The 57,671-nt window shown below is 56.6% G+C and carries 49 protein-coding genes and 1 riboswitch (2 of these 50 running past the window's edge); of the genes, 22 read left to right on the top strand and 27 right to left on the bottom strand.

Features of this window, described 5'->3' with window-relative positions:
* A protein-coding gene (locus tag ATO67_RS08550) for a DUF6074 family protein (protein WP_342585710.1) crosses the window boundary here: on the top strand, positions 1–177 show its 3' portion. It extends 99 nt beyond the left edge of the window; only the last 177 of its 276 coding nucleotides appear in the window; its start codon lies off the left edge, out of view; it ends in the stop codon at positions 175–177.
* A gap of 9 nt (positions 178–186) precedes the next feature.
* On the opposite strand, the gene ATO67_RS08545 is transcribed toward ATO67_RS08550, so the two are convergent.
* A complete protein-coding gene (locus ATO67_RS08545; RefSeq protein WP_067646874.1) occupies positions 187–1,218 on the bottom strand; it encodes a LacI family DNA-binding transcriptional regulator in 1,032 nt (343 codons plus the stop codon).
* 160 nt (positions 1,219–1,378) lie between these two features.
* On the opposite strand from ATO67_RS08545, the gene ATO67_RS08540 reads away from it, so the two are divergent.
* From ATO67_RS08540 to ATO67_RS08530, 3 genes are all read left to right on the top strand, one after another.
* Positions 1,379–2,905 carry a sugar ABC transporter ATP-binding protein gene (locus ATO67_RS08540; RefSeq protein WP_067646862.1) on the top strand — a complete coding sequence of 509 codons (1,527 nt, stop codon included), beginning with the start codon at positions 1,379–1,381 and terminating at the stop codon, positions 2,903–2,905.
* A 47-nt stretch (positions 2,906–2,952) separates the two neighbouring features.
* Positions 2,953–3,960: an ABC transporter permease gene (locus ATO67_RS08535; RefSeq protein ID WP_067646859.1), complete on the top strand. Its 1,008-nt coding sequence runs from the start codon at positions 2,953–2,955 to the stop codon at positions 3,958–3,960.
* Between the two features lie 67 nt (positions 3,961–4,027).
* Positions 4,028–4,975 (top strand): substrate-binding domain-containing protein, encoded by a 948-nt coding sequence (locus ATO67_RS08530; RefSeq protein WP_067646857.1) that lies wholly within the window; start codon positions 4,028–4,030, stop codon positions 4,973–4,975.
* A gap of 58 nt (positions 4,976–5,033) precedes the next feature.
* On the opposite strand, the gene ATO67_RS08525 is transcribed toward ATO67_RS08530, so the two are convergent.
* From ATO67_RS08525 to ATO67_RS08515, 3 genes are all read right to left on the bottom strand, one after another.
* Positions 5,034–6,287 (bottom strand): NAD(P)/FAD-dependent oxidoreductase, encoded by a 1,254-nt coding sequence (locus ATO67_RS08525; RefSeq protein ID WP_067646855.1) that lies wholly within the window; start codon positions 6,285–6,287, stop codon positions 5,034–5,036.
* 76 nt (positions 6,288–6,363) lie between these two features.
* A complete protein-coding gene (locus ATO67_RS08520; protein ID WP_082760201.1) occupies positions 6,364–7,929 on the bottom strand; it encodes a glycosyltransferase family 39 protein in 1,566 nt (521 codons plus the stop codon).
* A gap of 172 nt (positions 7,930–8,101) precedes the next feature.
* Positions 8,102–10,390, bottom strand: a complete 2,289-nt coding sequence (locus ATO67_RS08515) for an NADP-dependent malic enzyme (RefSeq protein WP_067646852.1) — start codon at positions 10,388–10,390, stop codon at positions 8,102–8,104.
* A gap of 308 nt (positions 10,391–10,698) precedes the next feature.
* Here ATO67_RS08515 and ATO67_RS08510 point away from each other — a divergent pair, with 308 nt between their 5' ends.
* The 3 genes from ATO67_RS08510 to ATO67_RS08500 all read left to right on the top strand — a co-directional run bounded on the left by ATO67_RS08510 (position 10,699) and on the right by ATO67_RS08500 (position 13,399).
* Positions 10,699–12,129, top strand: coding sequence for a mannose-1-phosphate guanylyltransferase/mannose-6-phosphate isomerase (locus ATO67_RS08510; RefSeq protein WP_103088431.1), 1,431 nt, complete (start codon positions 10,699–10,701; stop codon positions 12,127–12,129).
* 259 nt (positions 12,130–12,388) lie between these two features.
* Positions 12,389–12,919 (top strand): DUF992 domain-containing protein, encoded by a 531-nt coding sequence (locus ATO67_RS08505; protein WP_067646848.1) that lies wholly within the window; start codon positions 12,389–12,391, stop codon positions 12,917–12,919.
* A gap of 99 nt (positions 12,920–13,018) precedes the next feature.
* Positions 13,019–13,399, top strand: coding sequence for a c-type cytochrome (locus ATO67_RS08500; protein ID WP_067647317.1), 381 nt, complete (start codon positions 13,019–13,021; stop codon positions 13,397–13,399).
* Between the two features lies 1 nt (position 13,400).
* Here ATO67_RS08500 and recX read toward each other — a convergent pair whose 3' ends face one another.
* From recX to ATO67_RS08480, 4 genes are all read right to left on the bottom strand, one after another.
* Positions 13,401–13,952 carry a recombination regulator RecX gene (gene recX / locus ATO67_RS08495; protein WP_067646846.1) on the bottom strand — a complete coding sequence of 184 codons (552 nt, stop codon included), beginning with the start codon at positions 13,950–13,952 and terminating at the stop codon, positions 13,401–13,403.
* Between the two features lie 82 nt (positions 13,953–14,034).
* Positions 14,035–15,255 (bottom strand): adenylate/guanylate cyclase domain-containing protein, encoded by a 1,221-nt coding sequence (locus tag ATO67_RS08490; protein ID WP_067646844.1) that lies wholly within the window; start codon positions 15,253–15,255, stop codon positions 14,035–14,037.
* Between the two features lie 161 nt (positions 15,256–15,416).
* Positions 15,417–15,647: a helix-turn-helix domain-containing protein gene (locus tag ATO67_RS08485; protein WP_067646842.1), complete on the bottom strand. Its 231-nt coding sequence runs from the start codon at positions 15,645–15,647 to the stop codon at positions 15,417–15,419.
* A gap of 222 nt (positions 15,648–15,869) precedes the next feature.
* Complete coding sequence (locus ATO67_RS08480; RefSeq protein WP_067646839.1) at positions 15,870–16,763, bottom strand: helix-turn-helix domain-containing protein; 894 nt, start codon at positions 16,761–16,763, stop codon at positions 15,870–15,872.
* An 84-nt stretch (positions 16,764–16,847) separates the two neighbouring features.
* On the opposite strand from ATO67_RS08480, the gene ATO67_RS08475 reads away from it, so the two are divergent.
* The 5 genes from ATO67_RS08475 to ATO67_RS08455 all read left to right on the top strand — a co-directional run bounded on the left by ATO67_RS08475 (position 16,848) and on the right by ATO67_RS08455 (position 23,035).
* Positions 16,848–18,122: an ABC transporter substrate-binding protein gene (locus tag ATO67_RS08475; protein ID WP_067646836.1), complete on the top strand. Its 1,275-nt coding sequence runs from the start codon at positions 16,848–16,850 to the stop codon at positions 18,120–18,122.
* Between the two features lie 80 nt (positions 18,123–18,202).
* Positions 18,203–19,063, top strand: a complete 861-nt coding sequence (locus tag ATO67_RS08470; RefSeq protein WP_067646834.1) for a carbohydrate ABC transporter permease — start codon at positions 18,203–18,205, stop codon at positions 19,061–19,063.
* Positions 19,060–19,896: a carbohydrate ABC transporter permease gene (locus ATO67_RS08465; RefSeq protein WP_067646831.1), complete on the top strand. Its 837-nt coding sequence runs from the start codon at positions 19,060–19,062 to the stop codon at positions 19,894–19,896. The genes ATO67_RS08470 and ATO67_RS08465 overlap by 4 nt, the downstream gene beginning before the upstream one ends.
* A gap of 15 nt (positions 19,897–19,911) precedes the next feature.
* A complete protein-coding gene (locus ATO67_RS08460) occupies positions 19,912–20,997 on the top strand; it encodes an ABC transporter ATP-binding protein (protein WP_067646828.1) in 1,086 nt (361 codons plus the stop codon).
* 34 nt (positions 20,998–21,031) lie between these two features.
* Complete coding sequence (locus ATO67_RS08455; RefSeq protein WP_067646825.1) at positions 21,032–23,035, top strand: aldo/keto reductase; 2,004 nt, start codon at positions 21,032–21,034, stop codon at positions 23,033–23,035.
* 53 nt (positions 23,036–23,088) lie between these two features.
* Here the strand turns inward: ATO67_RS08455 and ATO67_RS08450 are convergent, their stop codons facing one another.
* Positions 23,089–24,273 (bottom strand): AGE family epimerase/isomerase, encoded by a 1,185-nt coding sequence (locus ATO67_RS08450; RefSeq protein ID WP_067646822.1) that lies wholly within the window; start codon positions 24,271–24,273, stop codon positions 23,089–23,091.
* 360 nt (positions 24,274–24,633) lie between these two features.
* On the opposite strand from ATO67_RS08450, the gene bcsN reads away from it, so the two are divergent.
* The 6 genes from bcsN (at position 24,634) to ATO67_RS08420 (ending at position 34,078) form a co-directional block, all read left to right on the top strand.
* Positions 24,634–25,518, top strand: a complete 885-nt coding sequence (gene bcsN / locus ATO67_RS08445; protein ID WP_067647314.1) for a cellulose biosynthesis protein BcsN — start codon at positions 24,634–24,636, stop codon at positions 25,516–25,518.
* Positions 25,519–25,633: 115 nt separating this feature from the next.
* Entirely contained in the window at positions 25,634–27,829 is a 2,196-nt protein-coding gene (gene bcsA, locus ATO67_RS08440; RefSeq protein ID WP_067646819.1) for a UDP-forming cellulose synthase catalytic subunit, read from the top strand.
* Positions 27,826–30,222 carry a cellulose biosynthesis cyclic di-GMP-binding regulatory protein BcsB gene (locus tag ATO67_RS08435; protein ID WP_067646815.1) on the top strand — a complete coding sequence of 799 codons (2,397 nt, stop codon included), beginning with the start codon at positions 27,826–27,828 and terminating at the stop codon, positions 30,220–30,222. The genes bcsA and ATO67_RS08435 overlap by 4 nt, the downstream gene beginning before the upstream one ends.
* A complete protein-coding gene (locus ATO67_RS08430) occupies positions 30,219–31,268 on the top strand; it encodes a family 8 glycosyl hydrolase (protein ID WP_067646812.1) in 1,050 nt (349 codons plus the stop codon). The genes ATO67_RS08435 and ATO67_RS08430 overlap by 4 nt, the downstream gene beginning before the upstream one ends.
* Complete coding sequence (locus ATO67_RS08425) at positions 31,265–33,535, top strand: tetratricopeptide repeat protein (RefSeq protein ID WP_067646810.1); 2,271 nt, start codon at positions 31,265–31,267, stop codon at positions 33,533–33,535. The genes ATO67_RS08430 and ATO67_RS08425 overlap by 4 nt, the downstream gene beginning before the upstream one ends.
* 99 nt (positions 33,536–33,634) lie before the next feature.
* A complete protein-coding gene (locus tag ATO67_RS08420; protein ID WP_067646808.1) occupies positions 33,635–34,078 on the top strand; it encodes an RrF2 family transcriptional regulator in 444 nt (147 codons plus the stop codon).
* A gap of 12 nt (positions 34,079–34,090) precedes the next feature.
* Here ATO67_RS08420 and ATO67_RS08415 read toward each other — a convergent pair whose 3' ends face one another.
* The 3 genes from ATO67_RS08415 to ATO67_RS08405 all read right to left on the bottom strand — a co-directional run bounded on the left by ATO67_RS08415 (position 34,091) and on the right by ATO67_RS08405 (position 37,495).
* Positions 34,091–34,621, bottom strand: coding sequence for a flavin reductase family protein (locus ATO67_RS08415; RefSeq protein WP_067646804.1), 531 nt, complete (start codon positions 34,619–34,621; stop codon positions 34,091–34,093).
* A 141-nt stretch (positions 34,622–34,762) separates the two neighbouring features.
* Entirely contained in the window at positions 34,763–35,911 is a 1,149-nt protein-coding gene (locus ATO67_RS08410; RefSeq protein WP_067646801.1) for an amidohydrolase, read from the bottom strand.
* A gap of 243 nt (positions 35,912–36,154) precedes the next feature.
* Positions 36,155–37,495, bottom strand: a complete 1,341-nt coding sequence (locus ATO67_RS08405; protein WP_067646798.1) for a dicarboxylate/amino acid:cation symporter — start codon at positions 37,493–37,495, stop codon at positions 36,155–36,157.
* Positions 37,496–37,741: 246 nt separating this feature from the next.
* Here ATO67_RS08405 and ATO67_RS08400 point away from each other — a divergent pair, with 246 nt between their 5' ends.
* The gene (locus ATO67_RS08400) at positions 37,742–39,559 is read left to right on the top strand and encodes a sensor histidine kinase (protein WP_067646795.1); all 1,818 of its coding nucleotides are present in this window, start codon (positions 37,742–37,744) and stop codon (positions 39,557–39,559) included.
* 1 nt (position 39,560) lies between these two features.
* Complete coding sequence (locus tag ATO67_RS08395; protein ID WP_067646790.1) at positions 39,561–40,919, top strand: sigma-54-dependent transcriptional regulator; 1,359 nt, start codon at positions 39,561–39,563, stop codon at positions 40,917–40,919.
* 55 nt (positions 40,920–40,974) lie between these two features.
* Here ATO67_RS08395 and ATO67_RS08390 read toward each other — a convergent pair whose 3' ends face one another.
* The 6 genes from ATO67_RS08390 to ATO67_RS08365 all read right to left on the bottom strand — a co-directional run bounded on the left by ATO67_RS08390 (position 40,975) and on the right by ATO67_RS08365 (position 46,545).
* Positions 40,975–41,457 (bottom strand): BA14K family protein, encoded by a 483-nt coding sequence (locus ATO67_RS08390; RefSeq protein WP_067646787.1) that lies wholly within the window; start codon positions 41,455–41,457, stop codon positions 40,975–40,977.
* A gap of 120 nt (positions 41,458–41,577) precedes the next feature.
* Positions 41,578–42,324 (bottom strand): aspartate/glutamate racemase family protein, encoded by a 747-nt coding sequence (locus ATO67_RS08385; protein WP_067646784.1) that lies wholly within the window; start codon positions 42,322–42,324, stop codon positions 41,578–41,580.
* 10 nt (positions 42,325–42,334) lie between these two features.
* Positions 42,335–43,153: an ABC transporter permease gene (locus ATO67_RS08380; RefSeq protein WP_067646781.1), complete on the bottom strand. Its 819-nt coding sequence runs from the start codon at positions 43,151–43,153 to the stop codon at positions 42,335–42,337.
* A 1-nt stretch (position 43,154) separates the two neighbouring features.
* Positions 43,155–44,066 carry an ABC transporter permease gene (locus tag ATO67_RS08375; RefSeq protein WP_067646776.1) on the bottom strand — a complete coding sequence of 304 codons (912 nt, stop codon included), beginning with the start codon at positions 44,064–44,066 and terminating at the stop codon, positions 43,155–43,157.
* Positions 44,067–44,140: 74 nt separating this feature from the next.
* The gene (locus ATO67_RS08370; protein ID WP_067646773.1) at positions 44,141–45,430 is read right to left on the bottom strand and encodes an ABC transporter substrate-binding protein; all 1,290 of its coding nucleotides are present in this window, start codon (positions 45,428–45,430) and stop codon (positions 44,141–44,143) included.
* Between the two features lie 29 nt (positions 45,431–45,459).
* A complete protein-coding gene (locus ATO67_RS08365; RefSeq protein ID WP_067646770.1) occupies positions 45,460–46,545 on the bottom strand; it encodes an ABC transporter ATP-binding protein in 1,086 nt (361 codons plus the stop codon).
* A gap of 262 nt (positions 46,546–46,807) precedes the next feature.
* On the opposite strand from ATO67_RS08365, the gene ATO67_RS08360 reads away from it, so the two are divergent.
* On the top strand, positions 46,808–47,518 hold the full coding sequence (locus tag ATO67_RS08360; RefSeq protein ID WP_067646767.1) for a GntR family transcriptional regulator: 711 nt from the start codon (positions 46,808–46,810) through the stop codon (positions 47,516–47,518).
* A 6-nt stretch (positions 47,519–47,524) separates the two neighbouring features.
* Here the strand turns inward: ATO67_RS08360 and ATO67_RS08355 are convergent, their stop codons facing one another.
* Positions 47,525–48,781, bottom strand: a complete 1,257-nt coding sequence (locus ATO67_RS08355; protein WP_067647311.1) for a D-amino acid dehydrogenase — start codon at positions 48,779–48,781, stop codon at positions 47,525–47,527.
* Between the two features lie 7 nt (positions 48,782–48,788).
* The gene (gene alr / locus ATO67_RS08350) at positions 48,789–49,943 is read right to left on the bottom strand and encodes an alanine racemase (protein WP_067647308.1); all 1,155 of its coding nucleotides are present in this window, start codon (positions 49,941–49,943) and stop codon (positions 48,789–48,791) included.
* A gap of 127 nt (positions 49,944–50,070) precedes the next feature.
* On the opposite strand from alr, the gene ATO67_RS08345 reads away from it, so the two are divergent.
* Positions 50,071–50,532 carry an Lrp/AsnC family transcriptional regulator gene (locus ATO67_RS08345; protein ID WP_067646764.1) on the top strand — a complete coding sequence of 154 codons (462 nt, stop codon included), beginning with the start codon at positions 50,071–50,073 and terminating at the stop codon, positions 50,530–50,532.
* 3 nt (positions 50,533–50,535) lie between these two features.
* Here the strand turns inward: ATO67_RS08345 and thiD are convergent, their stop codons facing one another.
* The 7 genes from thiD to ATO67_RS08310 all read right to left on the bottom strand — a co-directional run.
* Positions 50,536–51,336: a bifunctional hydroxymethylpyrimidine kinase/phosphomethylpyrimidine kinase gene (thiD, locus tag ATO67_RS08340; protein ID WP_067646759.1), complete on the bottom strand. Its 801-nt coding sequence runs from the start codon at positions 51,334–51,336 to the stop codon at positions 50,536–50,538.
* Positions 51,333–51,989 carry a thiamine phosphate synthase gene (gene thiE / locus ATO67_RS08335; protein WP_067646756.1) on the bottom strand — a complete coding sequence of 219 codons (657 nt, stop codon included), beginning with the start codon at positions 51,987–51,989 and terminating at the stop codon, positions 51,333–51,335. Before thiE ends, thiD begins: the two co-directional genes overlap by 4 nt.
* Positions 51,979–52,716, bottom strand: a complete 738-nt coding sequence (locus ATO67_RS08330; protein ID WP_067646752.1) for a hydroxyethylthiazole kinase — start codon at positions 52,714–52,716, stop codon at positions 51,979–51,981. Before ATO67_RS08330 ends, thiE begins: the two co-directional genes overlap by 11 nt.
* Before the next feature lie 63 nt (positions 52,717–52,779).
* Positions 52,780–52,883, bottom strand: a riboswitch (TPP riboswitch).
* Between the two features lie 81 nt (positions 52,884–52,964).
* Positions 52,965–53,957, bottom strand: coding sequence for an inositol 2-dehydrogenase (gene iolG / locus ATO67_RS08325; RefSeq protein ID WP_067647305.1), 993 nt, complete (start codon positions 53,955–53,957; stop codon positions 52,965–52,967).
* A gap of 212 nt (positions 53,958–54,169) precedes the next feature.
* Positions 54,170–55,510 carry a telomere resolvase TelA gene (gene telA / locus ATO67_RS08320; protein ID WP_067646749.1) on the bottom strand — a complete coding sequence of 447 codons (1,341 nt, stop codon included), beginning with the start codon at positions 55,508–55,510 and terminating at the stop codon, positions 54,170–54,172.
* Between the two features lie 78 nt (positions 55,511–55,588).
* Positions 55,589–56,731, bottom strand: coding sequence for a M24 family metallopeptidase (locus tag ATO67_RS08315; protein WP_067646746.1), 1,143 nt, complete (start codon positions 56,729–56,731; stop codon positions 55,589–55,591).
* Between the two features lie 86 nt (positions 56,732–56,817).
* Positions 56,818–57,671, bottom strand: the 3' portion of a protein-coding gene (locus ATO67_RS08310; protein WP_067646743.1) for a virulence factor family protein. 514 nt of this gene lie beyond the right edge of the window; 854 of the gene's 1,368 nt are visible here — the last part of the coding sequence; its start codon lies beyond the right edge, outside the window; the stop codon is at positions 56,818–56,820.

Below are 57,671 nucleotides of genomic sequence, written 5' to 3'. Positions count from 1 at the left end.
GAAGAAGCGAACCGCTTCTGGCGGGACGAGTGCAGGGGGCTTGCCGCCCATCTCCTCAATCTCGGTTATGACGACGTTGCCATGCGGCAGGAAGTGATGGAGTTTCAGGATGCGGTGCAGACCGAGCTATGGGCTGCATGCACCCAGGCCGAGCCTGCACGTCGCGACGCATACTGATAGGTCTGGTTATTTGCTTGAAAGCCGTCTGGCGGGTGCGCCGACGGAATTGCGAACGATAAGATCCGGTGTCAGCAATATTTCGGGATGGTCCGGCTGCTGGCCTCCCAGAAGATCGAGAAGCAGTGCCATGGCATGTTTGCCGATGGATGTTCTGGGCTGACGGATGGTGGTGAGCGCCGGTGACATGAAGGCCGCTTGCGGAATGTCGTCAAATCCGGTTACCGAGAAATCTCCGGGGATGTCATAGCCGCGTGCGCTGAGCCCGATCATCACGCCGATGGCCGTCTGGTCGTTCACGCACATGAATGCCGTTGGCAACGTATCGCGCATGAAAAGCTGCTCGATTGCAAGACGGCCGCTTTCCAATGTTCCGTCGCCCTCGATGATCATGGCAGGTGCAGGCGTCAGGCCAGCCGCAAGCATGCCTTCGTCGTAACCCTTTCGACGCCTGTTGTAGGCGAGGCGTACGCGCGAATCTCCAATAAAGGCGATGCGCCTGTGACCTTCGGCAATCAGCATGTCGACGATCTTGCGCGCACCTGCGGTGTCGTCCACCCCCACATAGGGAATGCCACCATTATAAATGGGCTCGAACACGCCGACACAGGGCGGTAGCCGCGCCGTCATGGCCTGATGTCCAAACGGCAGGATGCCGGTGAACAGGATCAGCCCCGCCGCCTGGTTGGAGTTAAGAAATTTGAGATATTCCAGCCCGCGCTGCGCGTCGTTTTGCGTATGGCCGATCAAGATGCCGTAGCCGTGCGAGCGGGCTTCATTTTCCAGGCCGACAAGAATGTTGGAAAAATTCGGATCACCGATATCGGGTGCCACAACGAGAATCATGTTGGAACGGCCAAGCCGAAGGCTGCGTGCCATGGCATTGGTCGTGTAACCGGTAACGGCAATGGCCTGATTGACCTTGAGTCGTGTGGAATTTGCCACTTTTTCGGGATTGTGGATAGCCCGCGACACCGTCGCGATGGAAACCTCCGCGATACGGGCAACATCTTCTATTGTGGCTGCTGATAGAATTGACAAGGAAGGCCTCGGATATGTGCGCGTCCGGACACTACACAGACCTGCCGACGCGTCAAATACGATCACGCAAATCTAAAGATTACACATAATGTAAACCTTTACATAAAGCGTGTAAAGGTTTACATCCATCACAGGCGTAGGGAGACGCCTGGAGGAAATCATGGATACGGACATTGCTGACGACGGCGCAATCGTGCTGTCCGCGCGTCGTGTTTCGAAATCGTTCAACGGCGTGCAAGTGCTGTTCAGCATCAATTTCGACCTGAAAGCTGGAGAAATCCATGCGTTGATGGGCGAGAATGGTGCCGGGAAATCGACGCTCGTCAAGGTACTGTCCGGGTTCGAACAGCCAAGCTCCGGTGAAATCCTCCTTGATGGCAAGCCGGTCACGCTTCCACCGAACGGGACCGCCGAAGCGCTCGGTATTGTCATCATCCATCAGGAATTCAATCTCGCTGAACATCTGACAGTTACCGAAAGCCTGTATCTTGGCCGGGAAATTACCCGTTTCGGTATTCTCGATCGCAAGGCGATGCGGGCAGAGACGCGACGTGTTCTCGATCTGCTCGGCTGCCGTGTGGATGAGAGCGCCCTGATCGGAACCTTGTCTGTCGCGGAAAAGCAGATGGTCGAGATCGCAAAGGCGATCAGTCGCGATGCGCGCATCGTTTTTATGGACGAACCGACAGCGGTTCTGTCCCGTGAGGAAACCAACTACCTTTTCCAGCAAGTGCGCAAATTGCGCGATAAAGGCACAAGCTTCGTGTTCGTGTCGCACAAGCTGGACGAAGTCATGGAGTTGACGGACCGCGTCACTGTTTTGCGCGATGGTCATTGGGTCAAGACCGCGCCAACCTCTCTTCTTGATGGTGAGGCCATTGCCCAGCTTATGGTTGGGCGAGAGCTTTCCAGCCTTTACCCCGCCAAGCGCGAACCTGACGTGGACGAGGCAATTGTTCTGAAGGTCAGCAATGTCTCGACGCGCTACGTGCAGGATGCCAGTTTTGAGCTTCGCAGAGGTGAAATCATTGGCTTTTCCGGCTTGATCGGGTCAGGTCGCACCGAGCTTGCCGAGGTCATCGTCGGTCTGCGCAGCCGATCCTCGGGGGAGGTCGAGGTGAATGGGAAAGTGTTGCCACCCCATGATCTGCATGCATCTATAGATGCCGGTCTTGCCTATATGACCAAGGATCGCAAATCCAAAGGCCTGCTTTTGAGTGCGGGAATGGGGCTGAACCTCACGCTTCAGTCGCTGGAGCGGCATGGCAAGTTTGGCTATCTCAGCGCATCAAGCGAGGCCCGGTCGCTGGAGCGCGCGCGCCGCCGGTTCGACATTCGTGTGCGTGACGGCAGTGTGGTCGTCGGGCGCATGTCGGGCGGCAATCAGCAAAAGCTGCTGCTCGCCAAGGTCATGGAGACCGAACCGAAAATCATCATCATCGATGAGCCCACACGCGGCATCGACGTAGGCACGAAGCAGCAGATTTATCATTTCATTTCGGCGTTGGCACGGGATGGCCACTCGGTCATCGTTGTCTCATCCGAAATGCAAGAAGTCATCGGGCTTTGCACACGCGTGGCGGTCATGCGCGAAGGGCGCCTCGTCGGCATGCTGGAAGGCGATGAAATCAACGAGCGGGAAATCATGCGTTATGCGGCCGGGCTGAAAACGCGGGCGGCGGCGTAGCGTCGGTCAATTGGCCGGTTTGACAGGGCGGGAGGTTTGTTTTGGGTATGAGTGTGAGTGAAGACAGCAAAGAAAAGAAGGCCGGGCGGTCGCTGCGCGATATCGATTTGCGCGCCGTCGCACCCTTCGTGGCCCTTTTCCTGCTGCTGATTGTCGGGGCGATGGTCAATCCCAACTTCATCAGTATCAACAATCTGGCAAATGTTGCCACGCGAAGCGCGTTTATCGCGATTATCGCTGTCGGCGCGACCTTCGTTATTTCGGCAGGCGATCTCGATCTGTCGGTCGGTTCCATGGTTGCGTTCGTGGCAAGTCTGATGATCCTGCTTATGAACTCCGGCATGGTCGCCGATCCTGCGCTTATGCTGGTTCTTGCCGTGGTGTTTACGCTCGTCGCCGGGTCGTTATGCGGATTGGCAAACGGCTTGATCACGACGGTTGGCAAGATAGAACCGTTCATAGCCACGCTTGGTACCATGGGCGTTTACCGGGGGCTGACCACCTGGCTTTCCCAGGGTGGCGCGATCACGGTTCGGGATCCACAATTGCAGACCCTGTATCGTCCAGTTTATTTCGGCTCGTTTCTCGGTGTGCCGATTCCCATTATCGTTATTCTGTTGGTAACCTGCGTAGCGGCCTTCGTGCTGTACCGCATGCGTTACGGACGTCACGTCACCGCTGTCGGTTCCAACCGCGACGTTGCGAAATATTCGGGCGTTGCCGTCAACCGCGTACGCACCATCGCCTTCGTCATTCAGGGTCTGTGCGTTGCCATAGCCGTGTTGCTCTACGTGCCGCGTCTCGGCTCTACCTCTGCGACGACAGGCATGATGTGGGAATTGCAGGCGATCACAGCCGTCGTGGTGGGCGGTACGGCGCTTAAAGGTGGGGCAGGGCGCGTATGGGGAACCATCTGCGGCGCTTTCATTCTGGAACTCGTCGGCAATATCATGCTGCTGTCGAACTTCATCAGCGAATATCTGATCGGCGCGATCCAGGGCGCGATTATCATCATTGCCATGCTGGTTCAGCGGTCGCTGATGCGCCGTTCATAAAGTTACCGGGTTAACGGGTCGCCCGGGTGAGGAAATCGAGACCTTTATTTGTGTGGGAGGAAAACACATGCGGAAAAGACTATTGGGAGTTACTGTTGCGCTGTTGGCGCTAGCGGGTGGAGCGCAGGCACAAGACAAGAAGGTAACGATTGGCGTGTCCATTCCGGCTGCCGACCACGGCTGGACGGCTGGCGTCGTCTATCACGCTGAGCGCGTTGCAAAGCTGTTGATGGAAGAACATCCCGGCCTCAACGTCATCGTCAAGACATCGCCGGATGCGGCAACGCAGGCGAATGCGGTGCAGGATCTGGAAACGCAGGGCATCGATGCGCTCGTCATTCTGCCGTCCGATCCGGACCCGCTGGTCAATGCCATCAAGGAAGTGAAGGGCAACGGTAAGTTCGTCGCTCTTGTTGACCGCGCACCAAGCGTCAATGACGACACCGTTCGCAATATCTATGTTGCCGGTAACAATCCGGCGCTGGGTGAAGTCGCTGGAAAATATATTGCCGACACGACACCGGAAGCTCAGGTCGTTGTTATTCGCGGCTTGCCGATCCCTATCGATCAGCAACGTCAGGATGGTTTCGACAAGGGAATTGCAGGCTCGAAGGTGAAGATTCTGGACCGTCAATTCGGCAACTGGAACCGCGATGATGCCTTCAAGGTCATGCAGGACTATCTGACCAAATATCCGAAGATCGATGTGGTCTGGTGCCAGGACGACGATATGGCCGTTGGCGTTCTTCAGGCCATCGAGCAGGCGAAGCGCACGGACATTAAATATGTGGTCGGCGGCGCCGGTTCAAAAGACATGATCAAGAAGGTCATGGATGGTGACAAGATGATCCCGGTCGATGTGCTTTATCCGCCAGCCATGGTCGCAACCGCCATGCAACTGACGGCGGCGAATTTCTACGACCAAGTCCCCGTGAGCGGCACCTACATTCTGGATGCAACGCTTGTTACGAAGGACAATGCGGAAAGCTTCTACTTCCCCGACTCACCGTTCTGATACGGAAAATCGTGATGAAGGCCCGCTTGAGAGAGCGGGCCGTTTTCGTTTTGAGCAATCAGGAAAAACGGCTGGCCCTGAAGGGATCGACCGAGATTGCCGTTTCCGCGCCGCTCACCAATTGTGTGACGAGCCTTGCAGTTGCTGCCGATTGCGTCAGCCCCAGATGTCCGTGGCCGAAAGCGTAAATCACCGATTGGCTCGCTCTCGACGGGCCGATCACCGGAAGGCAATCGGGCATGGACGGGCGAAAGCCCATCCACTGCGTACCACCGTCCGTTTTTAGACCCGGCAGGAATTGAGCCGCCTTTTTCAACATGACTTCAGAGCGACGGAAGTTCGGTGGCAGATCAAGACCACCCAGTTCCACAGCGCCACCGACGCGAATGCCGGACGACAGCGGCGTGACGACGAAGGCGTGATCGTTGAAATAGAGCTGTCGCGTCAGGTCGAAGGCGCCAACCGGCAACGTCGTGTTGTAACCGCGTTCGGTTTCCAGAGGCGCTGTATTACCCAGCGATACCGCCAGCGTCTTGGACCAAGCGCCACAGGCAATCACCACCTTATCAGCCGTGATTTTCTCGCCAGTTTTCAAGGAAACGATCGTGCTTTCGCCCATCGTCTCGACGCGCACGGCCTCGCCTTTGCGCAAGGTTGCACCGCGGGCTATGACGAGATCGGCGATGGCCTTTGTAAACTCGTAGGGATCGCTCACCTGCAGGCCGCCGGGTGTGAACATTGCATGCTGAAACCGCGGCGCAAGCCCCGGCTGCAAGCGCTCGATTTCATCGCGACCGACACGGGAGAAGGTGAAGCCGGCACGCTCCTTTTCGTCCCAGTCACGACGGGCAGCGTCGAAGCTCTCCCGAGTGTCGTAAAGATCAAGCGTTCCGGTGTTGGTGATGTACTGTGCCAGCTCAGGCATCGCAGCGACATGCTGCATTTCATTGGCGGCAAGCCGCATCATGTTTTTCTGGACTTCGAGACCATGCTGGAACTTGCGCGGCGAACTCGCCTGCCAGAAACGCCAGAGCCAGGGAGCGATCTTCAATGCGTAAGCAGGCGGCACACTCAGCGGACCGAGTGGATCGATCAACCACTTCGGCGCTTTCTTCATGATGCCGGGAGCTGGAATGGGAATGATCTCCGGGAATGCAAGGATACCGGCATTGCCAGCACTTGCGCCGCGGGCAACGTCGCCGCGCTCCAGAAATGTGACGGTCTTTCCAGCGTTTTGAAGATAAAGCGCCGACATGACGCCGATAATACCTGTACCGATCACCAGCACGTCGCATTTTTCTGAAGGGTTCATCATGGGTATCCCGAGGTTTGATGCACACCGATAGCACGCTTAAATGCAAACTGTCGACAAGGACTCTGTGCCAGTCTTAGTGCTCGATGTCGGCCGGCCTGATGATGGCGTAGCTGATGCGGAGGGTTTTTCCTTTCACCGGATAATACATCGGAATATCAAGCGTGGATTGCTGCACCGCCTTCAGCTTTACTTTCATCTGTCCCTCAATCCATTCCGTCAATAAGGGGACGTCATTGTCATCGCCCGTCCAGACCATAAGGGCAGGATGCTCGTCAGAGAGGGTGAAGGATGGATCGTAATCGTCGTAGATGTTGGTGGCGACGGGTACGTCCTGAAACAGAAACCGAAGATTGCCGCCGGTCGGCCAGTTCGGCGTAATAATGACGGATGGCGAGAGTTTTTCGGTTTCGACGATATAGCGATGAAAACTCTGCCAGTCGTAATTCGAATTCGATGTTCGTCCCAGAGATGCCATCAGGGGGTGCGATGCCAGCAGTGCCACTGGTACCAGCACCATCATGATAAGGGGGATGGGCAAAAACCGGCTGACGAAACGCGCCGTGTCGGCAAGGTGCCGTTCGAGGTAAAGTGCCGCAAGGATGGGAGCCGGAAGCAGTAGCGGCAGTAGCCATCTGTCCCGCAGTTCCGTCATCGTCGCCATCATGATGACGAGTGCCATCAGCGCGGTGATTGCGATGAAATAGTGGAGTAAAAACCGGAACCAGACGCTTTGTGACGTTTGCGGACGTTTCGCTTCTCGGCGGGCCGCCAGCCAGATCAGCAGGGCGGGTACTGCCGAGATGATAAGGGAGCCGCTGACGAAACGAGCCAATCCACGCGCCACCTGCAGAAAGCGGCTGTCAGGCGCGTCTTCGGCCATTCGTTGCAATGTAACTTCGGATGCAAAACGGAGATTGTCGATCAGCCAGAACAGGTGGGGCAGGAACACGATGACGCTAACGAGGATTGTCAGCAGAAAGCGTCGATCCAGAATCCGTTCACGACCCTGTGGGTGCAGCCACACAGCAAGGAGCAATGCTGGCAAAGCAAGGGCGAAATTGTACTTCGATAACATTCCCAGTCCTGCGACGACCCCAATCAGAAGGTAACCATTCAAGGTGGGACGCTGGATCAGCCTGATGCTGGAATAGAGCAGTGCAGTGAAGGTTAGCATCAGCATCGCGGTATGGGTGAGATCGCGTTGCGCCTGCCAGAATACCTGCGGAATGACGAAAAGAGCCATTGCGGCAACGACGACGAAGCGTTTGTTTTCCAGCACCAGTTCGGCCGTCTTTACGAAGACCGCAAATATAAGAAACAATATGAAGTTCTTGGCGAACGCGATGGCAAACATCGACGTGCCTAAAACGGCAAAGATCGCCTGTTGGTACCAGTTGTAGAGTGGTGGTTGGGCATCATAGCCGAGCGCCAGCCACTGCGCGAACAGCACCTGCTGCGCCTCGTCGATGCGCAAAGCGGGAGGCGCCAATTCGCGCAGGACGATCTGCAAAAGAAAGTAGGCGCCGAACAGCACGATTGCCGCGTTCGGATTGTCCGCCAGGCGTAACGACAACCTTCTGAGCGTCCCCATGGTCTTTAAGTGCAGCGATGTCCCTGCCTGTTGTCCCGATATATCCATGCCTCATCCGTTTCGTTGCCAAGCGGCAGAATCGATTGTCGCCCATCTTATCGCGGTGACAAAATGGAACTATGTGGCCGAACCATGGAGTAAGGGCAGGCGTACACAACTATTTGCCTGGTCTGCGTATCGGGTGCCGCAGGATGACGCCCCAATCAGGGGCGTCATCTCGTTACTGTCCTGAATTATACGCGGCGATTGCGGCCATGTTCACGATGTCGCTATCTTTCGCCCCCATGGAGGTGATCTGCACGGACTTGTCGAGGCCGACGAGAAGCGGGCCGATGACCGTGGCACCGCCGAGTTCCTGCAACATCTTGGTGGAAATGGATGCCGAATGAATGGCAGGCATGACCAGAACGTTGGCCGCACCCGAGAGACGGGTAAATGGATACTGGCTCTGCATCTTCTGGTGATTGAGAGCGACATCTGCCGCCATTTCACCATCCACCTCGAAGTTCACATTGCGCTTGTCGAGAATGCGAACGGCTTCGCGCACCTTTTCGGAACGCTCACCCAGCGGGTGACCGAAAGTGGAATAGGCGAGCATCGCAACGCGCGGTTCATAGCCGAAGCGACGCGCCAGACCGGCCGCTTCCACGGCAATATCTGCCAGGTCTTCCGCCGATGGCATATCGTGAACGGCGGTGTCGGCCACGAAAACGGTGCGGTTGCGCGACACGACGAGAGACACGCCGATAACGCGATGGCCTGGCTTGGTGTTGATACAACGGCGCACGTCTTCCAGCGCCGTGGAATAGTTTCGGGTCGTGCCCGTGACCATCGCATCGGCATCGCCCATCGCCACCATACAGGCGGCGAAATGGTTGCGGTCGTTGTGAACAAGGCGCTGCACGTCACGCAGCAGGAATCCCTGGCGTTGCAGGCGCGCATAGAGATAATCGATGTAGATCTCGACACGCTCCGACAGGCGGGCATTGGTGATCTTGATGTTGGGGCGGTCGAGATCGATGCCGGCGCGTTCCGCATTTGCCCGGATGATGTCATCACGACCAAGCAGGATGGCAGTACCCAGACCCTGCGCCGTATAGGAAATAGCGGCGCGCATGACTTGCTCTTCTTCGGCTTCCGCGAACACAACGCGCTTGGGTGACCGGCGAACGCGTTCGTAAAGGCGCTGTGTGGTTGATGCCATCGGGTCGCGACGGGCGGAAAGTTCGTGGGCATAGGCCTCAAGGTCGGGCAACTCGCGGCGGGCGACACCTGTTTCCATGGCGGCCTTTGCCACAGCGACCGGGATGGCTGCAATCAGGCGCGGGTCGAAGGGAACGGGAATGATGTATTGCGGTCCAAAGCGAGGACGCACACCCTGATAGGCCGCGGCAACATCGTCAGGCACATCTTCGCGTGCGAGATCGGCCAGAGCCTTGGCGGCAGCGATTTTCATCGCATCGTTGATCTGACTGGCGCGCACATCCAGCGCACCGCGGAAGATGTAGGGGAAGCCGAGAACGTTGTTGACCTGATTGGGGTAATCGGAGCGGCCCGTCGCCATGATGGCATCGTCGCGAATGCAAGCCACCTCTTCCGGCGTGATTTCCGGATCAGGGTTTGCCATGGCGAAGATGATCGGCTTTGGAGCCATGGAACGGATCATCTCTTCGCTGAAGGCACCTTTCTGGGACAGGCCGAACACTACGTCGGCACCCTTCATCGCCTCGACCAGCGTGCGGTTATCGGTCTTCACCGCGTGCGCCGATTTCCACTGGTTCATGCCCTCGGTGCGGCCCTGATAAATGACGCCCTTGGTGTCACACAGCGTGATGTTGGCAGGGTTGAAGCCCATGGCCTTGATGAGGTCCATGCAGGCAATGGCGGCAGCGCCTGCGCCATTGCAGACCAGCTTTGTTGTTTTGAAATCACGACCCGTCAGCGCGATTGCGTTGATGAGACCGGCTGCTGCAATGATGGCGGTACCATGTTGGTCATCATGGAAAACTGGAATGTCCATGAGTTCGCGCAGGCGGCTTTCGATGATGAAACATTCCGGTGCCTTGATGTCTTCCAGATTGATGCCACCAAAGGACGGGCCGAGATAACGAACACAGTTGATGAATTCGTCTGCGTCTTCGGTATCGACTTCCAGATCGATGGAATCCACGTCGGCAAAGCGCTTGAACAGAACCGACTTGCCCTCCATGACAGGCTTTGACGCGAGAGCGCCGAGGTTGCCGAGACCGAGAATGGCGGTGCCGTTGGAGATGACCGCGACCATGTTGCCACGGGTGGTGTAGTCATAGGCCGTATCCGGGTTTTCGGCGATTGCCTTGACGGGAACGGCGACGCCCGGAGAATAGGCCAGCGACAGGTCACGCTGTGTCGCCATCGGCTTGGTTGGCGTTATTTCCAGTTTGCCGGGCCGTCCCTGAGAATGGAAGTCCAATGCCTCTTGATCTGTTACCGACGTCTTGCCGGTTGCGGATTTCACTTTTTCTGACATGGCTCCACCCCTTATCGTTTGTTATAAATTCGTGGTGGTAGTTATTGTATTTTCTGGAAGGCTGCCAAGCGCTGAGTGCCATTCATGACAATAAATCCAACAAAACATGGTGGTTCCGAACGCTTCAATCGATTAGCTGGCCTGAAATTTCGGAACCACGAGCGTTCATTGCCGTTGGTCAAGGGGCCGGTGGACACGTGATCGTTGAATTCGATACAGCAAATGGTTGTGGCGATCTGTAATTCGTGATCACACATGTTTGCTGAAGGGCCATAGAGCATGATGAGTGGAATATGAAAGGTGAAGACGTGAACGCACAGACAAGAAAGATTATCCCTGTTCTTCTGGCAGGCGGGGCGGGATCGAGATTGTGGCCTGTGTCACGCGATCAGTTGCCGAAGCAGTTTCAGCCTTTGGTGGGGAACTTGTCCACCTATCAGCAAACATTGCAGCGCGTGAATGATGAAGCCCTCTACGGCGAACCACTCGTCATAACCAACGAGGATTTTCGTTTCTTTGCGCGCAGACAGGCAGAGGAAATCGACCTTACCGCAACCGTCGTACTGGAACCCGCACGCCGTGACAGTGCCGCCGCCATGGCCGCTGCCGCGGTGCTGGCAGAGCGCCGTGAGCCGGGTTCGCTGGTTCTGGCGTTGGCGGCCGACCATGTGGTGCTCGATAACGACAAGTTCTCAGAGGCGGTCAAACTGGGCGCTAGCGCGGCGGAGCAGGGCAATATCGTTGTCTTTGGTCTGACACCGACGGAGCCCCGCACGTCTTACGGATATATCAACCCCGGCCCATCGATAGACGGCAATGAAGACCTCTGTGTCGTGGAAGCCTTCGTGGAAAAGCCCGACGAAGAGACCGCCATATCCTATGTCGAGAAGGGTTATCTCTGGAACTCCGGCAACTTTCTGTTTCGCTCCGATGTCATGATTGCCGAACTCAAGGCTTACGTGCCGGAAATACTCGAAGCGGTTACCCGTTCGGTCGATGAGCACGAGACCGACCTAGGATTTGTGCGTCTTCACAAAGAGAGTTTCGAGGCATCGCCGAAAAACTCCATCGACTACGCCGTCATTGAAAACACAAAGCGCATGGCTGTGGTGCGCGGTCATTTCCGCTGGTCCGATATCGGCAGCTGGGACGCGATCTGGGAGATTGCAGACAAGCAGGAGAACGGCAACGCTGTCGAAGGACAGGGCATCTTCATCGATTCCGAAGGTTGCCTGATCCACTCCAGTAGCATCCTGACCACGGTGGTAGGCGCGAAGGATCTGGTTGTGGTGGCCACGAAAGATGCGGTTCTGGTCACGCCGAAGGACAGGGTCCAGAGCGTCAAAGGCCTAGTCGAGGCTTTGAAGTCGAGCGACCATTCGCGCAAGACGGAAATTCACAAACGTGCTTATCGCCCCTGGGGCCATATAGAACAGACCGACTCCGGGCCACGGTACCGTGTCAGTCACCTGAAGGTGGAGCCGGGTCACAGAATTTCGCTGCAGCAGCATTATCACCGTTCCGAACACTGGATCGTCGTGCGCGGGACCGCAACTGTGACGATTGACGAAGAAACGCGGCTGCTGACCGAAAACGAGTCTGTTTACATCCCCATTGGCAAGCCTCACCGTCTTGCCAATGAAGGTCAGATCCCGCTCGAGCTCATCGAAATCCAGACGGGCTCGTATTTCGGAGAGGACGACATCATTCGTTTGCAGGATGACTACAAACGCGAGTGAGGAGCTGTTGCAGCCCGGGCGTAACCCGCCCGGGCTTCTAATTGCGTAGGCCACCGCTCTTGAAGCGGATGAAGCGCCCTAACTGTGCCTCAATACGCTTCTAGCTGCACAGACAGTTCTTGACACGAACGCCCAGTTTTCGCTGACTTGACCATCGCTATGGATCGATTTTCCAGAAAGAGCGTTAAAGCAGCGTCATTCATAATCCGAAAAGGGCAAAGGGCTGCCGCGGGTCAAGAATCTAACAGGAGAAAAATCAATGAAAAAAGCTTTTGCCGTAACTTTCGCAGCGATGATTCTCGGCCTCTGCGGCACTGCCAGCGCCATTGCCGCAGATCTCGCCCGCTCTTCCGCTGTGTATCAGGACGAGGACGACCGCAATGGCGTCAAGATCGGCTACCTGACATGTGACGTCGGTGGCGGTGTGGGTTACGTTATCGGCTCCTCCAAAGAGCTTGAGTGCACATTCCAGTCGACCGTTGGTGCACGCCGTACGGACCACTATTCTGGCGCTATCCGCAAGATGGGCGTAGACCTTGGCTTTACCACGCAGGGTCGTCTTGTCTGGGCTGTATTCGCTCCAACAGCCGGATATCACCGTGGTTCGCTGGGCGGCCTCTATCAGGGCGCAACAGCTGAAGCCACAGTTGGTCTGGGCGTCGGTGCGAACATTCTGGTTGGCGGAACCGCCGGTTCCATCCAGCTTCAGACAGTGAGCGTTGCTGGTCAGGTTGGCCTCAACCTTGCAGCAACTGGCACGTCCGTGACGCTGAACCCAGTCAACGGCTGATTGGCATCAGGTCAATCTGACGCATTCAATGAAACGCCCTTTTCGTATTATGACGAGAAGGGCGTTTTGTTTTCCGGACCTTTCAGGTGGAGTGCGGTGATGTTGAGATTTTTGACTGCATTATGCCTCTTGCTGCCCGTGTCGCAATCTTGGGCGGAAGGGGATGCCGAACGCGGAGAGCGTGCTTTCAGCAAGTGTTCCGCATGCCACAGCATAGACCATCCTCGCACACGCCTCGGCCCGCATCTAATGGGCGTCGTCGGAAGGCCTGCCGGAACCGTTTCCGACTATAAATATTCCCCAGCGATGACGGAGGCCGGAGGCGGCGGACTTGTATGGACGGAAGAGAAATTGCACGCATTTCTCTACAGCCCGAAGAAAACCGTTCCCGGCACTTCGATGCGCTTTTTTGGACTTTGGAGCGACAGCGAGATCGATGACCTGATAGCCTATCTGAAAACCGTCCCGGCCCCGCAGTAATCTAAAGCGGGTTTTGATCCAGAACCTCTTCTGCGTCCTCAAGGCTCATTTTATAGACCCTGTTGGCGATTTCGAAACTGTAGCCATTGCGCGCGAAGGAGGAGATTTCCTTTTGCATGCGCTTTTCATCAGGCTCGTCACGGCGAAATGGCCCAAAGCGACGTTTCCGCGCCATGATGACGGCGGAATAGAGATCGTCCTTATCGACCAGAGCCTGTTCGGTGATGTCCTTGCTGACGCCTTTGATGCTGAGCTTCTGGGCTATCGCCCGTCGTGACTTGCCGCTGCGAATGGCCGAACGGGTTGCACTTTCGGCATAAGCGACGTCATCCAACGCCTTGATGTCATAGGCGAATTTTACTGCGGCATGGGCGAGGGCTTCAATCTGCTCCGGGGTGATGTCCTCGAATTTCTGCTTTGCCTTGCGCGTGATGGCGTCGAACAATTGGCGCTCGGTCATCATTCGGCGCTCCAGCCGGTAGATCGTTGAATTGCGAACCCATGTCAGCATTCTTTTCGTGGGAGCAGTCTGTGCTTCCGCCTGGTCAGTCAACGAAATCAGTCCCCGTCTAGCATTTCGATTTTACGCTGATCGTCTCTCTAAGGCGTAAAGAGGCGAGTGTAAAAGTCAAAGCCTAGGTCCGCAAGGCATAGACATTGATCGGGGTTTCGAGACCTCTCAGTGTCTGTGCTCCAATGCTTTCGAAATTTGCAGGCCCGCCTGCCATGCTGACGAATTGCTCAGACATCAAAACCGGTCGCTTGATCAGTTTGGTCAAGCTTTCCAGACGCGACGCTATGTTGACGGCAGGGCCGATGACGGTGAAGTCCAGCCGGCTTTTCGAGCCGATATTGCCATACATGACATCACCGACATGCACACCGATGCCATACCCCAGGGGATCGTGACCACGGGCAATATTGTCTTCGTTCAAGGTCTTGAGGTGGGTTTGTGCTTCTCCGATTGCCGAAAGCAGGTTGGTGCAGGCATCGGGATCGCTCAGCGGAAAAATTGCCAGCAAACCGTCACCCATGAACTTCAGGATTTCGCCACCGAATTTCTCGATAGGCTCTGACATGGCATCGAAGTAGCCGTTCAGAAGTTCGATGACATCGTCTCGCGGCCAAAGGTCCGATATGTGCGTAAAATCGCGCAGGTCGCAGATCAGGATTGCTGCGCCGACCGTTGTGCCGCTGCCCCGGCGCGTGGCGCCATCCAGAATGGCCTGACTGGCGTGCGGGCCGACATAGGTTTCCAGCAAGGTGCGGGCTATGCGGTTTTTGAGGCGAATTTCCGAAACCAGAGAAATCGCCGGAATGAGGCTTCTCAGCATCTCAATTTCCGCGTCGGTGAAGCCACCCGGCTGATTGCTGGAAAAGGTAACGACATGGCGTTTGCCGAAGGTGTGCTTCAACGGCCAGGCGCAATATTCCGTCAGCCCTTCCGCGCGAAGATCGGCATAGATGGAAGGTTCGGATTCTGTTGGCGGAGTATCCAGCCGGTAGCGCAGTTCATCTGCACCCGAATGGATTTCATGGATCGGGCTGTTGCGATACTCTGCCGTGTCTTCTGTGCCGTAGGCATATGTAGAAAACTCGACGTCTGTTCGACCTTTCAGCCACAAAATCCTGGCACCGCGCCATTGGGGATGCTCGACCATGAAATTCAAAGATGCTCTGGCAACGGAGACGCCTGCTTCATTCAGCCGTTGGCACAGTTCGACGAAAATATTGTCGATGAAGCGCTGATCGTGGGTCTCGAGAACCAGCCAGTTCAATATCTCGTAAGGCTGGGATGGCCAGGGCGGGGTCGGTACGCGATTGAGGGACAGGCTAGCGTGAGTTGCTTCTGTCATGATTTTCCCACAGGTCAGAGCTGATGCGCTTCGCATGTGGTAAATTGTGAGGATGTTTTGAAGGGGTAGATTGAAACGTTTATTGTTTCGCCCGTCTTCTCAAGGCACTGGTCCTTACGAATGACGGGCGAAAAAATCCCTCGACTATCGAGGGCATATGGTCAAACGACGTCGGAGACCGGAATTTGCAAAGCCGCCGCCACGCGCTGAATGTGCGACGGATTGCTGTCCGTGCCGTTTTCGAGCGCATCGATTTCCTGCGTCGTCAGTCCGCAGGTAATTGCCAGTTGCTCGACCGTGTAGCCCGAGCTTTTTCTGGCAACTGCGATTTTCTCTGCAAATGGTGCATGCGTCTGGTCACTGTAATCTGGATGAGAAATAGATATAGTCATAATAATCTCCCTGGAATGGACATTGAATGGAGCCGGGGTCCATCAGGTTCACCGGCATTTCATGCGACAGCGTCGCGTAAGGAGAGTTCATGCTGCAACGCAGCAGGAAAATAGCCATCTTTATGGCACTAGCAATAGTTAAATTTTGTTAAGGATTAACGACGGCCTGTGTGGCGGATGAATCGCTTAAAAAAAGCATTATAATTCATATGCTTGAGTATATCATACGATGCTGATTCTCGTGTCGCGACGGAAGTCCGAGGGCGACATTCCCGCGACTTGACGGAAGGCTTTGTTGAAAGCGCTGACGGAACCGAAGCCGCTTTCCATGGCGACATGCAGTATGTTGTCGTTGTCCTTGATCAGCATGGCCTGGGCGCGCGAAAGCCGCAGCAAGGTCAGATATTTGATCAGCGTCATGCCGGTCGATTTGCGAAACAGGTTCATCGCGTATTTTGGATGCAGGCTGGCGGAGCGGGCAATATCGGTGGCGTCTATATCTTCCAGAAAATTGGCAGCAATGAAGTCACACATCCGTACTACACTCAATGAATGATAGCCGTCCGTGTTGCTGGGCTGTTCCTCTCGCGACGGACTGGTGACCACTGAATACGGCTCCAGAAACATTCGCTCCACCCGCAAAAGCAGCTCCTCCACGGCGTTTTCAGACTTTTGCGGATCACCAGAACTGACATAGCGGTGCCAACGGGCGAAATTTTCCTCGTCTGATTTATCGGTGACCGATGTCAGCATGGTCGCGCCACCCATCAGCATACTGGATACCGACACCGGCAGACGCATACGAAAGAAATGCACGAGCGGCAGATGGGCGCCGGCATAGAAAGAGTCATCGGAAGACTGGTCCATCTGGTGGGCCTGCCCACCCCAGAAGATGCACATCTGCCCGGCTTCCAGTCGCAACGCATGGTCGCCCATCCGGTAATGAACATGGCCTGAAATGACGTAGTTCACCTCGACCTGCGCGTGCCAGTGCGGCATGAGCATGATGGCGGGATGCGCTTGAAAGAACTGCAGCTTGGTCGGTGACCCCTCGATGGTACTGGCACCTGGTTGGTACGTTGCTGCTTCAAGTATCTTACTTTCCGCCAAATCCATGTTCCCTTTTTACGAGACAGATTTCTTTGCGCCGCTAATCTGCCCGTGTCGTTGGAGGACGGCAATTGAAAAGGGAGGTTTTCAATGAATTTTAAATTTATCGGCGCGTCGGTTTCGCTCGCGCTTCTAGCCGCAACACCTGCTGCCGCGCAATCTACGACAATTACGATCTGGAGCTGGAACGTTGCAGCATCCGCTCTGAAATCCACGCTTGAGGGTTTCAACAAGAAATATCCCGATATCAAAGTCGATGTTCAGGATCTGGGAAACAGCCAAGTATACGACAAGTCGCTTGCGGCCTGTGCTGCTGGTGGCGAAGGCCTGCCTGACATCGTGACCGTTGAAAATTTTGAGGCGGAGGTTTTCTGGAACCGCTTCCCCGATTGCTTCACTGATGCGACGAAGCTTGGCTACACGCCCGAGAAACAGGCTCTATTTCCGGACTTCAAGCGGACAGAGCTTGAGGTGGATGGCGTCGCCTATTCCGTGCCATGGGACTCTGGTCCTGTCGCGATGTTCTACCGTCGTGATTTCTACGAGAAGGCAGGCGTCGACCCCGCGACGATCAAAACCTGGGATGACTTTATTGCCGCTGGCAAGAAGGTCATGCAAGCCAATCCCGGTACTGTCATGACGCAGGCAGATTTCAACGGCGATAGCGAATGGTTCCGCATGATCGCCAACGAACAGGGATGCGGTTACTTTTCGACCGATGGTCAGAGCATTACCATCAACCAGCCTGCTTGCGTTGCGACGCTTGAAAAGCTCAAGCAGATGAAGGACGCGGGCATTATCACGGCTGCTATCTGGGATGAAAAAATCCAGTCCAACACGTCTGGAAAAGTCGCAACGCAGATGTATGGCGGATGGTTTGAGGGCACGGTTCGCTCAGGCTCGCCGGATCTAGCTGGGAAATGGGGCGTCTATACCATGCCCAGCCTGACAGCCGATGGCCCACATGCGGCCAATCTCGGCGGTTCGTCACTGGCGATAAGCTCCGCGTCGCAACACAAGGAAGCAGCCTGGAAGTTCATCGACTATGCGCTTCTGACCAATGAGGGTCAGGTTACGATGCTGAAATCTTTCGGCCTCGTTCCATCGCTGCTGACTGCTGACAAAGACCCGTTCGTCAAGGAGCCGCAACCCTATTGGGGTGGGCAGGCCGTCTGGTCTGATATTCTCGCCACGCTTCCGAAAATCGTACCTAGCCGTGGCACGGCTTTCCAGTCGGATGCGGAAGGTATCTACCGCGTAACCCAGACCAAATACCTTGCAGGCGGATTTCCCGATGCAAAGGCTGCACTTGACGATGCCGCCAAGCAGATTGAAACCGCGACAGGTGTTCCGATCGCTGAATAGTCTCCCAGGCCGACCGTTGCCGGGCGCTCTTGTCAAGGGCGTCCGGCTCCCATCATCCCCTCTGGCTTTGTGAGGTCGATATGCCTTTGCGCAATAGGGTCGCCTATGCGTTCCTTGCCCCGTATTTGCTCATCTTCGCGACGTTCTGGCTATGGCCGATCATCAATTCGTTTCTGCTGTCGTTCCAGAATACGCGCGTCAACCCCTGGCGCTATGCGCCGTCGATGAACTGGGGGCGGCTGGTCGGCGATCCGGCTTTCTATAACGCCCTGCAGAACACGCTCGTTATTCTGGTCGTTCAGGTTCCGGTGATGATTGCGCTCGCCACGGTTATGGCAGTGCTGCTGAATTCGCCGCTCTTGAAAGCGCGCCCGCTTTTCCGCTTCGCATTTTTCGCGCCCGTCGTTGTCGGGGAAGTTGCCTATGCCGCTGTCTTCCGGCTGATGTTCAGCACCGATTTCGGCATCATCAATAAGCTGATCACATCCGTCGGGCTGCCGCCCGTCGCATGGTTTGACAATTCCACGGCTGCCATGGCGCTCATCATCATTGCGGTGACGTGGCGGTGGGCGGGCTATAACGCCATCATCCTTCTGGCTGGGCTCCAGTCTATTCCGGGCGATGTGTACGAGGCGGCAAGGCTGGACAATGTCAGCAGACGCCAGCAGTTTTTTCACATCACTTTGCCACTGTTGAAACCCATCATCATGTTTTGCGTGGTGCTATCCGTTATCGGAACCATGCAGCTGTTCACTGAACCTTTCCTCATCACCAACCGTGGTGGGCCCGGCGGTGCGACCGAAACACTGGGTATTTTCCTGTACCGCCAAGGCTTCACCTCCCTGAACTTCGGCTACGCATCGGCTATTGCCTATACAGTCGCGGCGCTTGCCGTCGCCATCTCGCTGTTCAACCTATGGATCGGGAGGGAAGCGAAATGAGATCCAAGTCCAAATCCGCCCTGTGGCAGAAAATTGCGCTCCATGCCGCTTTGACACCACTCGCCATCATCTGGCTGTTTCCCATCTGGATGATGTTCGTCTTCTCCACCATGCCCGATTACGGCATTTTCAGCCCTGACATCGAGTTGCTGCCATCGACACATTTTCTGGAAAACTTCCGTAACCTTCAGGCCGATACGGATTTTCTACGCGCCCTGTTCATCTCCATCGGCGTGGCGATCATCTACACGGTGCTGTCGGTGATGCTGACATCCATGGCGGGCTGGGCGCTGGCGCGTTACCGCTTTGCCGGACGTTCGGTCGTCGTTGCCATCATTCTGGGTACCATCACCTTGCCCTATGCGGTCGTCGTCATTCCGCAGTTCATCATGGTGGCGCGGGAGTTCAAACTCGCCAATACTTGGGTCGCGCTGATCGTACCGCCACTGTTCAACTCACTCGGCGTTCTCTTTATGCGTCAGTCATTTTCGATGATGCCAAGCGAACTGTTCGATGCTGCGCGTGTCGAAGGCGTCAAGGAATGGCAGATTTTCCTGCGCATCGCCCTGCCGCTGGCACGGCCAACCATGGCAGCATTGTCGATCATCCTCTTCCTTGCATCATGGAACAATTATCTATGGCCGCTGCTGGTCAATTCGAAACCGGGTATGATGACGGCGCCGGTGGCGTTGGGAACTCTCATCGGCCTGACTAAAGTCTCCTGGGGCGGCATCATGTCGGGCGCAATGCTTTTGACCGCCCCTATTCTCGTCATCTTCGTGCTGTTGCAGCGCCATTTCATCGCCGGCATTTCTGCCGGTGCCGTCAAGTAATCCGGGAGGAACCTCATGGCGGAATTATCGCTTAAAAATGTCGTCAAACGTTACGGAGCCCTGAAGGTCATCCACGGTGCCGATCTGGAGATTGCCGATGGCGAATTCGTCGTCTTTGTCGGCCCTTCGGGCTGCGGCAAGTCCACCCTTCTTCGCATGATTGCGGGGCTGGAGGATATCTCCGGGGGTGAGATCAGTATCGGTGGCAAGGTTGTCAATGATGCCGAGCCGACGGATCGTGGCATTGCCATGGTGTTTCAGTCCTACGCGCTTTATCCGCATATGACGGTCGAAGAAAACCTTTCCTTCGGCCTGCGGATGAACGGCAATCCGAAAGCCGATACGGAGCAGCGTGTGCGCCGTGCCGCCGACATATTGCAGATCAACGAGTTGATTCACCGAACGCCCAAGCAGCTCTCGGGCGGCCAGAGGCAACGTGTTGCCATTGGTCGCGCCATCGTGCGCCAACCTCGTGTCTTCCTGTTCGATGAGCCGCTATCGAACCTCGATGCAGAACTGCGTGTGCAGATGCGGGTGGAGATTTCACGACTTCACAAGCAACTTGGCACGACGATGATCTACGTCACCCATGACCAGACGGAGGCGATGACGCTTGCCGACAAGATCGTGGTGCTGAGAGCAGGGCATATCGAGCAGGTCGGTGCGCCGCTCGATCTTTACGATGACCCCGCCAACCGTTTCGTCGCCGGTTTCGTCGGCTCGCCCAAGATGAATTTCCTGCCCGGCAACGTCGTCGGTCAAACAGCTGACGGAGTTACCGTGCGTTTGGCTGGCGGTGCCGGTGTGCAACTCGTGCTTCCACTGAAATCGCAGATCGCGGACGGAAGCGAGGTTGTTCTGGGCATCAGGCCAGAGCATTTCGGTGAGGCTGGCCAAGGCGATGCCGATCTGACGGTCGAGATCGACGTAGCAGAGCATCTGGGCAACACGAGCTACGTCTATGCGCGTATGGCCGGTGATACGCCAATGATTATCGAGCGGCCGGAATCCCGACATTCCAACGATCAGCAACACCTGACCGTCGGACTTTTCGCCAACAAGACTTTCCTTTTTGACAGCGCGGGCGCTCGTCTGCGCTGAAGACTATTCCAAGACCATCCAATGAGGATCTATCATGACTGACGTTCAACCCATCCGTTGGGGTATTATCGGCCCCGGAACAATCGCCCGCACGTTTGCCGATGGCGTTGCTCATTCAAAAACCGGAAAGCTCGTGGCAATCGCCAGCCGCAATCCTGATAAGCCAGGTCTTGGGGACGGGTTTGTCGGCGCTCGCATCGTTCATGGTTACGATGCCTTGCTTAGCGATCCTGAAGTCGATGCCGTCTATATTGCAACCCCTCACACCGGCCATGCCGAATGGGCGATCAAGGCGGTGCGCGCTGGCAAACATGTGTTGGTGGAAAAGCCGATTGCGCTTTCGGCCTATGACGCTGACGCTGTCTTCCATGAGGCGAAGAAAGCCGGGGTTTTTGCTGGTGAGGCCTATATGTACCGGCTGCACCCACAGACGGCGAAAATTGTCGAGCTCGTCAAAAGCGGGGTGATCGGGGAGGTCCGTATCATTCGCAGCAGTTTCGGCTTCAACATGGGCGGCTTCAAACCAGAACACCGTTTGTTTGCCAATGATGCCGCCGGTGGTGGCATTCTCGATGTCGGCGGCTATCCCGTCTCGATGGCCCGCCTCATTGCCGGGGCCGTTGCAGACAAGCCGGTTCTGGAGCCGGAAAAAGTATCCGGTGTCGCGCATCTCGGTCAGTCCGGGGTGGATGAATGGGCATCCGCCGTGCTGAAATTTCCCAACGGCATCGTCGCGGAAGTCTCATGCTCCATCATGGCGCAGCAGGACAATGTGCTACGCATCATCGGCTCGCAAGGCCGCATTCAGGTGGAAGATTTCTGGTTCGCCTCCGGTCATCAGGGCGGCGTTGGCAAGATCGACATCATCAAGGGCAATGACCGGCAGACCGTAGACGTGCGTGAAGATGGCTGGCTTTACTCCTTCGAGGTCGATGCCGCAGGTGAGGCCATTCGTGCTGGAAAAGCGGAATTTGCTTATCCCGGCATGAGCTGGGCCGATAGCCTCGGCAACCTGCGCGTCATGGATCAATGGCGTCACTCTGTTGGTCTTGAGTATGGTGTCGAAACCTCTGCCAAGCGCGTTTCGAATATTGTCGGTGGCACCGTTGTTGCGGGCAGCACTGTACCTAAGCGCACGATTCCAGGCGTTTCCAAGCCAGCTTCGGTGGTGGCGCTTGGGTTTGAGTTCTTCCCGAATTTCGCTTCCGCATCGCTGACGCTCGACACGTTCTATGAGGCTGGGGGCAATCTGTTCGACACGGCTTATGTCTATGGCGGCGGCAAGACGGAAAGCATTTTCGGAGACTGGCACACCAGCCGAAACGTGCCGCGCGAAGAGATCGTCGTCATCGGCAAGGGTGCCCACTCGCCGCTCTGCTACCCGGATATGATTGCAAAGCAGCTCGATCAATCGCTGGAGCGGCTGAAAACCGATTATGTCGACATCTACTTCATGCACCGCGACAACACCGTTGTGCCGGTGGGCGAGTTTGTGGATGCGATGGACTCCGAAGTAAAACGTGGCCGTATTCGGGGAATCTTCGGCGGCTCCAACTGGACGCGCGAGCGGATGGACGAGGCAGCGGCTTATGCGCAGAAGAACGGCAAGGCAGCACCAGCAGCACTTTCCAACAATTTTTCACTTGCGGAAATGCTGGACCCGATCTGGGCCGGTTGCGTTGCTGCATCCGATGACGGTTGGAAAGAGTGGCAGAAAGAGCGACAGATTCCGAATTTCGCATGGTCGAGCCAAGGCCGAGGCTTTTTCACGGAAAGAGCGGGGCGCGACAAACGCGATGACGAGGAAATCGTGCGCGTCTGGTATTCTGATCGTAACTTCGAACGGCGCGACAGGGCCATCCAACTGGGCAAGGACCTAGGCCGAAGCCCGATCCATATCGCCTTGGCCTATGTGATCGCGCAACCTTTCCCGGTTATCCCGCTGATCGGGCCACGCACGATTGCGGAGCTTGAGGACAGCCTCTCGGCGCTGGATATCAAGCTGACACCAGAACAGGTGCTCTGGCTGGAGGCTTGACGTTCGTCAATGGTGCGTCACCCTCGGACAATCCCGAGGGTGACGCGCGTTAACTACTGCAAGCTCTTCAGCACGTCCTGCGTTTCATAGATCGCGCAGACAATGTGATAAAACGTGCTTGCAGGTGCTGGTTCATCGAGCATTGGTGCGTTTTCCGGCCATTTGTCGAACCATAGGCCAGCGATGGGCGTGTCGAGAAACGGCTGTAGAGCACCGATGGCACGCGTGGCGGACGCGAGGTAGCGATGACGCTCTTCGCCATGTGTCACCGACGCCAATCGCACCGCCGCTTTCAGCCATTCCGTCTGCGGCCACAGACGCGCCAGTGGATCGTGAACTGTGAAATCATCGTAAAGACTCATGATCGCCACCTTGCGGCGCGGGCAGATGCCGTATTTTTCACCGATCTCGAAAAGGCGTTTTGCTTTCGTGACGGCCGTGGTGTCGTTCCGCAAATGACCCCAGCGTACGAGCAGCCATGCCCATTCGAACTGGTGGCCGGGTTCCATGATGCGGCCCTTGTCACCCGGCATCGGGTTCCAGTCGCGGTCAAAGAACTCTCTCAGCCCGCCCGAAGTGGGATCGATAAACTTGTCCATTGCAAGTTGGGCTACATCGTCTGCCAACTGATGCCATGGGCCTTCGGGATCGACCTTTTCCCATGCCAGCATGGCCTCGAAAAAATGCATGTGCGGGTTGGAGCAAAGGGGCTCGCGCGGCGGTTTGGCTTCTTCAAAGCCCACCACCGGATGGGCATAGTTATCTTGCAATGTTTTAAGAATGGAATTCGCTCGCTGGCGCATCTCATCCAGGCGTTGCGGAAAAACCATCGCAGTCTGTGCTGCGGCAAACAGCGCGAAGGCCTGATTGTAGAAGTCGAAAGTCGGATCGATCAGCTTGCCGGATGAGTTGGCCAGATTGCCGTAGAGCCCGTTTTCCAGACGATAAACCTTGTCGAACCAGTTCAGGCCGTGACCGACCGCCTTTTGCCATTCACCGTTCCAGCCGTTCTGCCCGGCTGCCGCATAACAATAGGCCTGACGCGGCTGGACCCGGGAGCGGCGATTGTCACCCAGCATCGGCTTTGCGTTCTGCCCGATGCGCTCGTAAAAGCCGCCATCCGGTTTGCTCGCGCCGATTTCCCACCACATCGGTAGGGCATCTTCGTCCAGCCAGCGGCGCAATCGCTTCACTTCATCAGAAAGTTGGCTCGTTGTGCTCATCGGTTGATCTGCCATATTCGTCCTGTTTTATGCCTGTTTATATGTCCGGTGCGTTAAAACCACATCAATCTCAATCCCTGTCCGCGTTCAAAGTTCCACCAAAAGTGGCGGGGAACTGGTCTCTTTCCCATCATCGGTCATGACCAAGAACAAGATGTGGGCGAATTATGATATTGCTAAATCACTATCCTCACGTATTTCATGCCAATGGTCTTTTCAAAATTGATTCGTCATGCGCGTGACCTTGCCAGCATGGGCAATGCGGCTGGTTTTGTGTCAGCAAAAACCGCTGTTTTCGTTCTTTTGCCGGGCATCGCGATGGCGCTTTCAGGCTGCAATAATCCCGGAGGCGTCAGGCCATCCGGCGCGCCAAAAATGCTGCCGCCAGAAGAGGCGCTTATTTTTCCGCCACCCGGTGGACCTGAAGTCATCAGCGTGATCAATCGCACCTATTCCAACGCAGTCGAGCAGCAGGTCATATTACGCTCCGACGCGCGAACACCCGGCCAGAACTATCTGAAGATCGAGCTTTACGGGCCGCAGCGCGCCGAAGATACCGGCAAGGATGGATTGTCCAGCAGCAGTTTGCGCGCATCGTCCATCTCGCGTGAAATTCGTACCGCCTTTCCGGGGGCACATGTAGCGACGTCAGCCGAGTATCTGCAAAACGCGTATGGCGCGTTTTCATATGCATCCGGTACAGGCGCTGGTGACGATACGTGTATCTATGGCTGGCAACAAATTCGCTCTCCCGAAAGCATGCGCCAAGGGTTCAAAAATCTCGGTCGCATCAATGTGACCCTGCGTCTCTGCCAATCCGGTGTGACAGTACGCGATCTGCTGACTGTCATGTATAATTACACGATTACCGGAAGCTACGATGCCGAAAACTGGAACCCCTACGGTACCGCACAGGCGCCACCGGAGGGTCTTGGGCGTTCCGGTAACCCCATCTATCCGGTGACGGCAACCGAAGTTCCCATGCAGCCGGGGGTGCAATCGCCGCCACCGTCTCCCGCCCCGGTCATTCGTCCTGTCGCTCGTGCTGCCGTCGTTCAGCCTCAAACGCAATTGCAGCCACCGCCGGTTACAGCGACGTCACAACCCCGCGTTTTGATACCATCTCCGACGGGCGAGTTGCCGAATGTTTCGCGACCGGCTGATGTGCCACGGCCTGCAAACAGTCCCGCAACGAAGCGTGTCGTCATTCCGTCACCCGGTTGCCCGTCTACGGGACCAGGGTCGCAGGCATGCAATTAACCATTTCTGTATAGTTTTCAGTAATAAGTATCGCGACGTCGCTGCGGTCGAGAGGCCGTAACGTCGCGTTTTGGGAGGCATTATGCCTTCAGTTGATTGGAAAGCGAGGGTTTGCATGAGCAAGGCCATCTCCGTTGTCGTCTGGGCGTTCGTCTCGGTTTGCGTTCTCGTCATCGTGACGCTGCCCGTCAGCTTGCAGACCCACCTCATCGCAACGGCGATATCACTCGTTTTGCTTGCCACCATCAAATCGCTGAACGGGAAGGGCGCCTGGCGGCTGATAGCGCTTGGCTTTGGCACGGCCATCGTGTTGCGCTACGTCTATTGGCGCACCACCAGCACCTTGCCGCCGATTAATCAGCCGGAAAACTTCATTCCCGGTTTCCTGCTTTATCTCGCTGAGATGTATAGCGTTGTGATGCTGGCACTCAGCCTCGTCATCGTATCCATGCCGCTGCCGTCGAGAAAGACGCGACCCGGTTCTCCAGGCTACGTGCCAACGGTCGATATCTTCGTACCCACTTACAATGAAGATACGACATTGCTTGCCAATACACTGTCTGCGGCGAAGAATATCGACTATCCCACAGACAAGTTTACTGTCTGGCTGCTGGACGATGGCAGTACGGTTCAGAAACGTAATGCGTCCAGCGTCCCCGATGCACAGGCTGCGGCAAAACGACATGAAGAATTGCAGAAACTATGCGCCGATCTGGGCGTCAACTATCTGACACGAGAGCGCAATGTGCATGCCAAGGCCGGAAATCTCAACAACGGGCTGGAGCATTCCACAGGTGAGCTGATTACCGTCTTCGATGCCGACCATGCGCCTGCGCGCGATTTTCTATTGGAAACCGTCGGTTACTTCGAGGAGGACGAGAAGCTTTTCCTCGTCCAGACTCCGCATTTCTTCCTCAACCCAGACCCTATCGAGCGTAATCTGCGTACGTTCGAGACGATGCCGAGCGAGAACGAAATGTTCTACGGCATTATCCAACGCGGCCTCGATAAATGGAACGGCGCGTTTTTCTGTGGCTCCGCTGCGGTTTTGCGCCGGGCTGCGCTGAAGGAAACTGATGGTTTTAGCGGTGTCAGTATCACCGAGGATTGCGAAACGGCGCTTGCATTGCACTCGCGTGGATGGAACAGCCTCTACGTCGACAAGCCGCTGATCGCGGGACTTCAGCCCGCAACGTTCACCAGCTTTATCGGTCAGCGCAGCCGTTGGGCGCAGGGCATGATGCAGATCCTGATCTTCCGTCAGCCGTTGTTTCGTCGCGGGCTCTCGTTTACGCAACGTCTTTGTTACATGTCATCCACGCTGTTCTGGCTGTTTCCCTTCCCACGCACCATCTTTCTCTTCGCGCCGCTTTTTTACCTGTTCTTCGACTTGCAGATATTCGTCGCGTCCGGCGGTGAATTTCTGGCGTACACCGCTGCGTACATGCTGGTGAACCTCATGATGCAGAATTTTCTCTATGGCAGTTTCCGTTGGCCGTGGATTTCCGAACTCTATGAATATGTGCAGACGGTGCATCTTCTGCCTGCGGTCGTGTCGGTCATTTTCAATCCGTCCAAGCCGACCTTCAAGGTGACGGCAAAAGACGATTCCATCAGCGAGGCACGGCTTTCCGAAATCAGTCGGCCATTCTTCGTCATCTTCGCTGTGCTGATCATTGCCATGATCTTCGCGATCTACCGGATCTACGCCGAGCCCTATAAGGCCGACGTCACGCTGGTGGTGGGCGGCTGGAACCTGCTCAACATCATTTTCGCGGGCTGTGCGCTTGGCGTTGTATCGGAACGCGGCGAGAAATCCGCGTCACGCCGTATCACCGTCAATCGTCGCTGCGAGTTGCAAATCGGTGATAGCGAGGCGTGGTCGCCAGCGACTGTTGAAAACGTCTCGGTTAACGGCATGCTCATCAATATTTTCGAGCAAGGCCTGGGGACGGTCGAAAAAGGTTCTGCGGCCACCATCCGCGTCAAACCGCACAGCGCAGGCGCGCCGACGACCATGAGCATCGACATCGTCCGATCCGTTAAAAAGGACGGCTTTACCCAGGTCGGGTGCACCTTTGCGCCAAAGCAGGCGATAGACCATCGGCTGATCGCCGACCTGATCTTTGCCAATTCCGAACAATGGAGCGAATTCCAGCGGGCGCGCAGAAAAAATCCCGGGCTTATCAAGGGTACCGCGACGTTCCTCGCAATTGCCGTGTTTCAGACGCAGCGCGGCTTGTATTACTTTTTCCGCTCGCTCAAGCCGGAGCGGCCCCATAAAACGAAACTGGAAACGGCGAAGTCATGAGAACGGCGCTTCTTCTCACCGCATTTTTGGCGTCCGTTTCAACCGTAGCCTTTGCGCAGTCGGCACCTTTCGACATGTCGCCGGAGCGGCCAGCAACGTCCGCGCCGCCTCCACCTCTGGCACCCGTGGCACCGCCACAAATTCAGTTGCCCAGTCGGATTGCGCCATCGTCTCCGGTCCCGCCCGCTGCATCCACCCCGCCTGGTGCCCCGCCAAAGGTCGTCACGCGTTTGGGCGCCGGCAACCCGGATGATCGCCGTCGTTACATCCTGCCGTTTTCCGATCTCAGTCTGTCCGGTGAGATGGATCAGCGTCAGTGGACGCTGTATCTGACGCAGGACCAAGCCCGGTCGGCTGTGTCGCTGAACATCGGATATCAGAACGCCATTGTCGTTGCGCCGGAAAGCTCCAATCTTGAGGTTTCTGTCAACAATGTACCGCTGGAGCGCAAAAGCGTGTCGTCGCCCGATGCCGAAGGCAATGTGACGATGACGATACCGCCCGGCGCGCTTCAGGCCGGTGCAAACATGGTGTCTCTTGGCGTGCAACAGCGCCACCGTACGGACTGCACCATTCAATCCACCTATGATCTGTGGACCGAAGTCAGTCCTTCCAGCACCTATATGTCCTTCAATGCCGATGTTGGCAGCCAATTCGACATTATCGATGACATTCAGGCCACGGGTGCCGATCCAGCCGGGTTGACCGCCATCGAGATCGTCGCCCCGGGGCTTGCAAATCCTGTTTCTGCACAGCCGCTGTTGAAACTGGCACAGGCGCTTGCACTGCGCACGCAAATGCCGAACCAGAGCATCACGTTTCGCACCACGGTTCCCACGGAACGCAAAGCCGGAACGCTGGTCGTCATCGCGGGAACGTCACGTGAGATTGCCACCGCCACGCGGTCTGTCCCACCAGAGGCTTTGGCTGGCCCCTATGCGGGCTTTGAGAACGCCATCGTCGGTGGCGTATCGGCGCTGATTGTCAGCGGACCCACCGCGCAGGCGGTGCAGACTGCTATCGAGTCGCTTTCCTCTTCTGTAGAGCGGCCCGTCGGTACATCCCGCACCGCGCTGTCGACCAAGGCCTGGCACACGCCAGATGCGCCGTTGGTCATGTCCGATCGGCGTTTGCCGTTATCGGCACTCGGCGTCCGCAGCAGTGAATTTTCAGGCAGACGGTTCCGCACCGAGTTCACCATCGGCGCGCCAGCAGATTTTTACGCATCCGCTTACGGCGAGGCCACCCTGCTTCTGGATGCGGCCTATTCCAATGAAATTCTGCCGGGCAGCCATATCGATGTCTACGTAAATGGCAACATCGCGTCGACCGTGCCGGTTTCCAACCGGGGTGGCGGGATATTTCGCCATCTTCCCATCAACGTCACGATGCGCCATTTCGTGCCGGGCGTGAACACGATCGCCATCGAAGCCGTGCTGATGACGCAGGCGGATACGGAGTGCCTGCCGGGCGCGCCCGCCAATCAGACCCCTCGTTTTGCATTGTTCGATACCTCAGAGCTGCATATTCCGAACTTTGCGATGATTGGTCGTGCGCCTGATCTGGCCGCCATGAACGGTGTAGGACAACCTTATCGGCACGGTGCAGAGCCCGTTGCCCTTTGGCTGGAGCGCGTGGACACGGATACGATGTCCGCAGCGGCCACGCTGCTCAGCCGATTGGCTGTCGCTGGCGGTCAACCGGTGCCGGTCGAGCTGGTGGCGACACCGGCGGCAGTTGGCGATAGAAACGCGTTGTTTTTCGGCACGCTTGCGCAAATGCCGCAGGGGTTGGTCAACCAGCTTGATCTAGCATCCGCCAGTCAGGTGGCGTGGAAAGAAAGCGACAATGCCGTACAGCCCGCACAGACCGACCAGTTGTTCAACGACTGGCGCCAGCGGGTGGATGGAGGCGTCTGGCAGGGGCAGGTATCGTCTTTCGAGGAGTGGCTCAAACGCAATTTCGACATCAGTTCGGATACGCTGCGGTTCCTTCCCGGTGCCGAACAGGTCTATACGCCGCCGGGCAATGTTACATTCATGTTGGCGCAGGGCATGAGCCCGGGCGGCGAGGGCGTCTGGACCATGGCCACCGCCCCGACCTCCGCCGATTTGCGGACCGGCGTGGCCGCCATCGTTGAACAGAAGCGATGGGCGACGCTGGCTGGGCGCGTTGCGACCTATGATGCGACGTCCGACACGGTTGAGACAATTGCTGCCGAGCAACCAACCTTCATCGTGACCCGCCCGTTCAGCTTCTCCAACTGGCGGTTGATCGCCGCCAACTGGCTGTCCACCAACACGCTGTCCTACTCCCTCGTTTTCATCGGTTTTCTGACGCTGTTGGGATGTGTGACGTTTCTGATGCTGCGCGGCATGGGACGAGGCAAATGAGACAGTTCCTCCGCTTTCGGTTCAAACTTCTGGTGATGCTGGCAGCCATGTTTTTTCCATTCACCGCCACGGCTGCTTCGATTACGGAAGCCGACTGGAGTATCTATAAAACGGCCTTTCTCGACCCCACGGGCCGTATCATCGATACCGGAAACAACAATATCAGCCACAGTGAAGGCCAGGGTTACGGCATGTGGCTGGCTGTGCTCGCCGACAAGCCTGCGGATTTCGAACTAATCTGGTCGTTCACCAGAACCGAGCTTCTGGTTCGTGATGATGGTCTGGCAGCATGGAAGTGGGACCCGCAGGCCAACCCACACATATCGGATATCAACAACGCGACGGACGGCGATATTCTTATTGCTTATGCTCTGGCGCTCGCGGCGAAGCAGTGGGCCAAGCCGGATTACGCCGAGGCGGCGCGGAAAATTGCCCAGACCGTAATCGACAAGTCAGTTGTCGTACGCGGAGGACGCACACTTCTGCTGCCCGGCACGGTTGGTTTCGGAGAAAAAGACCGCCCGGATGGCCCGGTCGTCAATCCGTCCTATTTCATTTTTGAAGCGTTTCCTGTTTTGAACGAGCTTGCTCCATCTCCGCTCTGGGGGGCGTTGACGCGGGACGGGCTTGCTCAGATATCGTCATACTTGTTCGGTCCCAGGAAGCTGCCAGCAGACTGGGTTTCGGTAAGGACGAAGCCACGTCCGGCAGATGGTTTCCCCCAGGAGTTTGGTTATAACTCCGTCCGCATACCGCTCTATCTGGCACGCGCAGGGCTGGCGGATGTGAAGCTTCTCGATAGATTACGTGCGTCCATCCTCCTGGACGATGGTAATATGGCCACGTTCGATCTCCGTTCCGGCGACACCAAGGATGTTCTTTCCGATGCCGGATATCGCGTTATTCCAGCACTGGCGGCCTGTATAATCGACAGAAAACCCATCCCGGATGACCTCCGTCGCTTTACGTCAACACTTTATTATCCATCTACGTTGCATCTCTTGGCCTTGTCATTCGCGACTCAGGCGCATCAGGAGTGCTTATGAACGGAAAGACGCTCTACATATCTGCCGCGCTTTTAGTTGTTGGTGGTGTTGCAGCGTTCCAATGGCGTGACGAGCTTTTGGGCAGGGTTTCAAGTGTTCACACGACGGGTTCGATCAATCCGGGTGCGCTTGGCAGCCGTGTGTCTTTCGATCAGAATCCAATCCGAACCAATCCGGTGCGGTCACCTGCAGCAAGCCGCGTTACACAGTCTGAAGCCCCGGCAGCAGAACCGCCCGTGACCGTGCCAGTTGTCGATGGTGCGCAGGAGCCGACTTTGGCGCGCGTCCAACGCGCCGCGCCAGTTTCGCCCGACACTGCTACACCCAACCCTCCTGTGGTCGATGAGAGCGCCCTTCGGTATTTCGCCGCACAAGGCGATACCGCCCGCCTACAGGCAGAAATCGCACGTTTGAGAGCGCTCTATCCAGGCTGGACGCCTCCGGCAGATCCATTGGCTGTGCCAGAATTGCGCGATCCGCAAATGGATGCCATGTGGCAACTATATGCCAATGGCCGTTATGCCGAAGTTAGAAAAGCCATTGCCGACAGGCAGGCGACAGATGCGAGCTGGCAGCCGCCATCCAATTTGCTTGAGATGGTCAACCTTGCCGAAGCGCGCCAGCGCCTTGTCAACTCGTCCGATCTCAAGCAGTATAATGCAGTGGTCGAGACGGCCTCAAACAATCCGGGCCTGTTGACGTGCGGTGAAGTGGATGTGCTGTGGCGTCTGGCCGAAGCCTTTGTGCGCACAGATAAGCCAGAACGTGCGCGCGACGCTTATACCTATGTCTTGAGCAATTGTGATGGACCCGGTGAACGGCTCGCAACGGTTCAAAAAGCATCCGCCCTTTTGCCCATCGCCATGATGGAAGACCTCCTGTCGAAGGAAAAACCGGGCACCGACGGGCAGCTTGAATTCGAGCCGATCCGCGATGATCTGGCCCGGCAGCTTGTTGCCAATGCGGGCGAGGACAAGAACGCTATTGTTCCAACGACCTATCTGTTGCGCTTGGAACGTCTGGCGGAAAGCAACAAGCTGGCAAGCGATGCGCTTTTGCTGGGCTGGTACAATCTTCGCCGCGACAAGATGGAAGACGCCGAAAAGTGGTTCCGTCAAGCCAAGACGGCAGACGATTCCGCAGCCGCTTCACAGGGCCTTGCGCTTGCTTTGATTGCTCGCGATGCGCCGCGCGATGCCGAGGATGTCATGTATAAATGGCGGGCGTCATCCGATGATTCCCGCAAGACCTATCTGGCATCGGCCGCAAATCTTCTGGCGCTCGATCCGCCTGTGGCCCTTGAGCCCGAGGTTCTAAAGCGCATTGCGGAGGAAGCGGTCTCGCAGAAAGATGCGGCGACCGCACAGGAGTTCGGCTGGTATTCCAGAGCGTTCGAGCAGCCGCAGATGGCGTTGCAGTGGTTCAGCACGGCCTTGGCATGGAAGGCAGACGATGAAGCCTCGGCCTACGGCCTAGCTTTGACCTATCAGCAATTGAACAATGTTGCCGAAGTCCGCCGACTGCAGCAGCAATGGGGTGCGCAATCCCAGCGCATCGCGAATGTCGGCCGGTCAGAACCCCAAGCGCCGAGTGTCGCCACTGCCCGACCTGCCGAGAACGCTCCGCAGGCCCAGGCTGTTATGGTTCGTCGCGACGATGTTGCCTATACGCAATACGCAAACACCGTTAGCCCCAGACAGGGGCGCATTTCAAGCCAGAGCCAGCCTTCACGCAAGACCAGCAGATGTGTGACGAGTTTTGATCCGGATAGTCTTGCACCCCAGCAGGCGTTGCAGCAGGGTTGGTGCCTGATGGAAGCAAACAGGCCCGCCGAGGCGTTGAAAGCTTTTGGCTCTGCGCTCAAAGGCAGTCAGGAAACGGTCAGAAGCGATGCCGCCTATGGTCAAAGCCTTGCCTATCTTCGGATGGGGCTGACGGATAACGCTGCAATTTCCGCCACCAAGGCTGGAATGGACAGAACCAAGGCGACGGAACTTCAGATAGCCATTCTGACGGACAGGGCGCTGGCGGCATATCAGAACAAGCAATATGAAAAGGCGCTGATCCTGCTCGATCAGCGAGCACGCTTTGCCACGGAACGCACCGATCTGATGGTCATCAGGGGGTACGCCTACCTCAATATGAAACGCTACGGCGAGGCCATTCAAGTCTTTGAGGGCCCCGCTTCGACCGGGCAAAGAGACGCTGTCAGAGGCCTGTCTGCGGCAAGGGATGCGCGCCCGAGCAATGGCCCAAGAGGCGGTTGAATACAGCTCATGTATTTTTGATAGATTTCATGGAGTTCATTGAAAGTTCATCTGGCGGGTTATATGTGGTTCTCAGATACTCTTCTCTGAAAGACGACGATGCTGACCAAAAAGGGCAAATACGGGCTTAAGGCGATGATCGACCTTGCTGGTCTCGCACAGGGACAAACGGCCTTCGTCAGCGAAATCGCAGCTCGTAATAATATCCCTAAGAAATTTCTGGACGCCATACTCTTGGAGCTTCGCAATGAAGGAATGCTCCGTTCCAAGAAAGGCCCGGGTGGCGGATATGCGCTGTCCAAAGCGGCTTCCGACATTTACATCGGTCAGGTCATCCGCGCCCTGGACGGTCCGCTGGCGCCGATCCGCTGTGCCAGCCGCACTGCGTTCGAAGCATGCGAAGACTGTTCTGATCCACAAACCTGTCAGGTCCGCAGGTCAATGACCGACGTGCGGGACGCAATGGCCGCCGTTCTGGACAACATGACGCTGGAACAATTCGCGTCCAACAAGGGCGACGTTGCTACGGAACGCACGGCTTAGGTGCTCAGCCTATCAAACAGTCGCAAGATTGGCATATCGCCCGCCGTGATAGATGAGCGGTGCACCTTCGGCTCGCTCTACCGATAGCACGCGTCCGATGATGATGGCGTGTGTGTGGCGTTCGATGACGTCTTCAACGGCACAGTCGATGGCAGCGAGCGCGCCACGCAACGCAGAAGCACCACTTTCCAGCTCGAACCATTCCGCATCAGTATAACGGTCAACGCCTTTCAAGCCGCCGACACCGGCAAATCGTGAAGCGACGTCCTGCTGTTCTGCGGACAGAATGTTGACGCAGAAGTGGTTGTAGCGTGCGATGATCGGCCACGTCGACGAGGACTTGTTGATGTTGACGATCATCGTAGCGGGCTCCATGGAAAGAGCGGTCGCGGAGGTCACAGTCGCCCCGGTGCGGTTCGACCCCGTGCCTGCGGTGACGACGGAGACGCCGCCTGCCAAGCTGCGCATGGCCGCCTTCAGTTCGTTGGAATCGAATGCCGCTTTCTCACGTTCATCGTGGAGGTAAGTCACTGTTGCCGTCATCCTGTTCTCTCCAAAGCTTCAAGTCCCCAGTCATCAAACGATATCAGCGGGCTCAGGGGCCGAGGAGCGAAAGGATTTCATTGTTTATGAATTTTGTAGAAATCTGTTGTGGTTTGCGACGGTTTAATGCCCGAGGCAGGTTTAGTCCGTCAGGTTTCTGATTGCGCGCATGAATATCCGGGCGCCTGTCGCGATCAATGCGTCGGGAAAATCGTAATCGGGATTATGCAGGTTGGGATGATCGGTGCCTGCGCCGAGAAAAAACATCGCAGACTTGGAGACAGCGCCAAACCGCCCGAAATCTTCCGATGCGCGCATGGGCAAGCTACGACCATCATACTGCACCTGTTCTTGATCCAGTGCCATTCGAAGTTGGGCCACGGCATCTGGGTCGTTCTCGCAATGATGAAAGATATCGGCATAGGACATGTCGATCGCCAGCGCGTTATCGGCAGCGGATTTCGTGGCCAGTTCTTCGGCGGCAGCGCAAAGTTCTGCCATACGCTCATCCGTCAGGGTCCGAAGCGTTGCCCATATTTCTGCATTGGCTGGCGCTATTCCGAAGGCCGCTTCACCCATCATGGCATGGGTAATCGTTACCATCTTGAAGTCCGGCTGAGGCGGAAAACCTTGTCCGAGAGACGAGAGCGCTGGCATTAACGCTGAAATCGCCCGCATGGGCGAAACGCCATGTTCGGGCGACGAAGCGTGCGCTGTCTTGCCGGTAAGTTTTATCTTTATTCCACGGGATGCACAGTTGACCGGCCCCTCTATCAGCGAGACGTGACCCAACGGCAGACCGGGCAGATTATGTAAGGAAAATGCGTAGTCCGGCCTGATGTCCTCGAAAGAACGATCTGCGATAACCGCAGCAGCACCCGCTCCGGTTTCTTCAGCTGGCTGAAACAGCAATATCACCTTGCCTTTGCCGGGGCGACGCTTTGCAAGCCCCCGCGCCAAAGCCAGCAATATCGTGGAATGTCCATCATGACCGCACAAATGCCCATGCCCCTCAATGGTAGAGCGGTACGGTACGTCGGTCTTTTCCAGAATGGGAAGCGCGTCGAGTTCCGAGCGGATGAGCATGCTTGGGCCGTCATTGCCGCTGTCGAAGATCGCCGCCACTCCATGGCCGCCGAGATCGGTCAAAACCCTGTCTGGCCGCGATTCTTCGAGATGAGCACAGATGCGTCGCGCCGTGTCCTTTTCTTGCCCGGAAATTTCGGGAAACCGATGCAGTTCGTGGCGAATGTCTGTGAGTTCAACCAGATCGTGGTTCGATAGAAACATGATAACCTGCTGCCATGGCGTTCAAGAGAGACCGCATCATGTCTACAGGTTCGGCCTCTCAATGCAAAATCTTCGGCGGCACCCATCTTCGATTTCGCCCAGTCTCAGCAATGTGGGCAGTGGGTCTTCCACCATGCTGTTGACCGAACGATCTGATACTATCGGATAGAGCTGGGCTGTATAACGCCAGAGGACTGCGCCGATCTCTCGGGCAGCCCTCTTAACGTTGCGTGTGGTGACGGCTTATTCCGCGGGTTGCGGTACCTGTGTTGGAGCGACTTCACCGATGTTGGGAACGACGTCGCCGTTGAGAACGCTGGCCAATTGTGCTTCGTCCAACTCGCCTTCCCAGCGGGCGACGACGATGGTTGCGACAGCGTTGCCGACGAAGTTGGTCAGGGCGCGGCATTCCGACATGAAGCGGTCGATGCCGAGGATGAGCGCCATGCCGGCCACCGGGACGGACGGAACGACAGATAGCGTCGCGGCAAGGGTGATGAAGCCCGCACCGGTGATGCCTGCGGCACCCTTGGAGCTGAGCATGGCGACGAGAAGCAGCAGGATCTGCTCACCCCAGGACAGGTCGATACCGGTTGCCTGCGCAATGAAGAGGGCCGCCAGCGTCATGTAGATGTTGGTGCCATCGAGATTGAAGGAGTAACCGGTGGGGATGACCAGGCCAACGACGGAGCGCTTGCACCCCGCCTTTTCCATCTTGCTCATCAGGCCCGGCAAGGCCGCTTCCGAAGACGATGTGCCCAGAACGAGTAGCAACTCTTCCTTGATGTAGCGGATCAAGGCGAAAATCGAGAAGCCGTTATATCGGCAGACCGCACCAAGAACCACGACAACAAAGAAGATCGATGTGAAGTAGAACGTACCGATCAACATCGCCAGATTGGTAACGGACGAAATGCCGTATTTGCCGATTGTGAACGCCATGGCGCCGAAGGCCCCGATCGGGGCAGCTTTCATGAGGATCGCGACCAGTTTGAAGATCGGATACATCAGCGCATGCATGAAATCGACAACGGGCTTGCCGCGTTCGCCGACGATACCAAGCGAAATGCCGAACAGCACCGAGAAGAACAGGACCTGAAGAATATCGCCATCAGCAAAGGCGCCGACGATGGTCGTCGGGATGATGTTCATGAGGAAGCCGGTGATGGATTGTTCATGAGCCTTTGCCGCGTAAGTCGCGACGGCAGAACCATCCAGCGTGGCCGGATCGATGTTCATGCCCGCGCCCGGCTGCACGACATTGGCAACGATGAGGCCGATGATAAGGGCGAGCGTCGAAAACGTCAGGAAGTAGATCATTGCCTTGCCGGCAACGCGGCCGACTTTCTTCATGTCGTTCATGCCGGCGATGCCGGTGGCGACCGTCAGGAAGATAACGGGGGCGATGATCATTTTGACGAGACGGATAAAGCCGTCACCCAGCGGCTTCAACTGTTCGCCGATTGCAGGGTAAAAATGGCCGAGTGCGATGCCCGCTGCAATGGCTATGAGAACCTGAAAATAAAGGTGCCGATAAAATGGCAGTTTTACGTGGCTGGAGGCCACGGTGGTGCTATCAATCATGTTAGTTCCTCCTCGATCAAAACCCTGCCTTATGGCCTCCCGGGTCTGACGCATTTGGTTCACGGTCAAGGACCGCCTATTTATGATTGAGCAATTCCCGTGCCAGAGTAATTTTTATGGCGTAACCATTTGAAATTTAATAATTTTAGTTTTCCTACTTTGCCAGTGAAATAAATTTGTGTATGTTCCCGCCCATTAAAATCATGAGTTTGTGTGGAAATCCGCACATTGGGAGCATTTCGCTTTATGCGCAGTCTCGATACATCTCGCGCTCGATGGACCGCATTCATCGTCATGTGGTTGATCATCGCCCTTGCTGCCTTCGTCGCTGCCGAACGGCTTGGACGCGTTCAGGCCATGAAGGCGCTGCTGGCCACGGCGACCACAGATGCGGAACTGAAATCGGCGCTTCTGAATGTCGCCCTTGAGCGTCCACGCGTTCTGCCGCTCGTGCTGGCCCGGGACCGGGATATCATCGAAGCCCTCCGGGATGGCGATGAAGCTGTCCCGCGTCTGAACCGAAAGCTGGAAGGGCTGATCGAGGGTACACAGGCGTCGGTCATCTATGTCGCGGATACCAATGGCGTGACCATCGCGTCCAGCAACTGGCAAACGCCGGAGAGTTTCGTGGGCTCCAACTATGCTTTTCGGGAGTATTTCAGGGCCGCGATGGACACCGGCATGGCCGAACATTACGCGCTGGGAAATGTCAGCCGGAAGCCGGGTCTATATATCTCACGCCGGGTAGATGGCCCCGATGGTCGTCCGCTGGGGGTGGTTATTGCCAAGGTCGAGTTCAATCGCCTCGAAGCGGACTGGAATATCGGCAGGCACCCTGTCTATATCGTGGATGCCAATGGCGTGGTTCTGATGACCAGCATTCCGGAATGGCGCTTCAACACCGTTGCACCAATTGATGAAGCCCGGCGAAAGACCATTTCCGAAAGCCTGCAGTTCGGTGACGAGAAGCTTTCGACTATGCCGGTTGAGACGTTGTCCCATCCGGGCCCACAAGTGGCGATCGTCAAGATCGACGCGCCTTCCTCCCTCAGCGGTGAATATCTGCGGCTGGAACTACCGGTTCCGACCACGGCATGGTCGCTGCATTATTTGCAGCCGGTCAAGGCCACCATGAGCGTGGCTATCCGTGGCAACCGGGTGATTGCCGCTGCGGGCCTCATGCCGCTGATGGCCTTTTCCGCGATATGGCTGCGTCGCAGGCAAAAGGCAGCGCAGGCTCGTGCCGAAGCCGAGCGTGATCGTTCCGAGCTGGAGCGCCGTGTGCAGGAAAGAACGATTGACCTGACGATGGCACGGGATCGTCTACAGGCCGAAATCATTAGACACGAACAAACCGCTGAAGAATTGCAAAGCGTGCAGCACGAACTGGTCAAGGCCAACCGACTGTCCATTCTTGGCCAGATTGCCGCCGGTGTCGCGCATGAAATCAACCAGCCGGTCGCGACCATCCGCGCCTTTGCCGATAATGCCCGCGTTTTTCTGAAGCGTGATCGCATGAAGGATGCGGATGAAAATCTGGAAAGTATCGCATCATTGACGGACCGCATCGGCGTCATCACCAGCGACCTCAAAATCCTGGCGCGGAAAGGCCGCACGGCGGCGGAGCCGGTCAGTTTGCGCCTGGTGATAGAAGGTGCGGTTGTGCTGCTCCGCAGTCGGTTTGCAGGGCGCATGGATGCGCTGGATATCATCTTGCCGGATGAAAACGTTATCGTGTCCGGCAGTCGCATTCGTCTGGAGCAGATCGTCATCAACCTTCTGCAAAACGCCCTTGAGGCGCTGGAAGACAAACCGAACGGCCGCGTCGAGGTGCGGGTAAAGCTTATGTCTGATGAGGTGGTTCTGACCATTGCGGATAATGGACCGGGTATTGAGACTGCTATCCACGAACAATTGTTTTCTCCCTTCAACACGTCGAAGGAAGGGGGGCTTGGCCTCGGCCTGGTTATTTCACGCGATATCGCGTCCGATTATGGCGGGCGGGTCGATGTTGAAACCAGCGAGAATGGAACCTGTTTTTTTGTTTATCTGAAGCGAGCATGACATGACGATGATCGGTACTGTCTATCTGGTCGATGACGATTCCCAACTGCGCAAGGCCATGCGCCAGACGCTGGAGCTGGAAGGCATGACCGTCATGCCGTTTCCGAGGGCGGAACAGGCTCTGGAAGCGCTCTCGACGGACTTCGATGGTATTGTCATCACCGATGTGCGTATGCCTGGCATGGACGGTCTGCAGTTTTTCGAGCGCGTGCGTGAGATAGATGCCGACCTTCCTGTCATCCTTATTACCGGGCACGGTGATGTGCCTATGGCGGTGGCCGCGCTGCACAACGGAGCCTATGATTTCATTTCAAAGCCGTTTCCCGCAGAACGAATGGTGGAAAGCGCACGCCGCGCACTCGAAAAACGTCATCTCGTCATGGAAAACCGAGCCTTGAAACGGGTGGCCCTGCAGGCGGAAGACGATCTTCCCCTCATCGGCCAGACACCCGCCATGGAGCGGCTGCGCAACACGCTGCGCCACATTGCCGATACGGATGTGGACGTGCTTGTGGCCGGTGAAACCGGCAGCGGCAAGGAGGTCGTTGCGACGGCCCTTCATCGCTGGAGCAAACGGCGCGCGCAGGGAAATTTCGTTGCTCTGAATTGCGGTGCTTTGCCCGAGACGGTGATCGAAAGCGAGTTGTTCGGCCACGAGGCTGGCGCATTCACCGGTGCGCAGAAAAAACGGGTTGGCCGTATCGAACACTCCAGTGCCGGCACACTGTTTCTGGATGAAATCGAAAGCATGCCACCTGCAGTGCAGGTCCGTATGTTACGAGTTCTGGAAATGCGCAAGGTTTCCCCCGTTGGCTCCAACGAAGAACGCGCCGTCGATATTCGTGTGGTGGCCGCAGCAAAGGTCGATCTGGGAGACCCGCTGCTGCGGGGAGATTTCCGTGACGATCTCTATTACCGTCTCAATGTCGTAACCTTGTCCATTCCGCCACTGCGAGAGCGGAAAGCAGATATTCCGCTGCTTTTTTCACACTTTGTCAAAAAAGCATCGACGCGTTTCGGTATGCCGGTGCCGAGCATCACCTCCACAGTGTCGCGTTATCTCAATGATCACGACTGGCCGGGAAATGTCCGCGAGCTTGGCCATTTTGCAGAACGCATTGTTCTGGGTCTGGAGGGTGCGGCAACAGACAAGCCATCCGCCGATGCCCGCGTTACGTCAGGAACACTTTCCGAAAGAATGGATCGGGAGGAGGCTCAGATCATTCGTGAAACGCTGGAGAAGTTCGACGGTGATGTCGCCGGGACCATTGGCGCGCTGGGTATTGCCCGCAAGACGTTCTACGACAAGCTTCAGCGGCACAATATCAGCCGGACGGACTATGTCCAAAAGGCATCATAGGGTCCCGAAGCCTCACCCCTGTCACAGAAACAGGAGTGAGGGGAGGTGGGATAGATCAGCCCGCGACGCAGAAATGGTTCTGTCCATCGTAACCCATGTAGGTTCCGGTCCGGGAATTGAAGCTGCCATAACGCTGCGAGCAGTAGTCATACCAAGCCGATGTCCATGGCTCGATCGTGCGGTAGGTCGGGCGAGGCTGATAGGCAGGTCTTGAGTTGTAAACAGGCTGCGCGCGGTAAACCGGGCGGGGTGCCTGGCGATAATAGTAGTTATCGTCGGGCTCGTTATAGGTATAGCGCGGCTGGTACGTCTGGTAGTGACGAACGGGCGGTTCGTCATAAACCCGCTCATCCGAATAACGTGGTTGAGCGAGGGCGGAACCGACCGCTACACCGGCTGCAAGACCAAGCACGCCGCCAAGCAGCGCGTCATCGCGGTTGTGGCGACGCCAGTCATCGGCGGACGCCGAGTTCAAGGGAACGATGACAGCTGCAGAGACTGCAAGAGCCAGAAGAGTTTTTGCTGCAAACGAGGCCATTTTCGTTTTCCATCCAAAGGGCAAATGAACTGCCAGTTGTTATTCAATGGTTAAGAATTAATGGCCTTCGGCTGAACCGGTGCTGAACGAATTGTGGCGATGCAAGGTGACGTCGTCGCGCTAGATGTTCAACATCGCCGCCGGTGCAAAACCATCGAGCATGCCGAGATACGGCTTGTCGACAGGGGCAGCGTATGCTCCCCGCTTTGCGGTTTTCAGGCCAAGCGTGATCAGTCCCTCGGCATGTTTGACCGCAGCCGTCACGCCATCGACGACAGGCACGCCGAATTCGGCAGAGAGTTTAGCCGCAAGGTCGGCCATACCAGCACAGCCCAGCACGATTGCCTCTGCACGATCCTCGCGGATGGCGGCGGCGATTTCTGAACGCAGCCGCTCTAGCGCGTTGGAGCTGGGGTCTTCCAGCGACAGCACCGAAATGTCGGCGGCACGAACCTTGGCGCGGGCGCTCATGCCGTAGCGGTGGACCAGATGTTCGATGGGCAGACGTGACCGCTCCATGGTGGTGACGACGGTGAAGCGCTGCGCGATGAAAGCTGTCGTTGCCACGGCTGCTTCGCAGATGCCTATGACCGGAATATTGGCGAGCGCGCGGGCGGCGTCCAGTCCGGTGTCGTCGAAGCAGGCAATGATGGCGGCTTGTGCGCCCGCCTTCTCGCCCTTGGCAATTTCCGCCAGCATGCCGGGAATGGCGAACACCTCGTCATAATATCCTTCGATGGAGACAGGCCCCATCAGCGATGTGACGGCTGTGATTTCCGTGCCCTCGGCGGCCACGCCTTTTGCGGCAGCGGCAATGGTTGCGGTCATGGAGGAGGTGGTATTGGGATTGACGATGAGAATGCGCATGATGTGTCGTTCAGGCCTTCAACTGGCGTCGGTTCAGATAGACGATGAAACCGAGGGTCCCCGCAATCACCAGAAACGAAAAGAGGGTTGTTACGGCCCCCAATGCGTAGAGCACCGGCGTCGTGACGTTGGTGGTCATACCGTAGATTTCCAGTGGCAGCGTGTTGTAAGTGCCTGACGTCATGAGTGTGCGGGCGAATTCGTCATAGGAGAGAGTAAAGCCGAAGAGGCCAATGCCGATCAGGCTTGGCGCAATCATCGGCAGAACGACCTCGCGAAATGTCTGCCAGGACGTCGCGCCCAGATCACGCGCGGCTTCTTCATAGGATGGCGAAAAGCGGTTGAAGACGGCCAGCATGATCAGAACGCCGAAAGGCAACGTCCATGTCATATGCGCGCCAAAAGCGGACGTGTACCAGGCCGGCTCCAGACCGAGTTGCTGGAAGAGAACGCCGATGCCAAGCGAAATGATGATGGAGGGTACGACGAGGCTGGCAACCGAAAGATAAAACAGCGGCGTCGCACCGACGAATTTGCGACGAAACGCCAGGCCCGCCAGAAGTGACACCAGCACCGTGGCACTCATGACCATGATGCCAAGAGCGAGCGAGCGGCGGAAAGAGCCGCCGAAATCACCCACAGCCTGTTGCTGGAAGAGATTGCCGAACCAGTGAACCGAGAGTCCGTTCAGCGGAAACGTCAAACCGCCATTGGGGCCTTGAAAAGCAAGGATCAGGATGGCTGACAATGGGCCATAGAGAAACAGCACGAAGAGAGCGAAGAAGAAGCAGAGAACATAAAACTCGCGACCGCGTTTTTCAGAATGCATGTCAAAGCTCCTTCCTAATATCGACAACACGCAGGATGCCAGCCACCATCAACAGGACGAGCGCCAGCAGGATGACGGCGTTAGCTGCGGCCGCGGGATATTGCAGCAGTGACATCTGATTTTTCATCATCAGCGCCACGGATGCGCTCTGGCCGCCTGACATGACCTGGACCGTCGAGAAATCCGCCATAACCAGTGTCACGACGAAAATCGTGCCGATGGCAATGCCGGGTTTGGCAAGGGGAATGATAACATTCCAGAGGATTTGCCAACTCGTGGCACCAGCGTCACGGGCAGCTTCCACCAATGATTTATCTATGCGCATCAGCGTGTTGAAAATCGGCGTGACCATGAACAGCGTATAGAGGTGCACCATGGCAAGCACGACCGCGAAATCCGAATAGAGCAACCATTCGATCGGGGCGGGCACTATACCCATATTGACGAGGGCGCCGTTGACGAGCCCGTTGCGTCCCAAGACCGGTATCCACGAGATCATGCGAATAATGTTCGACGTTAGAAACGGCACGGTGCAGATCAGAAACAGAACCATCTGCATGGTCGTGGTGCGAATATGGAAAGCGAGAAAATAGGCGACCCAGAAGCCGCAAAACAGCGTGATTGCCCAGACGATGGCCGCAAATTTCAGCGTGTTGAGATAGGTCTGCCAGGTGACCCAGGAGCCCAGCGTCTCACCATAGTTGAAGGTGACGAAACCTGGATACATCTGGGCAAAGTCGTAATCCCAGAAACTGACGATGGCGATCATCAGGATCGGCAATGCGAGGAAGAATCCGAGAATAAGGGCGAGCGGCGCAGCCTGAACGTAGGCGACGAGCTTCGGTGGAAGTGAAAAGCTGCGGCTCTTCTTCTCCGTCTTGTCGCTGACGCCGATCAATCTGACTGTTACCACGGCCTGTCTCCTCGTTTCCCGTTGAGGGAATGCGCGGAGGACTATCCGCGCATTCATTTTTCGTCTTGGCCTGATCAGGCGGCGATGAACTCGTTCCAGCGGCGAACCATGTAGCGGTCTTCGTCCATGACGGAGTTCCAGCAGGCGACCTTGCCCATGCGCTCCTGGAAAGAGCCACCGTCGCGCACTGCGCCTGCCTTTTCCATGATCTTGCCGTCTGGCGCGATGATATCGCCCTGTGCGGCCTTGCCTTCGACCCAGTAACCCCACTCGTCAGCCGACATGTGTTCCTTGGCTGTGTCCATGGCTGCGGAATAATAACCCTGGCGGTTGAGGTAAGCGCCGACCCAGCCGGATGTGTACCAGTTGAGGTATTCATAGGCGGCGTCCAGCTTTGCGCCGGTGAGGTGCTTGGCAAGACCAAGACCGCCGCCCCATGAGCGGTAGCCTTCCTTCAATGGCTGGTATTTGCAGGCGATGCCCTTGGAACGCACGGCGGCAACAGCAGGCGACCACATGGACTGGATGACGACTTCGCCAGATGCCATGAGGTTGACGCTTTCATCGAAGCTTTTCCAGAAAGCGCGGAACTGGCCGTCCTTCTTGGCTTTGATAAGGAACTCGATCGTTTTGTCGATCTCTTCCTTGGTCATATTGCCCTTGTCGGCATATTTCAGATTACCCATGGCTTCCATGATCATGGCGGCGTCCATGATGCCGATGGATGGAATGTTGAGAATCGAGGCTTTGCCCTTGAACGCGGGGTCCATGATATCGGCCCAGCTGGTGATCTCGCGACCGACGAGGTCGGGACGAATACCGAGTGTGTCGGCATTATAGATCGTCGGAACCATCGTGAAATATTCGGTTTCACCCTTGGCGAATTTCTTGTCGCCCGGCTTTTCTACATAGCCTACGGTGTGCGGCGCGGTGCCCTGCGCGATGACGCTGTCTGGCGTCAGCTTGCCGTTTTTGAACAGCGGCACGATTTTGTCGTAATATTTCAGCTTCTTGATTTCCATCGGCTGGATGACGCCCGATGGATAGACCTTCTTCAAGATCCAGTATTCGATATCGGCGATATCGTAGGAGTTCGGCTGAGTCACGGCGCGCTGTGCTGCTGCATCCGAATCCGTTGCTGTCATCTCGAGCGTGATGCCGAGGTCTGCCTTGCACTTTTCAGCAATGGCGTTGAGGTTCGACACGCCCGTGCCGAACTGGCGGATCGTGATCGGGTTCTGCGCCCATATGGTCGGGAAGCCGGTAATCAGGCCAGAGCCTATGGCGGCACCGGTTGCTGCAGCACCGGCCTTCAGAAGACCGCGGCGGGACAAGCCTTTTTTGGTGTTGGATGTATTGGTCATGACACATTCTCCTCTGGTTATTTTTGTGATTATTTCTCGACTCGGCCGAGCACGATGGCATCTGCCGGGTTCCAGGAAAGGGCTATGGCATCCCCTACCTTGATTGGTTTTTCGAAAAAGGCGACGTCGCTCAGGACGACGTTGAAGTCTTCGATACCGGCACCCGTGACGACGACTTTGACGCTTGCGCCGTGGTACTCGACATTGGAAACAATGCCGGTGAAGCCGTAACCCGGCACGTCCTGCGAACCGATACGGACGCGATCGGTTCTAACGGCAATGTCCACCTGGCCATCTTCGGGCGGCTGTCCGGCGGCACTGAAGGAGGCCCCACCGACGACGTCCATCGTCACCAACTCGCCGTTCTTTTCCCTGACACGGCCTGAAATGACATTGTGGTTACCCATGAAGCGCGCCACGAAACTGGTGGCGGGACGCTCGAAAACCTCACGCGGGGTAGCGGCCTGCTCGATGCGGCCGTCATTCATGATGACGATAACATCAGCCAGTGCCATGGCCTCTTCCTGACTGTGCGTGACATGGACGAAAGTGATGCCCAGCGCTGTTTGCAGCTTCTTCAGCTCCGCACGCATGCGGATTTTCAAAAACGGGTCCAGTGCCGAAAGCGGCTCGTCCAGCAGAAGAGCTTCGGGATCGGTAATGAGGGCACGGGCGAGCGCGACACGCTGCTGTTGACCGCCGGAAAGCTGGGCAGGGCGACGGTTGGCATAGGGCTCCAACTGCATCAATTGCAGCATTTCCATAGCCTTTGCGCGCCGCGCCTCCTTGCCCACACCCTTCATTTTCAAGCTGAAGGCAACATTGTCGACAAGATCGAGATGCGGGAAAAGTGCGTAAGACTGAAACATCATCGCCGTGCCGCGCTTGGCGGGTGGAAAATCGGTGACGACAGTGTTTCCGAGGCGAACGTCGCCGCTTGAAATGCTCTCGTGTCCTGCGATCATCCGCAGGGTCGATGTCTTGCCGCAGCCGGATGGACCCAACAGGCAACAATAACTGCCCGCCGGTATCTTCAGGCTGATCGCGTGGACAGCGGTCGTGGTGCCGTAGACTTTCGACACGGACGCAATATCGATTTCGGCGGCTTTGCTCATGCATGTTCCCCTTCTCGTCAGAAAGTGCTCTGCATAAGCCGTGCCAGTTCAGGTGCGTTACTGGTAAGAGATTGAAATAAAATAATATTTTTATTTTCGGTTTGGGACGGGATATGCCGCCCTCGCAGAAATGCCCAAAAAACATGCGATTGTTCGCGATGATGCATAAGGATTGTATTCAATCCGCGGAGAAAATGAGAACCTTTTCTGTTTCCACTTTTCTCACATCGGAGTAAAAGAATAAGGAAGCGCGGATACCGACATGAACATTGCCAATATCAGTCCAGACACCGACACAAGCCAGGAAGATCGAGCTCAGGCCATTCGTGACACGTTGCGCGACGCCATCGTGGACAGGCGTCTGGCGCCGGGCACGAAGCTTTCAGAGGCGGAGGTCGGTACGTTGTTCGAGGTTAGCCGCACCGTCGTACGGGCTTCGTTGCAGATGCTGGCTTTTGAGGGATTGGTAAAGACGGAGCGAAACCGCGGTGCTTTCGTTTCCAACCCGACGCCGGACGAGGCGCGGCAAGTGTTTTCGTCCCGCAGACTGATCGAGCCTGGCATTGTTCACGCCGCGATAGAGCGTCTGACGCCGGAGGCCATTGCGGAGATGCGGGCGCATCTGACCGAAGAAACGCGCTATCAACACGAGCGAGGGCCCAGCGCGCGCCGGTCCGAAATCAAGGCATCCGGTGATTTTCACCTGATGCTGGCAGCTGTTGCCGGTAACGCCATTCTTGAAAAATTCATGGCCGAGCTCGTGGCCCGCTCATCGCTGGTTATCGCGCTTTACGGACGCTCAGGCATATCGAGTTGCGGCCATGGTGACCACGCGGCCATTCTCGATGCGCTGGAAGCAGGTGACGCCGACAAGGCGAAACACCTGATGCTGCATCATATAGACCACATCGAGGCCGATCTCGACCTGCGCAACAAAGAGGGACTGGCCCTCAAGGATGCGCTGTCACTTTAAGGAATATCACGCCGAATAGCGGCTGATGGCGAGGTCTGCGACTTCGATTTCCGGCTTCTTTCCGCTGATGATATCGGAGAGAACCTGGGCCGACCCGCAGGCCATGGTCCATCCCAGCGTGCCATGCCCCGTATTGAGGTAGAGGTTGCTATAGCGGGTGGCGCCGATAACGGGCGTGCCATCCGGTGTCATTGGCCGCAAACCACTCCAGAATTTCGCCTGAGACTGATCTCCAGCGCCGCCAAACAAATCCTCCACGGAATGGGTCAATGTGGCCTGACGTTTGGCCGGCAGATCCTTGCTGTAACCCGCAATCTCAGCCATACCGCCCACCCGGATGCGGTCGCCCAGACGGGTCATGGCGATTTTGTGGGCTTCATCCATGACCGTGGATATCGGCGCGCGTGCGGCGTCCACGATTGGAACGGTGATCGAGTAGCCTTTGACCGGATAGACCGGCAGATCGATGTCGAGATGCTTGAGGAGTTGCGGCGTATAGCTTCCCAGCGCGCCGACGAAGACACCGGCTTCCACAATCCCCTTTGTCGTTTCGATGGCTTTGACGCGGTTGCCTTCGGTAATCGGTCGCATGATGCCGGTATCATAAATGAACTTGACGCCAGCCTCTTCGGCCAACTTTGCAAGTTCGGTGGTGAACATGAAACAATCACCGGTTTCGTCACCGGGCAAACGAAGTCCACCGACGATCTTTTCGCGTGATGTGGAAAGACCCGGCTCCGCTGCCACACAGCCATCGCGATCCAAGATCTCATAGGGCACGCCGCCAGCCTTCAAGACCGCAACATCCTTGCCGATGCCATCGAACTGCTTCTGGGTGCGGAAAACCTCGAGTGTTCCCTGCGTGCGCTGGTCGTATTGAATGTTTGTTTGCTGCCGCAAGGCCATCAGGCAATCGCGGCTATATTCCGCCACCCGCACCATGCGGCTTTTGTTGATGGCGTAACGCTGCGACGTGCAGTTGCGTAGCATCTGGCCAATCCAGCGCAAGGCGGCGGGGTCCAGTGTCGGGCGAATGATGAGCGGAGAATGCTCCATGAACAGCCATTTGACGGCTTTCATGGGAATGCCCGGTGCTGCCCAGGGAGACGAGTAACCGGGCGAAACCTCGCCCGCATTGGCAAAGCTGGTTTCGAGTGCTGCTGCTGGCTGGCGGTCTATGACGGTGACCGAGTGACCGGCTTTTGCGAGATACCAGGCGGACGTGACGCCGACGACACCGGCTCCGAGAATCGTGATGTTCATGTTCATCTCACTTGTCTGCGTTCGTTGCGGCAGCCTGTTGCGGCTGAAGATATGTGCGGCGATAACGGTGGCCAAGGCCCGTTAGAATTTCGTAGGCAATCGTACCCGCGTCCTCGGCAATGTCTTCCAGCGACTGGTCAGGCCCTATGATCTGAACGAGGCTGCCATGGGTCAAGGTTCCGTCCGGCAGCGCGGTAATGTCGATGCTGATACTATCCATGGAGACGCGGCCTGCAATAGGCAGGCGCACGCCATTGAAATAGGCAGAGCCCCGGCTGCTGAGCGACCGTGGAAGGCCATCCGCATAACCCGCCGCAATAGTGGCAAGTCGTGTTTCACCTGATGTACGCAAAGTACCGCCATAACCGACCAGAGTGTCGGCGGGCACGGTGCGAGTCTGCACCACCGCCACATCCAGCCGCACGACTGGCTTCATCGGATTGGGCTTAAGCGTGGAAGGCGCGCCGCCATAAAGCGCGATGCCGGGGCGCATGACGGCATTGTGGTAATCGGCGCCGAGGAAAATGCCGCCGGAATTGGCGAAACACACCGGGGCATTTGGAAACATCTGTGCCGCCTTCCGCATGACCGTCAATTGCGCGCCATTGGCGATGTGCTCCGGTTCATCGGCGCAGGCCAGATGGCTCATCACGAATGTCACCGCGATGCCATCCAGCAATTCGGGCGAGGTTTTCAGGGTCTCGACTTCGGACGGCGCCATGCCCAGCCGGGACATGCCGGTATCGATCTGAAGAGCTGCTGGTAACGTCTTGCCCAATATTTTTGCGTGGGCCGTCCATTGTGCCATTTGCTCTAACGAATTGATGACAGGTGTCAGCGACATCGCGGCGCAGGATGTTTCGTTGTCGGGCTGTAACCCGTTCAGAACGAAGATATCGGCGTCGCCTGCCAGGCGAAGGCGAAGTGCGATGCCCTCATCAATATGGGCAACGAAGAAATGGCGGCAACCGGCATCATAAAGCACGGGCGCGACGATATCGGCACCAAGGCCATAGGCATTGGCCTTGACCACGGCACTGGTGACAGCGTTCGGGGCCATCGCCTTCAACATCAGGAAATTGTCGCGAAGGGCACCCAAATCTATGGTTAGATAACCGCTGGCACCGCCACTCGCTTTTTGGCGACTGATCGTCATGTCCATCATCGTTCCCTTGTTATTTTTCAAACAAGACTATTGCAACGATCATCGAATTTTCGCAGTTTGATGCGTGGATAATTCGAAGATCGCAAATTTATTGCAATTTTCTACGGCAGATGGAAATGATTCTATGTCATCTTTAGACGCGACTGACCGCCACATCATCAGGGCGTTACGCCTCAATGCCCGCATCAGCAACGCGAAGCTCGCAGCGGAGGTTGGCTTGTCGCCATCTGCGTGCTTGCGACGGGTCGATATTCTGGAGCGGGAAGGTGTCATTCGCGGCTACACGGCGCTGACGGGAAGTGCCGCTGGCGGCGACGTTATTTCCGTGATCATCCAGATTACACTTGATCGCCAGACGGAAGATTTTCTCAACCGTTTCGAAAGCGCGGTGCGGAGGTATCCGGAAATTCGCGAATGCTATCTGATGACTGGCGGCTCCGACTACTTTCTGCGTGTCGAGCTGGAAAGCGCTGGCGATTTCGAGCGGGTACACAAGGATATCCTCTCAAAGCTCCCCGGCGTTTCGCGCATTCACTCCAGCTTTGCCATCCGCAACGCGCTGGCAAGTCCGAAACCGAGAGGCTGATGGTCAGGCGTTCCACCAGCGGTAAAAATGGTGAACAGGCCCATGGCCGTGGCCGACATGCAATTCTCGCCCTGCGGCTAGTGCGCCCTGCAGATAATCCTTTGCCAGTCCTATCGCATCCACCATGGGATATCCGAGCGCCAGATTTGCGGTGATGGCAGCCGCCAAGGTGCAGCCGGTGCCATGGTCGTTGCGGGTTTCGATGCGGGGCATGGAAAATTCGTGCAGCCCATCCCTATCCAGCAAAAGATCGACACTTTCCGACCCGCCACTATGCCCCCCTTTAATGAGTACTGCCTGAACGCCAGTCTTGAGGATCGCTTCCGCCTGACGCACAACGTCTTGGGGCTTTGTCGCTATGGGGTGGCCACTGAGAAGCGCTGCTTCCGGCAGATTCGGGGTCGCCAGCATGGCCAAAGGCAGCAAAGCGGTGCGTAGGGTTTCGATGGCTTCTTCCTGCAGCAGGCGGTCGCCGGATGTCGCGACCATAACCGGGTCCAGCACCACAGGTTTGTTCGTGATGCGAAGATGTTCGGCAATCGTCTCGATGGTTTCGATGCGCGAAACCATGCCAATCTTGACGGCGCCGATGGCGAGATCAGGAAAAACGGCCTCCATCTGTGCGGCAATCATTGCTATGGAAATATCCTCGACGGCCGACACGCCACGGGTGTTCTGGGCTGTGATGGCGGTGATGACGCTGGCGCCATAAACGCCGAGTGCCGAAAATGTCTTCAGGTCGGCTTGAATGCCTGCGCCGCCTCCGCTGTCGGAACCGGCAATCGTCAGAGCGATGGACGTCATTCGTGCACTCCCAGAGCGACGTTTACCTGACGGCGGAAATTGCCGGTTGCGGCAGCAATATCTATAGCACGAAATAGGCTCGAAATAACCGCGACGCCATCTGCGCCAGCGTCGACCAACGGGGCAACCCTATCGAGGGTAATGCCTGCGATAGCACCGACCGGCATTTCAGGGCGGGCGTGTCTGAGGTAGCTGCGCAATTCCCGAAATCCATCCAGCCCCACCGGCGCGTCGGGGTTTACTTTGGAAACCGTCTCGAAAACACCACCGATGCAGGCATAGTCTGCCGGTGCTTTAGCCGCACGCTCCGCATCTGCCGTGTTTTTGACGGTGAGGCCAATAATTGCATTTTCGCCCAGCAAGCGCCGCGCCGTCTCGGCATCCATGTCGTCCGCGCCAAGATGGACGCCGTCTGCACCTGAAGCGAGTGCAACATCGACACGGTCATTGATGACAAGCGGAACGCCCGTTGCCTTCAAGGCGTCGACAATGAGTTTCGCCTGCTCGATCATCTGCCGGGTCGAGGCATGCTTGTCCCGGTACTGGATGATCGTCGCGCCGTGGCGTGCTGCGACAGTCGCAAGCTCCTGCAAAGGCGCGATATTGGCCAGCGATGCGTCTACCAGAGCGTTCAGCCTGTAATCAATTTTCATGGTGAGCAATCCTTGCGAGGGAAAGAATGTCGCTGGGCTCTATGGCGTAGAGCGTATCCAGAAATGCTGCCTCGAATGATCCGGGGCCGCGTGCGTGGATCGCCGCCAACTCTGCCGATACACCCGTCACGGTCAGCGCTGCCGCTGCTGCCAGTATAGCGTCGGACTCCACTGCCATGAAGGCGGCAATAATTCCGCCGGACAGGCAGCCGGTGCCGGTAACCTTTGCCATCCATGGATGGCCGTTGCTGATCTTGGCCTTCGTATGGGTGTTCTGAAGCAGGTCTTCTGGTCCTGTCTGGATGCGTAACGCTGTGCCGACATCACCGATGATCGCTATTTCGGCAAGATTGCCGCGCACGATGGTGGGCCGCAACGCAATCAGTTCATGGGCAAAATCCAGCCGCGACGGTGAGTAGTCGCAATGCACGGGATCAACGATCCATGGTTTGCCATGGGCATTGGCAATTTCGACTGCCATCCGAATGACCTTGCGGCGCGCCGCGTCCAGTGTGCCGAGATTGATCGTCAGGGCGTCGACCGTTGAGACGAAGCTTTCGATTTCTTCTTCCGAGGAGGTCATCGAAGGAATACCGCCAATGGCGGTAATGCCATCAGCGGTGAACTTTTGAACGACCGTGTTCATCAGGCAATGAACCCTTGGTCGCCGTTGCCGCAACCGCGCAAGAAGGTCTGCTGCGGTTTGTGCTGTTGGAAAACTCGACATGGGTCATTGAACTCCAGATACAATCACGGAGACCCAGGTTCAGCGCGGAAAAGAAAAGCATGCCGTTGGCGACTGTTCCGTTCCTACGCCGGCATGACCCGGATCAGGTTCAAGGGTCCGGCTCAGCGCCATCTCAGCATCGTTAAGATGCTCCCCTCGGAATGTCTGGAAAGTGTCGTTTTTTGAGTGTGCTGTCAATGACATTCAGGAAGACGCAAGGCTGATAAGCCGCGTCTTCCTGAATGTGATCAGGCGATCTGAACGAGTACTTTTTCGCGTACCGACTTCAGCGCCGCATCCGCCAGCTTCAGCGCAATCAAGCCATCCTGGGCGGAAGGCGAAGGTGCGACGTCATTTTCTATGGCGTCGATGAACGCAGTGATTTCCGCTGCGTATGCTGCCGTATACCGCGTCATAAAGAAGTCGTGCAGCGGTGGGCGGGTGTAGCCATCCTTGGTCGCGACTTCGATGGACACCGGGCGCTGATTTTCTGCGGCAACCGAGCCAAGCGAGCCGTGAACTTCGATACGCTGATCATAACCATAGGTGGCGCGGCGCGAGTTTGAAATGATTGCCTGGCGTCCGCTTTCAGTCGTTAGAATAATGCTGGCGCTATCGTAATCGCCGAGTTCACCGATCTTGGGATCGACCAGAACGGAACCCGTGGCGAAAACGCTGACGATCTCTTCACTCAGCAGATAGCGGGCGATGTCGAAATCGTGGATCGTCATGTCACGGAAGATGCCGCCGGATACCTTAATGTACTCCGGTGGCGGCGCACCCGGATCGCGGCTGGTGATCGTCACCATCTCAACCTTGCCGATTTGACCGTCATCGATGGCCTTGCGAACTGCGCGGAAATGCGGATCGAACCGGCGGTTGAAGCCGAGCATGATCTTCGCACCGGTTTCCTTAACGACATCTATGCAGGACTGCGCGCGTGCGACATCAAGATCGATCGGTTTTTCGCAAAAGATCGCCTTACCTGCGCGCGCGAAACGCTCGATCAGATCGGCGTGGGTATTGGTTGGCGTGCAGATGATGACGGCATCGATATCTGCGTTTTCCAGCACGGCATCAATGGTGCTGATATTGGCGCCTGTTTCATCCGCAATTGCCTGCGCAGCATCGGCAAACGCATCGACAACGGCAACCAGTTTGGCGCGTTTGTCAGATGCAATCGCCTTGGCGTGTACTTTTCCGATGCGCCCGGCGCCCAGCAAAGCCAATCTCGTAACCATCGTTTCCTCCCGATATGGTGGTTCCGGTCCGTAGAACATCGATGCGAACATCGGACCTTTTTGGAATATACGTTCCATCTTGCTAGAGCGCCATTTCACGGCTGTCAAGCCGTGGCGCAAGACGCGGATATTTAGAAACAAGCGCGTTCATTTCGCATCTTTAGCCGCTGTAAATCCTGCCCACCCCTTCGGCTGGCGAGGCATCGAACTCATCACGATGTCTGCGGCATGCCCGGGATGCGGTTCACCTCAACCATTTGGCGGATGGTGCGGTCAGCGACCTTTTCGGCGCGTGCCTTCGATGCCGCTGCATCCTCTGGAAACGTGTAGGTCATATAGGACAGCGACGTTTCGAGGTCGTTGTTGTTGTGGCCGAGGATGGCGGCGAAATAGCTGTTCTTGGTGACGCTGGATGGTGCGAAATTGCGGAAGGCGATTTCCGCATAGAGATGGCGCAGGCCATAGGGCTTCGGTGGTTCTTCCTTCGGCCAGATATCCTCGAATTTGCCGATGACCGCATCACGCAATGGCAAACGCACCTCGGACGTGAAATCGTCCACGCTCAAACCGAACCACAGTTTGCCGTCGCTGCTCTCACGCAGGCGACTGTAGGCGTCCAGCACTATTTTCGACTGCTCCAGAACTGGAATTTCATAGGTCACGCCAAACTTCGTGCCTTCGCCCTGCTTCGTCTTTGCCTGGCCGTTGAACAGCACGCTCCATTTCGAAACGCCCTTGCCATAGGCAGCCGGTGTCAGTTCCGCCTGTGTGAAGATTTCATAGGGGCGTCGCCCCGTGGTGCCCATCAGCCCGATGGCAACCGTCATGATATCCGACGATTGCAGATAGCGGCGACACCGCCTCATGACCTCGGCGTAGTTGTCGAACGTTATCAGCGATCCGTGCTTGTTGGCGATCTTTGCCATCTTGATCTTGCGCGCTTCGTCATAAAGCTGGGGTGTGCCCGCCGCGATACGCAGCATGGGGTGATCGTCGCCGAAGGCCTCGCGCAGAGCATTGCGATATTTGGTGATGTAGGAGATCACGGTGGCTTGCGCCTTGTCTCCCATGGACGCCATCTCGGCATCCCAAAGGGCCTGCATTTCAGGTTTCGTGGCTACACCGTTTGTGGCCGAGATAAAGTCGGAGACCCGCAGCAAAAAGCGCGGTTTGCGCCCAACCATGTTATATCCTGCGCGTTCCAGCTTCTCTTCGATTGAACTGGCAACACCTTTCACAGAATAGTCGGCGGTCTTAATGTAGGTATCCAAACGTTCGCGTAGTTTTTTCATGTTGCAGATGGCAAGCGGCGTCGTCTTTGGACCGAAGGCATCCTTCAGCGCATATCTATATTTTACAATGTAGAGTTCGAGCGTCTTTTCCGTTCGGCCATTGTCAAAATGAAAACGCACTTCCTCATTCCAGAGAGCGCCAATTTTTTTCGTATCGAATGTGCCGTCCGGCTTTCTCGTGGCTTTTATTTTTTCGATGAAGTCCGCGATCCGATCCACCAGAATAGGTGTCTTGGTTTTTCTTTTTTCGGCAACGGACATCGTCAGCTCCAGGGATATGATTCGCAGTTAGAAAAGTATATTTTAGACGCAATGCATCGTGCAAATTTATTCGAGTTTTCAGGAGAAAGGTTCGGTCGGTGATTTGGCGGGCCGGGTGAACCAGTTTGGACCGTTGCTCCCCATATAAATATGGTCTTCCAGACGAATGCCGAAACGGTCCGGGTAGACCAGCATCGGCTCGTTGGAGAAACACATGCCTTCGGCCAGCGGAAGCGAGTTGCCGCGCACGATGTAAGGCTCTTCGTGGATTTCCAGCCCAAGGCCGTGACCGGCTCTATGCGGCAGGCCAGGGAGAGCGTAATCAGGCCCCAACCCGTTTTTCACCAGAACGCTGCGCGCCGCGTTATCCAGATTGCTGCATGGCGCACCGAGTTTTGCGGCATCGAAGACGGCTTGTTGTGCCTGTCGCTCTATGGACCATGCCTGCGCAAAATCGCTGGAAGGCTGGTCGAGGACATAGGTCCGCGTTATATCGGAATGGTAGCCATCGATCCGCGTACCGGTATCGACCAGAATGACGTCACCCTCTTGCAGGGTCTGGTCGCCATCTGCACCGTGCGGCAGCGACGTGGCTGCCCCGAAAGATACGATGCAGAATGAGGAGCCGCCTTCTCTACCAAGCTCCAGATGTTGTTCATCAATGAAGCGAATTACTTCGGAGGCGCGGATTCCGGGTTTCATCAGCCCGTGTGCTCGCTTCTGCACCTCCAGCGTCAAATCCATAGCGTATTGGATGATGGCGATTTCTGACAGTGATTTCTGAATGCGCAAACCGCTGACCAGAGGACCGCCGTCAATCAGTCGTTCCTGCCCAAGCTCTCTTACGAGACTGTGGTAGATAAAAAGCGGAAGCCCATCATCCAGCGCAACCCGACCCTGACGTCCGACCAGCGAACCAACAAGAGTGGAGGGGCGCTGCTGCTCCTGCCAGATATGAACGTCACCATCGATATGAGGCAGCGTATCGACCCGGCTTTTTTCGAAACCGGGGACGATATAATGCAGAGATGTCGGGGTGATAACAGCGCCCAGCAAGCGCTCGCTCTGGTGCCACACAAGGCCCGTGAAGTAGCGCAGGCTTTCGGTCGAGCCCAGCAACAGCGCGGTAACGTCCTGCTGCTCCATCTTAGCGCGAAGGCGCTTGATCCTCTGCACGCGTTCGGCATTGTCAATCAGGGCTGGCTTCGCACCGGAAAACATAGGCTGGTCTTTCGTTGACGTCATGACAACGGGATACAGAGTTGGAGCGCTGTATTCAATATGTCGACAAAGAATTCCGTCTTAAGTTATTGCTGCAGACGTTTTTTTAGAGCAGCGACGATACGTTTGGTGAGCGCTTCATAATCCTCATCGAAATGATGGCCGCCATCTATGCCGATGACTTCCGCGCCCTTGTCTTTCAGTGCCGGGCAGGCGGCATCCTCATCCTCAGTGCCGTACACGCACTGGACGATCTTCGGGTCGATCTTTTCGAGGTCCGTCACCGGGTCCTGCGTGCCTGAGCCAGAGACGCCAAGCCAACCGCCGACCGAAATTTCATAGGAAACCTCGTTGGACAGTGACAGCAGGCTCATCTGCACGACGCGGCTTTTGTCCTTCTCTGGCAGAAGGTTGAAGGTCGCAGGGAGAACGTCCGCACCGAAGGAGTAACCGATCAACATGACGTTCTTGACCTTCCACTCCTTGCGATAGGTATTGATGATGCGTGAAAGGTCGCTGGCGATTTCCTCTGGCTTTTTCTCAGACCAGAAGTAACGCAGTGAATCGATGCCGATCGTTGGCACACCATCCTGCTGGAGAAAGCTGCCGACATCCTTGTCCAGATCCCGCCAGCCGCCATCGCCGGAATAGATGATCGCCATCGTATCCATTGTCGGCTTGGCTTCCAGAACCGTCAGCGGCAAACCGAGTGGGTTGTCGCTGTTTCCGGCCGCATCGATGCGGTCCTGCAACGCCTGTGCAAGCGCTGCCTGCGCGTCATCCGTCACATCCTTGACGTCGATGTCGGCATGAGACTTCACGAGGTTTTCCACATGGGTGCGGCCCTTGGCATCTGCTTTCGGCGTGAAAACGACGCTGACTGGGGCAGGCAAGGGGCCATCGGTCAGACCATAGATTGTACGGTCACCATCCTTTTCCT

The organism is Agrobacterium bohemicum (assembly GCF_001562555.1).
GTDB classification, from domain to species: Bacteria; Pseudomonadota; Alphaproteobacteria; order Rhizobiales; family Rhizobiaceae; genus Agrobacterium; species Agrobacterium bohemicum.
Note: the sequence above shows the minus strand (reverse complement) of the source record. Positions and strands in the feature narration are given on the sequence as shown.

Bases quoted from the DNA above. Each gene is read 5' to 3' on its own strand.
- ATO67_RS08465 (WP_067646831.1), top strand. From the start codon at position 19,060: ATGAGATCCAAGTCCAAATCCGCCCTGTGGCAGAAAATTGCGCTCCAT.
- ATO67_RS08360 (WP_067646767.1), top strand. From the start codon at position 46,808: ATGAACATTGCCAATATCAGTCCAGACACCGACACAAGCCAGGAAGAT.
- ATO67_RS08520 (WP_082760201.1), bottom strand. From the start codon at position 7,929: ATGGATATATCGGGACAACAGGCAGGGACATCGCTGCACTTAAAGACC.
- ATO67_RS08475 (WP_067646836.1), top strand. From the start codon at position 16,848: ATGAATTTTAAATTTATCGGCGCGTCGGTTTCGCTCGCGCTTCTAGCC.
- ATO67_RS08525 (WP_067646855.1), bottom strand. From the start codon at position 6,287: ATGAACCCTTCAGAAAAATGCGACGTGCTGGTGATCGGTACAGGTATT.
- ATO67_RS08430 (WP_067646812.1), top strand. From the start codon at position 30,219: ATGAGACAGTTCCTCCGCTTTCGGTTCAAACTTCTGGTGATGCTGGCA.
- thiE (WP_067646756.1), bottom strand. From the start codon at position 51,989: ATGAAAATTGATTACAGGCTGAACGCTCTGGTAGACGCATCGCTGGCC.
- iolG (WP_067647305.1), bottom strand. From the start codon at position 53,957: ATGGTTACGAGATTGGCTTTGCTGGGCGCCGGGCGCATCGGAAAAGTA.
- ATO67_RS08410 (WP_067646801.1), bottom strand. From the start codon at position 35,911: ATGTTTCTATCGAACCACGATCTGGTTGAACTCACAGACATTCGCCAC.
- ATO67_RS08330 (WP_067646752.1), bottom strand. From the start codon at position 52,716: ATGTCGAGTTTTCCAACAGCACAAACCGCAGCAGACCTTCTTGCGCGG.
- ATO67_RS08530 (WP_067646857.1), top strand. From the start codon at position 4,028: ATGCGGAAAAGACTATTGGGAGTTACTGTTGCGCTGTTGGCGCTAGCG.
- ATO67_RS08405 (WP_067646798.1), bottom strand. From the start codon at position 37,495: ATGATTGATAGCACCACCGTGGCCTCCAGCCACGTAAAACTGCCATTT.
- bcsN (WP_067647314.1), top strand. From the start codon at position 24,634: ATGCTGCCGCCAGAAGAGGCGCTTATTTTTCCGCCACCCGGTGGACCT.
- thiD (WP_067646759.1), bottom strand. From the start codon at position 51,336: ATGACGTCCATCGCTCTGACGATTGCCGGTTCCGACAGCGGAGGCGGC.
- ATO67_RS08460 (WP_067646828.1), top strand. From the start codon at position 19,912: ATGGCGGAATTATCGCTTAAAAATGTCGTCAAACGTTACGGAGCCCTG.
- ATO67_RS08515 (WP_067646852.1), bottom strand. From the start codon at position 10,390: ATGTCAGAAAAAGTGAAATCCGCAACCGGCAAGACGTCGGTAACAGAT.
- ATO67_RS08355 (WP_067647311.1), bottom strand. From the start codon at position 48,781: ATGAACATCACGATTCTCGGAGCCGGTGTCGTCGGCGTCACGTCCGCC.
- ATO67_RS08390 (WP_067646787.1), bottom strand. From the start codon at position 41,457: ATGGCCTCGTTTGCAGCAAAAACTCTTCTGGCTCTTGCAGTCTCTGCA.
- ATO67_RS08490 (WP_067646844.1), bottom strand. From the start codon at position 15,255: ATGACAGAAGCAACTCACGCTAGCCTGTCCCTCAATCGCGTACCGACC.
- ATO67_RS08345 (WP_067646764.1), top strand. From the start codon at position 50,071: ATGTCATCTTTAGACGCGACTGACCGCCACATCATCAGGGCGTTACGC.
- ATO67_RS08425 (WP_067646810.1), top strand. From the start codon at position 31,265: ATGAACGGAAAGACGCTCTACATATCTGCCGCGCTTTTAGTTGTTGGT.
- ATO67_RS08315 (WP_067646746.1), bottom strand. From the start codon at position 56,731: ATGTTTTCCGGTGCGAAGCCAGCCCTGATTGACAATGCCGAACGCGTG.
- ATO67_RS08480 (WP_067646839.1), bottom strand. From the start codon at position 16,763: ATGGATTTGGCGGAAAGTAAGATACTTGAAGCAGCAACGTACCAACCA.
- ATO67_RS08535 (WP_067646859.1), top strand. From the start codon at position 2,953: ATGAGTGTGAGTGAAGACAGCAAAGAAAAGAAGGCCGGGCGGTCGCTG.
- ATO67_RS08370 (WP_067646773.1), bottom strand. From the start codon at position 45,430: ATGACCAATACATCCAACACCAAAAAAGGCTTGTCCCGCCGCGGTCTT.
- ATO67_RS08450 (WP_067646822.1), bottom strand. From the start codon at position 24,273: ATGGCAGATCAACCGATGAGCACAACGAGCCAACTTTCTGATGAAGTG.
- ATO67_RS08415 (WP_067646804.1), bottom strand. From the start codon at position 34,621: ATGACGGCAACAGTGACTTACCTCCACGATGAACGTGAGAAAGCGGCA.
- ATO67_RS08505 (WP_067646848.1), top strand. From the start codon at position 12,389: ATGAAAAAAGCTTTTGCCGTAACTTTCGCAGCGATGATTCTCGGCCTC.
- ATO67_RS08435 (WP_067646815.1), top strand. From the start codon at position 27,826: ATGAGAACGGCGCTTCTTCTCACCGCATTTTTGGCGTCCGTTTCAACC.
- ATO67_RS08420 (WP_067646808.1), top strand. From the start codon at position 33,635: ATGCTGACCAAAAAGGGCAAATACGGGCTTAAGGCGATGATCGACCTT.
- ATO67_RS08500 (WP_067647317.1), top strand. From the start codon at position 13,019: ATGTTGAGATTTTTGACTGCATTATGCCTCTTGCTGCCCGTGTCGCAA.
- ATO67_RS08385 (WP_067646784.1), bottom strand. From the start codon at position 42,324: ATGCGCATTCTCATCGTCAATCCCAATACCACCTCCTCCATGACCGCA.
- ATO67_RS08470 (WP_067646834.1), top strand. From the start codon at position 18,203: ATGCCTTTGCGCAATAGGGTCGCCTATGCGTTCCTTGCCCCGTATTTG.
- ATO67_RS08400 (WP_067646795.1), top strand. From the start codon at position 37,742: ATGCGCAGTCTCGATACATCTCGCGCTCGATGGACCGCATTCATCGTC.
- ATO67_RS08455 (WP_067646825.1), top strand. From the start codon at position 21,032: ATGACTGACGTTCAACCCATCCGTTGGGGTATTATCGGCCCCGGAACA.
- ATO67_RS08365 (WP_067646770.1), bottom strand. From the start codon at position 46,545: ATGAGCAAAGCCGCCGAAATCGATATTGCGTCCGTGTCGAAAGTCTAC.
- ATO67_RS08395 (WP_067646790.1), top strand. From the start codon at position 39,561: ATGACGATGATCGGTACTGTCTATCTGGTCGATGACGATTCCCAACTG.
- ATO67_RS08540 (WP_067646862.1), top strand. From the start codon at position 1,379: ATGGATACGGACATTGCTGACGACGGCGCAATCGTGCTGTCCGCGCGT.
- bcsA (WP_067646819.1), top strand. From the start codon at position 25,634: ATGAGCAAGGCCATCTCCGTTGTCGTCTGGGCGTTCGTCTCGGTTTGC.
- ATO67_RS08485 (WP_067646842.1), bottom strand. From the start codon at position 15,647: ATGACTATATCTATTTCTCATCCAGATTACAGTGACCAGACGCATGCA.
- ATO67_RS08380 (WP_067646781.1), bottom strand. From the start codon at position 43,153: ATGCATTCTGAAAAACGCGGTCGCGAGTTTTATGTTCTCTGCTTCTTC.
- telA (WP_067646749.1), bottom strand. From the start codon at position 55,510: ATGTCCGTTGCCGAAAAAAGAAAAACCAAGACACCTATTCTGGTGGAT.
- alr (WP_067647308.1), bottom strand. From the start codon at position 49,943: ATGGACATGACGATCAGTCGCCAAAAAGCGAGTGGCGGTGCCAGCGGT.